44 protein-coding genes are annotated in these 45,142 nt (G+C 71.0%); 8 read left to right on the top strand and 36 right to left on the bottom strand.

Annotated elements, in window-relative coordinates:
- Window positions 1-622: 622 nt before the first annotated feature.
- From QC818_RS17180 to yrfG, 10 genes are all read right to left on the bottom strand, one after another.
- A complete protein-coding gene (locus tag QC818_RS17180; protein WP_309654094.1) occupies window positions 623-1,597 on the bottom strand; it encodes a malate dehydrogenase in 975 nt (324 codons plus the stop codon).
- A gap of 130 nt (window positions 1,598-1,727) precedes the next feature.
- Window positions 1,728-2,219 (bottom strand): sigma D regulator, encoded by a 492-nt coding sequence (gene rsd / locus QC818_RS17175; protein ID WP_309654093.1) that lies wholly within the window; start codon window positions 2,217-2,219, stop codon window positions 1,728-1,730.
- 84 nt (window positions 2,220-2,303) lie between these two features.
- Window positions 2,304-2,855, bottom strand: coding sequence for a disulfide bond formation protein B (locus tag QC818_RS17170; protein ID WP_309654092.1), 552 nt, complete (start codon window positions 2,853-2,855; stop codon window positions 2,304-2,306).
- Complete coding sequence (gene gshA, locus QC818_RS17165) at window positions 2,852-4,474, bottom strand: glutamate--cysteine ligase (RefSeq protein WP_309654091.1); 1,623 nt, start codon at window positions 4,472-4,474, stop codon at window positions 2,852-2,854. Before gshA ends, QC818_RS17170 begins: the two co-directional genes overlap by 4 nt.
- A gap of 360 nt (window positions 4,475-4,834) precedes the next feature.
- Complete coding sequence (locus QC818_RS17160; protein WP_309654090.1) at window positions 4,835-7,180, bottom strand: Tex family protein; 2,346 nt, start codon at window positions 7,178-7,180, stop codon at window positions 4,835-4,837.
- A gap of 286 nt (window positions 7,181-7,466) precedes the next feature.
- Window positions 7,467-7,964: a peptide-methionine (R)-S-oxide reductase MsrB gene (gene msrB / locus QC818_RS17155; protein ID WP_309654089.1), complete on the bottom strand. Its 498-nt coding sequence runs from the start codon at window positions 7,962-7,964 to the stop codon at window positions 7,467-7,469.
- Between the two features lie 125 nt (window positions 7,965-8,089).
- Window positions 8,090-9,670, bottom strand: a complete 1,581-nt coding sequence (locus QC818_RS17150) for a phosphoenolpyruvate carboxykinase (RefSeq protein ID WP_309654088.1) — start codon at window positions 9,668-9,670, stop codon at window positions 8,090-8,092.
- A gap of 241 nt (window positions 9,671-9,911) precedes the next feature.
- On the bottom strand, window positions 9,912-10,787 hold the full coding sequence (gene hslO, locus QC818_RS17145) for an Hsp33 family molecular chaperone HslO (protein WP_309654087.1): 876 nt from the start codon (window positions 10,785-10,787) through the stop codon (window positions 9,912-9,914).
- A 102-nt stretch (window positions 10,788-10,889) separates the two neighbouring features.
- Complete coding sequence (locus QC818_RS17140) at window positions 10,890-11,270, bottom strand: RNA-binding S4 domain-containing protein (RefSeq protein WP_309654086.1); 381 nt, start codon at window positions 11,268-11,270, stop codon at window positions 10,890-10,892.
- Complete coding sequence (gene yrfG / locus QC818_RS17135) at window positions 11,267-11,944, bottom strand: GMP/IMP nucleotidase (protein WP_309654085.1); 678 nt, start codon at window positions 11,942-11,944, stop codon at window positions 11,267-11,269. The genes QC818_RS17140 and yrfG overlap by 4 nt, the downstream gene beginning before the upstream one ends.
- Window positions 11,945-12,045: 101 nt before the next feature.
- On the opposite strand from yrfG, the gene nudE reads away from it, so the two are divergent.
- Window positions 12,046-12,630, top strand: a complete 585-nt coding sequence (gene nudE / locus QC818_RS17130) for an ADP compounds hydrolase NudE (protein WP_309654084.1) — start codon at window positions 12,046-12,048, stop codon at window positions 12,628-12,630.
- Between the two features lie 57 nt (window positions 12,631-12,687).
- Here the strand turns inward: nudE and QC818_RS17125 are convergent, their stop codons facing one another.
- Window positions 12,688-13,779: an oxidoreductase gene (locus tag QC818_RS17125; protein WP_309654083.1), complete on the bottom strand. Its 1,092-nt coding sequence runs from the start codon at window positions 13,777-13,779 to the stop codon at window positions 12,688-12,690.
- A gap of 85 nt (window positions 13,780-13,864) precedes the next feature.
- On the bottom strand, window positions 13,865-15,709 hold the full coding sequence (gene ilvD / locus QC818_RS17120; protein WP_309654082.1) for a dihydroxy-acid dehydratase: 1,845 nt from the start codon (window positions 15,707-15,709) through the stop codon (window positions 13,865-13,867).
- A 359-nt stretch (window positions 15,710-16,068) separates the two neighbouring features.
- On the opposite strand from ilvD, the gene QC818_RS17115 reads away from it, so the two are divergent.
- Both QC818_RS17115 and QC818_RS17110 read left to right on the top strand, forming a co-directional pair.
- The gene (locus QC818_RS17115; RefSeq protein ID WP_309654081.1) at window positions 16,069-17,175 is read left to right on the top strand and encodes a histone deacetylase family protein; all 1,107 of its coding nucleotides are present in this window, start codon (window positions 16,069-16,071) and stop codon (window positions 17,173-17,175) included.
- Window positions 17,176-17,574: 399 nt separating this feature from the next.
- On the top strand, window positions 17,575-18,024 hold the full coding sequence (locus QC818_RS17110) for a GNAT family N-acetyltransferase (protein WP_309654080.1): 450 nt from the start codon (window positions 17,575-17,577) through the stop codon (window positions 18,022-18,024).
- A 53-nt stretch (window positions 18,025-18,077) separates the two neighbouring features.
- Here QC818_RS17110 and QC818_RS17105 read toward each other — a convergent pair whose 3' ends face one another.
- From QC818_RS17105 to nrdR, 12 genes are all read right to left on the bottom strand, one after another.
- Window positions 18,078-18,722, bottom strand: a complete 645-nt coding sequence (locus QC818_RS17105; protein ID WP_309654079.1) for an ATP-binding cassette domain-containing protein — start codon at window positions 18,720-18,722, stop codon at window positions 18,078-18,080.
- Entirely contained in the window at window positions 18,706-20,403 is a 1,698-nt protein-coding gene (gene thiP, locus QC818_RS17100; protein ID WP_309654078.1) for a thiamine/thiamine pyrophosphate ABC transporter permease, read from the bottom strand. The genes QC818_RS17105 and thiP overlap by 17 nt, the downstream gene beginning before the upstream one ends.
- Entirely contained in the window at window positions 20,379-21,386 is a 1,008-nt protein-coding gene (gene thiB / locus QC818_RS17095) for a thiamine ABC transporter substrate binding subunit (RefSeq protein WP_309654077.1), read from the bottom strand. Before thiB ends, thiP begins: the two co-directional genes overlap by 25 nt.
- A gap of 267 nt (window positions 21,387-21,653) precedes the next feature.
- On the bottom strand, window positions 21,654-24,086 hold the full coding sequence (gene lon / locus QC818_RS17090; protein WP_309654076.1) for an endopeptidase La: 2,433 nt from the start codon (window positions 24,084-24,086) through the stop codon (window positions 21,654-21,656).
- Between the two features lie 79 nt (window positions 24,087-24,165).
- Window positions 24,166-25,404 (bottom strand): DUF945 family protein, encoded by a 1,239-nt coding sequence (locus QC818_RS17085; protein ID WP_309654075.1) that lies wholly within the window; start codon window positions 25,402-25,404, stop codon window positions 24,166-24,168.
- An 87-nt stretch (window positions 25,405-25,491) separates the two neighbouring features.
- Window positions 25,492-25,965 carry a phosphatidylglycerophosphatase A family protein gene (locus QC818_RS17080; protein WP_309654074.1) on the bottom strand — a complete coding sequence of 158 codons (474 nt, stop codon included), beginning with the start codon at window positions 25,963-25,965 and terminating at the stop codon, window positions 25,492-25,494.
- Entirely contained in the window at window positions 25,962-26,915 is a 954-nt protein-coding gene (thiL, locus tag QC818_RS17075) for a thiamine-phosphate kinase (RefSeq protein ID WP_309654073.1), read from the bottom strand. The genes QC818_RS17080 and thiL overlap by 4 nt, the downstream gene beginning before the upstream one ends.
- A 13-nt stretch (window positions 26,916-26,928) precedes the next feature.
- Window positions 26,929-27,429: a transcription antitermination factor NusB gene (gene nusB, locus QC818_RS17070; protein ID WP_309654072.1), complete on the bottom strand. Its 501-nt coding sequence runs from the start codon at window positions 27,427-27,429 to the stop codon at window positions 26,929-26,931.
- Window positions 27,426-27,920, bottom strand: coding sequence for a 6,7-dimethyl-8-ribityllumazine synthase (ribH, locus tag QC818_RS17065; RefSeq protein ID WP_309654071.1), 495 nt, complete (start codon window positions 27,918-27,920; stop codon window positions 27,426-27,428). The genes nusB and ribH overlap by 4 nt, the downstream gene beginning before the upstream one ends.
- An 87-nt stretch (window positions 27,921-28,007) precedes the next feature.
- Window positions 28,008-29,174 (bottom strand): bifunctional 3,4-dihydroxy-2-butanone-4-phosphate synthase/GTP cyclohydrolase II, encoded by a 1,167-nt coding sequence (ribBA, locus tag QC818_RS17060; protein WP_309654070.1) that lies wholly within the window; start codon window positions 29,172-29,174, stop codon window positions 28,008-28,010.
- Window positions 29,175-29,305: 131 nt separating this feature from the next.
- Window positions 29,306-30,475: a bifunctional diaminohydroxyphosphoribosylaminopyrimidine deaminase/5-amino-6-(5-phosphoribosylamino)uracil reductase RibD gene (gene ribD / locus QC818_RS17055; protein ID WP_309654069.1), complete on the bottom strand. Its 1,170-nt coding sequence runs from the start codon at window positions 30,473-30,475 to the stop codon at window positions 29,306-29,308.
- Window positions 30,472-30,957, bottom strand: a complete 486-nt coding sequence (nrdR, locus tag QC818_RS17050) for a transcriptional regulator NrdR (RefSeq protein ID WP_309654068.1) — start codon at window positions 30,955-30,957, stop codon at window positions 30,472-30,474. Before nrdR ends, ribD begins: the two co-directional genes overlap by 4 nt.
- Before the next feature lie 174 nt (window positions 30,958-31,131).
- Here nrdR and QC818_RS17045 point away from each other — a divergent pair, with 174 nt between their 5' ends.
- The 3 genes from QC818_RS17045 to dsbG are packed head-to-tail and all read left to right on the top strand — an operon-like array spanning window position 31,132 to window position 32,462.
- The gene (locus QC818_RS17045; protein WP_309654067.1) at window positions 31,132-31,425 is read left to right on the top strand and encodes a hypothetical protein; all 294 of its coding nucleotides are present in this window, start codon (window positions 31,132-31,134) and stop codon (window positions 31,423-31,425) included.
- A complete protein-coding gene (locus QC818_RS17040; protein WP_309654066.1) occupies window positions 31,425-31,679 on the top strand; it encodes a hypothetical protein in 255 nt (84 codons plus the stop codon). Before QC818_RS17045 ends, QC818_RS17040 begins: the two co-directional genes overlap by 1 nt.
- Window positions 31,680-31,706: 27 nt before the next feature.
- The gene (dsbG, locus tag QC818_RS17035) at window positions 31,707-32,462 is read left to right on the top strand and encodes a thiol:disulfide interchange protein DsbG (RefSeq protein WP_309654065.1); all 756 of its coding nucleotides are present in this window, start codon (window positions 31,707-31,709) and stop codon (window positions 32,460-32,462) included.
- A gap of 60 nt (window positions 32,463-32,522) precedes the next feature.
- On the opposite strand, the gene QC818_RS17030 is transcribed toward dsbG, so the two are convergent.
- From QC818_RS17030 to QC818_RS16980, 11 genes are all read right to left on the bottom strand, one after another.
- On the bottom strand, window positions 32,523-33,488 hold the full coding sequence (locus QC818_RS17030; protein WP_309654064.1) for a c-type cytochrome: 966 nt from the start codon (window positions 33,486-33,488) through the stop codon (window positions 32,523-32,525).
- On the bottom strand, window positions 33,485-34,156 hold the full coding sequence (locus QC818_RS17025) for a c-type cytochrome (RefSeq protein WP_309654063.1): 672 nt from the start codon (window positions 34,154-34,156) through the stop codon (window positions 33,485-33,487). Before QC818_RS17025 ends, QC818_RS17030 begins: the two co-directional genes overlap by 4 nt.
- A gap of 5 nt (window positions 34,157-34,161) precedes the next feature.
- Window positions 34,162-35,532: an ATP-binding protein gene (locus QC818_RS17020; RefSeq protein ID WP_309654062.1), complete on the bottom strand. Its 1,371-nt coding sequence runs from the start codon at window positions 35,530-35,532 to the stop codon at window positions 34,162-34,164.
- A complete protein-coding gene (locus QC818_RS17015) occupies window positions 35,529-36,218 on the bottom strand; it encodes a response regulator (RefSeq protein ID WP_309654061.1) in 690 nt (229 codons plus the stop codon). The genes QC818_RS17020 and QC818_RS17015 overlap by 4 nt, the downstream gene beginning before the upstream one ends.
- 75 nt (window positions 36,219-36,293) lie before the next feature.
- On the bottom strand, window positions 36,294-36,701 hold the full coding sequence (locus tag QC818_RS17010) for a DUF6691 family protein (protein WP_309654060.1): 408 nt from the start codon (window positions 36,699-36,701) through the stop codon (window positions 36,294-36,296).
- An 8-nt stretch (window positions 36,702-36,709) separates the two neighbouring features.
- The gene (locus QC818_RS17005; RefSeq protein WP_309654059.1) at window positions 36,710-37,171 is read right to left on the bottom strand and encodes a YeeE/YedE family protein; all 462 of its coding nucleotides are present in this window, start codon (window positions 37,169-37,171) and stop codon (window positions 36,710-36,712) included.
- A gap of 13 nt (window positions 37,172-37,184) precedes the next feature.
- Window positions 37,185-37,376 (bottom strand): YgaP family membrane protein, encoded by a 192-nt coding sequence (locus QC818_RS17000; RefSeq protein ID WP_309654058.1) that lies wholly within the window; start codon window positions 37,374-37,376, stop codon window positions 37,185-37,187.
- On the bottom strand, window positions 37,373-39,148 hold the full coding sequence (locus tag QC818_RS16995; RefSeq protein ID WP_309654057.1) for a SulP family inorganic anion transporter: 1,776 nt from the start codon (window positions 39,146-39,148) through the stop codon (window positions 37,373-37,375). The genes QC818_RS17000 and QC818_RS16995 overlap by 4 nt, the downstream gene beginning before the upstream one ends.
- Window positions 39,149-39,270: 122 nt before the next feature.
- The gene (locus QC818_RS16990) at window positions 39,271-39,690 is read right to left on the bottom strand and encodes a protein tyrosine phosphatase family protein (protein WP_309654056.1); all 420 of its coding nucleotides are present in this window, start codon (window positions 39,688-39,690) and stop codon (window positions 39,271-39,273) included.
- A gap of 19 nt (window positions 39,691-39,709) precedes the next feature.
- Window positions 39,710-40,579: an MBL fold metallo-hydrolase gene (locus QC818_RS16985; protein ID WP_309654055.1), complete on the bottom strand. Its 870-nt coding sequence runs from the start codon at window positions 40,577-40,579 to the stop codon at window positions 39,710-39,712.
- Between the two features lie 222 nt (window positions 40,580-40,801).
- Window positions 40,802-42,211: an MBL fold metallo-hydrolase gene (locus QC818_RS16980; RefSeq protein ID WP_309654054.1), complete on the bottom strand. Its 1,410-nt coding sequence runs from the start codon at window positions 42,209-42,211 to the stop codon at window positions 40,802-40,804.
- A 130-nt stretch (window positions 42,212-42,341) separates the two neighbouring features.
- On the opposite strand from QC818_RS16980, the gene QC818_RS16975 reads away from it, so the two are divergent.
- Both QC818_RS16975 and QC818_RS16970 read left to right on the top strand, forming a co-directional pair.
- The gene (locus tag QC818_RS16975) at window positions 42,342-43,037 is read left to right on the top strand and encodes a hypothetical protein (protein ID WP_309654053.1); all 696 of its coding nucleotides are present in this window, start codon (window positions 42,342-42,344) and stop codon (window positions 43,035-43,037) included.
- An 8-nt stretch (window positions 43,038-43,045) separates the two neighbouring features.
- Complete coding sequence (locus tag QC818_RS16970; RefSeq protein WP_309654052.1) at window positions 43,046-43,612, top strand: FlgO family outer membrane protein; 567 nt, start codon at window positions 43,046-43,048, stop codon at window positions 43,610-43,612.
- 106 nt (window positions 43,613-43,718) lie between these two features.
- On the opposite strand, the gene QC818_RS16965 is transcribed toward QC818_RS16970, so the two are convergent.
- Window positions 43,719-45,142 (bottom strand): DUF5801 repeats-in-toxin domain-containing protein (locus QC818_RS16965; protein ID WP_309654051.1); only part of this gene is annotated, 1,424 nt, incomplete at its 5' end.

The following is a 45,142-nucleotide window of genomic DNA, read 5'->3' as shown; positions in this document are numbered from 1 at the left end:
GCCTTTCGCGCAGCGAAGCTGCGCTCCTACGCGCGATGGCCCCTCCCCGGGGCAAGACACGGGCGCCTTTCGCGCAGCAAAGCTGCGCTCCTACGCGCGATGGCCCCTCCCCCGGGGCAAGACACGGGCGCCTGACGGCGCCTTTCGCGCAGCGCAGCTGCGCTCCTACGCGCGATGGTCCCTCCCCCGGGGCAAGACACGGGCGCCTGGCGGCGCCTTTCGCGCAGCGAAGCTGCGCTCCTACGCGCGATGGGCCCTCCCCCGGGGCAAGACACGGGCGCCTGTCGGCGCCTTTCGCGCAGCGAAGCTGCGCTCCTACGCGCGATGGGCCCTCTCCCGAGGCAAGATACGGGCGCCTGTCGGCGCCTTTCGCGCAGCGAAGCTGCGCTCCTACGCGCGATGGTCCCTCCCCCGGGGCAAGACACGGGCGTCTGGCGGCGCCTTTCGCGTAGCGAAGCTGCGCTCCTACCAGACGCCGGGCCCGATCGCGTGGGGTTGTAGGAGCGCTCTTCAGAGCGCGATCCGCCGTCCCAGCGGCGGCGCCAGACAAGCCCTGAACGCGAAAACCCCGCCAGGCGTGACCTGAGCGGGGTTTCGTGTTCTTGCAGCTTAACGCCGGGGGTCAGCCCAGCAGATGCTCCACCGCGGCGCGCTCCTCGCGCAGCTCGGTCTCGGTGGCGGTCATGCGCTCGCGGCTGAAGTCGTCCACCTCCAAACCCTGGACGATCTCGTACTTGCCGTCCTTGCAGATCACCGGGTAGGAATACATGATGCCCGGCTCGATGCCGTAGCTGCCGTCGGCGGGGATGCCCATGCTGACGATGCCGTCGCTGCCCAGCGCCCAGTCGCGCATGTGGTCGATGGCCGCGGAGGCCGCGGAAGCGGCGGAGGACGCGCCGCGGGCCTTGATGATGGCGGCGCCGCGCTGCTGCACGGTGGGGATGAAGTCGTTCTCGTACCAGTCGCGCTCGACCAGCTCCAGGGCCGGCTTGCCGTCCACCTTGCAGTGGGCCAGGTCCGGGTACTGGGTGGCGCTGTGGTTGCCCCACACGATCATCGACTCGACGTCGGTGACGTGCTTGCCGGTCTTCTGGGCCAGCTGGGTCAGGGCGCGGTTATGGTCCAGGCGCATCATCGCGGTGAACTGGCCCGGGTCCAGATCCGGCGCGTTGCAGGAGGCGATCAGGGCATTGGTGTTGGCCGGGTTGCCCACCACCAGTACACGCACGTCACGGCTGGCGACGTCGTTCAGGGCCTTGCCCTGCACGGAGAAGATGGCGGCGTTGGCCTCGAGCAGGTCCTTGCGCTCCATGCCCGGACCGCGCGGCCGCGCGCCGACCAGCAGGGCGAAGTCCGCGTCCTTGAAGGCGACGTTGGGATCGTCGGAGGCGACGATGTCCTGCACCAGGGGGAAGGCGCAGTCGTTGAGTTCCATCACCACGCCGTTGAGCGCGTCCATGGCCGGCGGAATCTCGAGCAGCTGCAGGATGACCGGCTGATCCTTGCCCAGCATGTCACCGGAAGCGATGCGGAAGGCCAGGGAATAGCTGATCTGGCCGGCGGCGCCGGTAATGGCAATACGGACGGGGTCTTTCATCGTGGCTCCTTCGGTTGTCGCCGTGAGGATGGGCCCGGGCGGCCGACTGACTGCCCCGGCCGGAATCTGAACCGAAGAAATGGTATGCCTGCGGTGCACAAAACTCAATTCGACCTGAGGCTAGCAGGGCTCAGGCACCGCTGGAGGCGCGCTCCCGGGGGGCGTGGACCGCATGCAGCCGGGCGATGAGCCGGTCCTCCAGGGAGAAGCGCTCGGTGAGCCCCTTGGCCAGGCGATCCAGCCAGGCCGGCAGCCGGGTGAGATAGTGCTGGCAGCGCACCGGGCTGGCATAGTCCTCGTCGAAGGCCAGCACCAGCTCGGTGGACATGTCGAGGCGCTCCAGCAGGCGGTCGGCGAGCGCCAGGGCGTCGCCGTCCTCGAAGGCCTCGGCCTCGGCACGCAGCTGGGGGTAGATCTCGAAGTGGCCGGCGCTGATGTAGTCCATCAGCAGCTCGCTGAAGGCATCGATGCGCGCCTTGGTGACCGCCTCGAGGTCGGCGTCGCAGGCCTCCTTGAGCTCGACGAAGTGCACCAGCAGCTCGCGGCGCTCGTCGAGCCAGCGATCGATCAGCCGGTGCACGCCCCCCCAGCGTTCCTGTGCGCTCTTGCAGTCTTCCAGCATGATGTCTCCCTCGCTCGATGGACCCCGGTCCGGCCCCCGACGAAAGGGCCCGGAGCCACAGAGTCCTCCCTGGGGGAGACGCTGTCAATGCCGGGGATCGCCCCCCGACCAACGATAGCCGGAGCGCCGACGCAGGGCCCCGGCCAGCAGCCCCAGCGGCGCCAGCGCCAGCACCAGAAAGCCGATCAGCGTCCAGCCCGGCAGCGACAGCCCCAGCAAGCGCGCGCTGATCTCGGCGCATTCTCCCGAGGCGTTGAGCACCATGGCCACCACCTCCTGCAGCGGCAGCACCTCCATCATGTAGTCGAGCCCCGGCCCGCAGCTGGGCACCTCGTCGGCGGGCAGCGACTGCAGCCACAGGTGGCGGCCGGCCAGGCCGATGCCGGCGCCCACCGCGGCCAGGCCGGCCAGCCCGTAGGGCACCGCCCCGCCGCGGCCCCGAGGATCATGGATCGCCGCCACGGCGAACACCGCGCCGGCGGCGAGCACCGCCACCCGCTGGAAGATGCACAGCGGACAGGGCGCCAGCCCGCCCAGGTGCTCGAGGCCCAGGGCCACGGCCATCATCAGCGCGCAGAAGGCCAGCCCCGCCAGGCTCCAGTGGCGGACCCGCCAGTTCTCGAGGGCGTCGATCATCCCTGCCCTCCCGCCCGCAGGGGCGTCAGGGCCCGGGACTGACGGGCGCGCTCGAAGTAACCGGCCAGGAAGTCGGCGAAGGACTCGACGTCGGCGGCCTCGATGTCGCCCTGCTGCTGGTGGGAGGTCTCCACCAGCTGATCGAACAGCGCCTCACGGGCGCGGCCGATGGGCTCGGCGCGCAGCCGTTCGGCCTGGGCGTCGGCCAGGCCGAGGATGGCGGTGACGAACTCCTCGCCGGTCGCCTCCAGGTACGCCACCAGGCGACCCGACGGCGTCTGCGCCGGATCCGTCAGGCGCGGCGCCAGGGCCGCCAGGGCCTCGGCGTGGGGAGTGCCGTCCTCGAGGCGATCCAGCAGGGCCGCCACCTCGCGCAGGCCGGCGAAGATCTCGCCGCCCCAGTCGGCGATCGAGCGCTTGCGCCCGTGATGGTCCAGGCGCAGCTCGGGATCGCGGCCGCGGGCCACCACCAGGCGCCGGTTGTCGTCCAGATGCTCGCATTCCTCGTCGGAGATCCAGGGGCTCTCGGTGAGCAGGCACCACATCAGGAAGGTATCCAGGAAGCGGCTCTGGGCCGCGTCGATGCCCAGGGGGTCGAAGGGGTCCAGGTCGAGGCAGCGTACCTCGATGTACTCCACCCCGCGGGCTTCCAGCGCCTGGCTGGGGGTCTCGTCGTGGCGGGCCACCCGCTTGGGGCGGATGTCGCTGTAGTACTCGTTCTCGATCTGCAGGATGTTGGCGTTGAGCTGGCGCCAGTCGTCGCCCTCGCGCACCCCCTTGGCCTGGTAGTCCGGCCAGGGCGTCGAGATGGCATGCCGCAGGGTGTTGACGTAGTTGGACAGCGAGTTGAAACAGATCTTCAGCTGCGACTGGACCTGGTTCTGGTAGCCCAGGTCCGACATCCGCAGGCTGGTGGCATGGGGGGCCACCAGGGTCTCGTCGCCGTGGGGCGACAGCCCCGCCGGCACCCGGCCGTCGGGCAGGAAGCTGCGGTCCACCGCCGGCGAGGCGCCGAACAGGTAGAGCAGCAGCCAGCTGTGGCGCCGGAAGTTGCGGATCAGCGCGAAGTACCGCGTGGAGCGGTAGTCCTGCATCGAGACCTCGCCCTCGCCGTCGAGCTCGCGCAGCAGCGCGAAGAGGTCGTCGGGCAGCGAGACGTTGTAGTGGACCCCGGCGATGGCCTGCATGATCCGCCCGTAGCGCACGTCCAGGCCGCGGCGATAGACATGCTTCATCCTGCCGACGTTGGAGCCGCCGTAGTCGGCGATGGGCACGCTGTCGTTGCCGTCGAGCCGCGCCGGCATGCTGGCCGGCCAGATCCGCTCCGCGCCCAGGCGGCGATAGCTGAAGCGGTGCAGGTCGGCGAGGAAGTCCAGGGCGTCCTCCGGCTGGCTGTAGACCGGGGTGATGTACTCCAGCAGCGCCTCGGAGTAGTCGGTGGTGATGTGCGGATGGGTCAGCTTCGAGCCCAGCACCCGGGGGTGCGGGGTCCGGGCGATGCGGCCCCCACCGTCGACGCGCAGGCCTTCCTTCTCGATGCCGCGGCGCAGGCGACCGAAGCGCCCCTGGTCGGCCAGGCGCCCCAGGCGCTCGAGGTGGGGAGAAAGCGTTTCGGACAAGATGGTCACCCCATGTCGGGGACGCCGGCGGGAAGCGGCGTCCCGGTGGACGGTCCGGGCGCCGCGGCACCCGAAAACCTCAGATTATGGCGCCGAAAACCGGCGATTCAAGGCGCGCCAGGGACGAGGTTCGAGGTTCGAGGTTCGAGGTTCGAGGTTCGAGGTTCGAGGTTCGAGGTTCGAGGTTCGAGGTTCGAGGTTCGAGATTCGAGATTCGAGATTCGAGATTCGAGATTCGAGGAGTAAGGCTCATCCCTTGTCCCTTGTCCCTTGTCCCTTGTCCCTTGTCCCTTGTCCCTTGTCCCTTGTCCCTTGTCCCTAGTCCCTCGTCCCTAGTCCCTCGATCCTAGTCCCTCATACCTAGCGGTCGCGCTTGGCCTTCATCAGGGCCGCGCCCAGGGCACCGAGCTGCCCTTCCTGCTGGCCGCCCTGCCCCTTGCCCTTGGCGCCGCCGCCCTTGCGGGCCGCCTTGTCGCGACGGCCACCGCGTCGGGTCGGCTGGCCGTCCTCGCCGGGCTGGTCGTCGAGGCGCATGGACAGCCCCACCCGGGCGCGCTCCAGGTCGACGCTCATCACCTTGACCCTGACGATGTCGCCGGCCTTGACCACCGAGCGCGGGTCCTCGACGAAGGTGTCGGACAGCGCCGAGATGTGCACCAGGCCGTCCTGGTGGACGCCGATGTCGACGAAGGCGCCGAAGTGGGTGACGTTGGTGACGCTGCCCTCCAGCACCATGCCCGGCTCCAGATCCTTGAGGGTCTCGACCCCCTCGCGGAACTGCGCGGCCTTGAACTCGGGGCGGGGGTCGCGGCCGGGCTTGTCCAGCTCCTTGAGGATGTCGCTGACGGTGGGCACGCCGAAGCGCTCGTCGGCGAAGTCGGCGGGCTTGAGCGCCTTGAGGGTGGCGCTGTCGCCGATCAGGCCGGCCAGCTGGCGGCCGCTTCGTTCGGCGATGCGCTCCACCAGCGGATAGGCCTCGGGGTGAACGGCGCTGGCGTCCAGCGGGTTGTCGCCGCCCATGATGCGCAGGAAGCCGGCGCACTGCTCGAAGGTCTTGGGCCCCAGCCGGCTGACGTCGAGCAGCTGGCGTCGGCTGGCGAAGGCGCCCTCGGCGTCGCGGCGGGCGACGATGTTCTCGGCCAGGCCGGCATTGAGGCCGGCGACCCGAGACAGCAGCGCCGAGGAGGCGGTGTTGAGGTCCACCCCCACGGCGTTGACGCAGTCCTCGATCACCGCCTCCAGGCTGCGCGACAGCTGCACCTGGGAGACGTCGTGCTGGTACTGGCCCACGCCGATCGACTTGGGCTCGATCTTGACCAGCTCGGCCAGCGGGTCCTGCAGGCGCCGGGCGATCGACACCGCCCCGCGGATGGTCACGTCGAGGTCCGGCAGCTCCCGGGCGGCGTACTCCGAGGCGGAATACACCGAGGCCCCGGCCTCGCTGACCATCACCTTGGAAAGCGCGCGCTTGCCGGCCATGGCCTTGACCAGGTCGCCTGCCAGCTTGTCGGTCTCGCGGCTGGCGGTGCCGTTGCCCACCGCGATCAACGCCACCTCATGCTTGTCCACCAGCCGCGCCAGCACGGCCAGGGAGGCGTCCCACTGGTTGCGCGGCGCATGGGGGTAGATGGTGGCGTCCTCCAGGAAGCGCCCGGTGGCGTCCACCACCGCCACCTTGCAGCCGGTGCGCAGGCCCGGGTCGATGGCCAGCGTGGCCTTCTGGCCCGCCGGGGCGGCCAGCAGCAGGTCCTTGAGGTTGGCGGCGAAGACCTGGATGGCCTCCTGCTCGGCGCGCTCGCGCAGCCGGCCCATCAGCTCGGTCTCGAGATGGGTGTAGAGCTTGACCCGCCAGGTCCAGCGCACCACCTCGGCGAGCCAGCGGTCCGCGGGCCGCCCTTGGTCGGCGATTTCGAAATGCTTGGCGATGGCCACCTGGGCGGGGTGGACGGCGGCCTCCTCCTCGCCGGGCAGGCGCAGGGTCAGCGACAGCACGCCCTCGTTGCGGCCGCGGAACATGGCCAGCGCCCGGTGGGAGGGCACCTTGGCCAGCGGCTCGTCGTGCTCGAAGTAGTCGGAGAACTTGGCGCCCTCCTGCTGCTTGCCGTCGATGACCCGGGCAGAGAGCTCGCCCTCGGTCCACAGCCGCTCGCGCAGCCGGCCGACCAGCTCGGCCTCCTCGGCGAAGCGCTCCATGAGGATCTGCTTGGCGCCGTCCAGGGCAGCCTTGGCGTCCTCGATGGCCGGGATGTCGCCCTCGGCGGCGCGGAGGTACTCGGCCGCCTCGGTCTCGGGGTCCAGGGTCGGATCGGCCAGCAGCGCCTCGGCCAGCGGCGCCAGCCCGGCTTCCCGGGCGATCTGGGCCTTGGTGCGGCGCTTCTTGCGATACGGCAGGTAGAGGTCTTCCAGGCGCTGCTTGGTGTCGGCGGCGCGGATGCTGGCGGCCAGCTCGGGGGTCAGCTTGCCCTGCTCGTCGATGCTCGCCAGCACCGCCTCGCGGCGCTCCTCCAGCTCGCGCAGGTAGCCCAGGCGCTCGTGGAGCTGGCGCAGCTGGGAGTCGTCCAGCCCGCCGGTGACCTCCTTGCGGTAGCGGGCGATGAAGGGCACGGTGGCGCCGCCGTCGAGCAGTTCCACGGTGGCCGCCACCTGGGGGCCGCGAACGCCGAGTTCCTCGGCGAGGCGATCGATGATCTTGGCTTGTGCGTCCATGTAGTCCTTGGCAATCCGGGTGCAGAGGATCGCGACAAGGTATCACAACCGCGCTCGCGCCGGCAGTCGGCCCGGCGACGCCGGAGGTGTGAGGTGTGAGGTGCGAGGTGCGAGGTGCGAGGTGCGAGGTGCGAGGCTGGAAGCCAGCATGTGGCCTCTAGCGCCCTCGTCACAGGGTTTCTTCCAGCTTCAGGCTTATAGCTCCGGGCGAAGCCCGGCCGGGTTTTCTTCCAGCTTCCAGGCGCGAAGCGCCGCTCTTCAAGCTCCCGGCGAAGCCGGGGCCCGGCTACGCCGGGCGAAAGCGCAAGGCCAGCCCGTTGTTGCACCAGCGCAGTCCGGTGGGCTCGGGGCCATCCTCGAAGACGTGGCCCTGGTGGCCGCCGCAACGGGCGCAGTGATACTCGGTGCGGGGAATCAGCATCACCAGGTCCAGCTCGGTGAGCAGGTGACCCTCCACGTGGGTGAAGAAGCTCGGCCAGCCGGTGCCCGAGTCGTACTTCATATCGCTGGTAAAGAGCAGCAGGTCACAACCGGCGCAGCGATACTCGCCGTCCCGGGTCTCGGCGTCCAGCGGGCTCGAGAAGGCCGGTTCGGTACCACCCTCGCGCAGGATCTCGAAGCGCGCCTCGGACAGCCGCTCGCGCCATTCGGCCTCGGAGAGATCGAGGCGCTCCAGCCCCGGCGCGGGGGCGAGATCCAGCTTGGGGCGGGCACTGGCCAGCCCCGGCGCCAGGCTCGACAGGCCGCCGAGCCCCAGCAGCCCCAGGAAATTGCGTCGCTTCATGCTCGTTCTCCCATCCTCGGGGGGTGACCCTGAGTCGCGCCCACCCCGCCATCCTTACATCCAAAAGAAGGGGGGAAGCCTCGGCTCCCCCCTATCGGACAGGGTTCGGGCGCTCGGGTTCGCCCTCAGGTCAGGCTGGGCCCGGCCTTGACGATCGCCTCGCTGACGCCGTCGAACTTCTTGAAGTTGTCGACGAACTTGGCGGCCAGGTCGCGCAGGTGGCGATCGTAGGCGGCCTTGTCCTCCCAGGTCTCGCGGGGATCGAGCAGGCGCGAGTCGACCCCCGGAACCGACGTCGGCACGGCCAGGTTCAGGCCCTCGATGGTCTTGGTCTCCACGTCGCGCAGCACGCCGGACTGGATGGCGCTGATGATGGCGCGGGTGGTGGGGATCGAGAAGCGCGAGCCGCCCTCGCCGTAGGCGCCGCCGGTCCAGCCGGTGTTGACCAGGTAGACCTGGGCGTCCTGCTCGGCCACGCGCTTGATCAGCAGGTCGGCGTAGACCCGGGCCGGGCGCGGGAAGAAGGGGGCGCCGAAGCAGGTGGAGAAGGTCGCCTCCAGGCCCTCGGACGCCCCCATCTCGGTGGACCCCACCTTGGCGGTGTAGCCGGACAGGAAGTGATAGGCGGCGGCTTCCTTGGACAGCACCGACACCGGCGGCAGCACGCCGCTCATGTCGCAGGTCAGGAAGACGATGGCGTTGGGCTCGCCGGCGCGGTTCTCGGCGACCCGCTTCTCGACGTGCTCCAGCGGATAGGCGGCGCGGGAGTTCTGGGTCAGGCTGTCGTCACCGTAGTCGGGCACCCGACGATCATCGAGGACCACGTTCTCCAGCACGGTGCCGAACTTGATGGCGTTCCAGATCACCGGCTCGTTCTTCTCGGAGAGATCGATGCACTTGGCGTAGCAGCCGCCCTCGATGTTGAAGACGGTGCCCGGCCCCCAGCCGTGCTCGTCGTCGCCGATCAAAAAGCGCGCCGGATCGGCGGACAGGGTGGTCTTGCCGGTGCCGGACAGGCCGAAGAACAGGGTGGTCTCGCCGTCCTCGCCGACGTTGGCGCTGCAGTGCATGGGCAGGACGTCGGCCTCCGGCAGCAGGAAGTTCTGCACCGAGAACATGGCCTTCTTCATCTCGCCGGCGTAGCGCATCCCGGCGATCAGCACCTTCTTCTGGGCGAAGTTGAGGATCACGCAGCCATCGCTGTGGGTGCCGTCCCGGGCCGGATCGCACTCGAAGAAGGGCGCGTTGAGGATGGTCCACTCGCCCTTGGCCGAGGGATTGAAGGCCTCGGGGCGCACGAACATGGTGCGCCCGAAGAGGTTGTGCCAGGCGGTCTGGGTGGTCACGCGGACCGGCAGGTAATGAGTCGGGTCGCTGCCCACGTGCAGCTCGGAGACATAGCGCTCGCCGCCGGCCAGATAGGTCTCGACGCGCTCCCAGAGGGCGTCGAACCGTTCGGCATCGAAGGGACGGTTGACGCTGCCCCAGTCGATCTCGTCGCGAGTGGACGGCTCGTCGACGATGAAACGATCCTTGGGCGAGCGGCCGGTGCGCCCGCCGGTCTTCACCACCAGGGCACCCTGGGCGGACAGGCGGCCCTCGCCGTTGGCCACGGCGCGCTCGATCAGTTCGGCGCTGGTGAGGTTGACGTGGGCGGTGGCGGCCTGCTCGCTGGCAGCCTGGGGGGCGGCTTGAGTCGTGGTCATGTCGTTTCCTGGGCCTTGCGGCCGCTTCTCTCTCGTTTGCCGGGCGTCCGGGACGCGTGAAGGTGCCATCCCCGGGCGCCGCCTCGCGGTTGCTCCGTCTTGTAGGGACGGCGCCCGAAATCGGATGAACGCGGCGCATTATGGCAAAAAGCCGCACGGCAGGAAACGGCGCCGTTGCGCGACGTTCTTGTAGTTTTACTACTACATCACCCCCATTGACGACATCTTGCCCCCGCCGGGATCAATGCAGGGTCGGCGATGTCCCCTCGGGATCGGCGAGCATCGCCTCCACCTCGGCGATGGTGAACTCGTAGCGGGTGTGACAGAAATGGCACTGGGTGGCGATGCCGCCCTGCTCGGCGAGGATGTCGCGCAGTTCCTCGGCGCCCAGCGACAGCAGGGCCCCGGCGATGCGCTCCCGGGAGCAGGTGCAGGCGAAGCGCAGCGCCTTGGGCTCGAAGATCCGCACCGTCTCCTCGTGGAAGAGACGATGCAGCAGTTCCTGCGGCGCCACGCCGAGCAGCTCGCCCTCGGTGAGGGTGGCGGCGAGGTGGACGGTGCGGTCCCAGGCGTCGTCGTCGCGGTTCGCGGCCTCGTCGGGCAGGCGCTGCAGCAGCAGGCCGCCGGCCCGCTGCCCGTCGTCGGCCAGCCACATCCGGGTCGGCAGCTGTTCGGACTGGGCGAAATAGTCCTCCAGGCAGCCCGCCAGGCTGTCCCGGTTGAGGGCCACGATGCCCTGGTAACGATGGCCCTCGCGGGGATCCAGGGTGATGGTGATCTGCCCCGCCCCGACCAGCTCGGCGAAGCCGGCGTCCTCGGCCGGCAGCGCCGCCTCCTCGTCGAGGCGGGCGATGGCCCGCAGGTCGCCGCCCGGGTTGGACTCGGCCATCAGCAGCGACAGCGGCCCCTGGCCGCGCACCTCGAGGCTCATGGTGCCGTCGAGCTTGATGGTCTCGGTGAGCAGGGCCACGGCGGCCAGCAGCTCGCCGAGCTGGCGCGTCACCGCGGGCGGATAGTCGTGGCGATCCATGACCTCGGCATGGGACTGCTCGAGGGTGACGATCTCGCCGCGGACATTGGTGTCCTCGAAGAGGAAGCGCTGGATCTGGTCGGTCATGATGCGTGCCTAAGCTAAGTCGTAAGAAATAAGAGGGAAGAGAACAAGCCTCCCCCGCCGGCCTTGTTCGCTCTTCCCTCTTGCGTCTTCGCTCTTCCTTCTCTATTCGCCCCGCATGAAGCGCTTGATCTCGCGCCGCTCACGCCTGTCGGGGCGCTTGAAGGGATGCTGCATGGCCTGGTTGGCCTGGCGCCGGCTCTCGGCCTCCCGGGCGCGGCGAGTCTGGCTCTCCGGCGTCTCGCGGTAGAGCTCGCGGGCCTCGGGGGCGCCGCGGCGCTGCTCGGAGAGCGCCACCACCTCGACCTCCCAGGTGTCCCAGCCCTGGGGCAGGCGGATCCGCGCGCCCACCTCGACGGCCTTGCTGGTCTTGGCCCGGGCGCCGTCGTAGTGGACCTTGCCGCCCTCGATGGCCTTCTTGGCCAGCGCCCGGGTCTTGAAGAAGCGCGCCGCCCACAGCCACTTGTCGAGTCGCACGCCGCTCATGCCGCCCCTCCCCCGGGCGGCCGGCCCTCGGGGAGGATGGCCGCGAAACGGTCCAGGGCGATGAACTCCTCGAGCTCCTTCTCGGGGCGGGCGCTGTCGGGCTGCTTGATGCCCAGCAGGTGGCGGATGCCGAACTCCCGGGCGCTCTCCAGCACCGCGGGGTTGTCGTCGATGAACAGGGTACGGGCCGGATCGAAGGGCTCGACCTCCTGGAGGGCGAACCAGAATTCCTGGGCCTCCTTGGGCACGCCCAGGTCCGCGGAGGAGACGATGGCGTCCAGGTAGTCCTCCAGGCCGGTCAGCGGCAGCTTGAGCGCCAGGCTCTCGCGATCGGCATTGGTCGCCAGCACCACCCGGGGGTGGGCGTCCTTGAGCCAGCGCAGGAAGTCCAGGGCATCGCCCCGCAGGCCGATCAGGTGCTGCACCTCGCGCTTGAGCGCCAGGATATCGACGCCCAGCTCGCGGCTCCAGTAGGCCAGGCTGTACCAGTTGAGGGTGCCCTGCTCGCGGACGATGCGGGCGCGCACCTCGTCCTGGGTGGCCGCGTCGAGCCGATGCAGCTCCACGTAGCGTCGCGGCAGATGGTCCAGCCAGAAATGGCTGTCGAAGTGCAGGTCCAGCAGGGTACCGTCCATGTCGAGCAGGACGGTGTCGATGGCGCGCCAGTCGATCATGGAATCCTCGTCGGGAACAGCGCAGAGACATTCGAAAGGGAGAGACGTGATAGTGTAACCAATCGACGCCGAGCACGCATTCCATCCGACCGGGAGCTCCCATGTCCGACCAGCCCACGCACAAGCCCCACGTCCTGTCCCGGCGCAGCGTCGCCCGCAGCCGGTTGTTCCACGTCGAGGAGATGGAGCTTCGCTTCTCGAACGGTGCCGAGCGCACCTTCGAGCGGCTGGGCGGGTCCGGGCGGGGCGCCGGGGCGGTGATGATCGTCGCCATGCCTGACCCCGAGCACGTGTTGTTGATCCGCGAGTACGCCGCCGGCGTGGAGGACTATGCCCTGACCCTGCCCAAGGGGCTGGTGGATCCGGGCGAGGATCTGGTCAGCGCCGCCAACCGCGAGCTGATGGAGGAGTGCGGCTTCGGCGCCCACCGGATCGAGCCGCTGGTGGAGCTGACCCTGGCGCCGAACTACATGCGCCACCGCATGCAGGTGATGCTGGCCACCGACCTCTATCCGCGGCGCCTGCCCGGCGACGAGCCGGAGCCGCTGATCGTCGAGACCCATGCCATCGAGGAGCTGTCGGGCCTGCTGGCCCGGGAGGACTTCCACGAGGCCCGGGCCATCGCCGCGCTCTACATCGCCCGCGACAAGATGCGGGCCGAGGCCAGCGACCCCATGCGGTGGTAGCGGCGACCCCCTCCCGCGCCCGGGGAGGCGCTCGCGCACGCCCTCGGCCCCAGCGCCTCAGCCCTTGGCGTGGAGCCGCCGGGGCCGGCCGCCGCCTTCCTTGAGCTTGACCCAGCGCCCCTGGCGATAGCTGTCCAGGCCGGCCTCCAGCAGGGTCATCACCTCCAGGGCCTCCTCGGCGGTCACCGGCGGCGGCGTGCCGCGCAGCAGGGTGCGGGCGATGCCGTCGTAGTAGGCCCGGTAGTCGCCGGGGACGGCCTCCACCTCATGATGAACCAGCGACACCTCGTCGCCCTCCCCCTCGTTCAGAGTCAGGCGCCCCGGCGAGGCATCGACGCCCCAGGCGGGCTGCGGGCTCTCGCCCGCCTTGAGCCAGGCCTCCTGGGGATCGAGCCCGTACTTGACGAAGCTGCCCCGGGTGCCGTTGACCCGCAGCCGCGGCGTGGGCTCGGCCACCAGGGTGCTGGCGCGCAGGGTCACCCGCAGGCGTTCGTACTCCAGCACCGCCAGGAAGTCGTCGTCGATCTCGGCCCCGTCGCGCAGGGTGGACAGCTCCAGCTGGATGGCCCGGGGCATGCCGAACAACGCCCGTGCCTGGTCGAGCAGGTGCGGCCCCAGGTCGTACCAGATGCCGCTGCCCGGCTGGTGATGATCACGCCAACGGTCGCTGACCACCGGCCGGTAGCGGTCGAACCGCGACTCCAGCTCGACCACCCGCCCCAGGCGCTGCTCGTCGAGCAGCGCCTTGAGGGTCAGGAAGTCGCTGTCCCAGCGGCGGTTGTGGAAGACGCTGAGCAGCCGCTCGGCGCCGTCGGCCAGGGACTTGAGCTGGCGCGCCTCGGCCAGGGAGACGGCCAGTGGCTTATCCAGCACCACGTGCTTGCCCTTGGCGAGCGCCGCCTTGGCCAGCGGAAAGTGGGTCTCGTTGGGGGTGGCGATCACCACCAGGTCGATGTCGCGGTCGGCGAACAGCTCGGCCGCCTTGGCGACCACGCTCACCTCGGGGTAGCGCTCGTGCACCTTGGCGGCATCGCTCGAGACCACGGCGGAGAGCTCGAGGCCCGGTGCCGCCTGGATCAGCGGCGCGTGAAAGGTCCGACCGGCCATGCCGAAACCGATCAGGCCGACGTTGAGGGTCTGGGTCTTCATACCGCGGCTTCCCTGCAGGATCGATCGTTATCGAAGGGCGAGACGAAGCGAGCGACGGGCCCCGGCGGCGGCCGGGGCCCGGCGCTCAGTCGAGCTTGCTGAGGTCGCGCACCGCGCCCTTGTCGGCGGAGGTGGCGAGCAGCGCGTAGGCCTTGAGCGCCGCCGACACCTGGCGGACGCGCTGGATGCGCGGCTTCCAGGCGTCGCGGCCGCGGGCCGCCTGGGCCTCGCGGCGCCGCTCGAGTTCCTCGTCGGCAAGCTTCACGTCGATGCTTCGGTTGGGGATGTCGATGCGGATGATATCGCCGCTCTCCACCAGGCCGATGGCGCCGCCGGCGGCGGCCTCCGGGGAGACGTGGCCGATCGACAGCCCCGAGGTGCCGCCGGAGAAGCGGCCGTCGGTGAGCAGGGCGCAGGCCTTGCCCAGGCCCTTCGACTTCAGGTAGGAGGTCGGGTAGAGCATCTCCTGCATGCCGGGGCCGCCCTTGGGCCCCTCATAGCGGATCACCACCACCTCGCCTTCCTGGACCCGGCCCTCGAGAATATGCTCCACCGCCTGGTCCTGGGATTCCACCACATGGGCCGGCCCCTCGAAGACCAGGATCGAGTCGTCGACCCCGGCGGTCTTCACCACGCAGCCGTCCCGGGCGATGTTGCCCTGGAGCACCGCCAGGCCGCCCTCCTTCGAGAAGGCATGGGCCAGGTCGCGGATGCAGCCGCCGGCCCGGTCGCCGTCGAGGCTCGGCCAGCGGGCGCTCTGGGAGAAGGCCGTCTGGGTGGGGATGCCGCCGGGGCCGGCGCGGTAGAACTCCACCACCTCGGGGCTCGGCGAGCGCATGATGTCCCAGGCCTCGAGGGCCTCGGCCAGGCTGTCGCCGTAGACCGTGGGCACCCGGGTATCCAGGACCCCGGCCCGGTCCAGCTCGCCGAGGATCGCCATGATCCCGCCGGCGCGGTGCACGTCCTCGATGTGGTACTGCTGGGTGTTGGGCGCCACCTTGCACAGCTGGGGCACCTCCCGGGACAGGCGGTCGATGTCGGTCATGTCGAAATCGACGCCGGCCTCCTGGGCCGCGGCCAGCAGGTGCAGGATGGTGTTGGTGGAACCGCCCATGGCGATGTCCAGGGTCATGGCGTTCTTGAACGCCGCCTTGGCGCCGATGGCCCGGGGCAGCAGGTGCGCCTCGTCGCCCTCGTAGTAGCGCCGGGCCAGCTCGACGATGCGGTGGCCGGCGGTCTCGAACAGCCGGCGGCGGTCGGCGTGGGTGGCCAGCAGGGTGCCGTTGCCCGGCAGCGCCAGGCCCAGCGCCTCGGTGAGGCAGTTCATGGAGTTGGCGGTGAACATGCCGGAGCAGCTGCCGCAGGTCGGGCAGGCGCTGCGCTCCACCTCGGCCACGGTCTCGTCGTCGACCTTGTCGTCGGCGGCCATGACCATGGCGTCGACCAGGTCGAGGCCGTGGTCGAGCAGCTTGGTCTTGCCGGCCTCCATGGGGCCGCCGGAGACGAAGATCACCGGCACGTTGAGGCGCATGGCGGCCATCAGCATCCCGGGGGTGATCTTGTCGCAGTTGGAGATGCACACCAGGGCGTCGGCGCAGTGGGCGTTGACCATGTACTCGACGCTGTCGGCGATGATGTCGCGGCTGGGCAGCGAGTAGAGCATGCCGTCGTGGCCCATGGCGATGCCGTCGTCCACGGCGATGGTGTTGAACTCCTTGGCCACCCCGCCGGCCTTCTCGATCTCCCGGGCCACCAGCTGGCCCATGTCCTTCAGGTGCACGTGGCCCGGCACGAACTGGGTGAAGGAGTTGGCCACGGCGATGATCGGCTTGTGGAAGTCCTCGTCGGTCATGCCGGTGGCGCGCCACAGGGCGCGGGCCCCGGCCATGTTGCGACCGGCGGTGGTGGTACGGGAGCGATACTCGGGCATGGTGTCCTCTTGAAGTGCTGCATGCCGCCCTGGGTCGGGCCCGGGCGATCCTTGGTGTCCAGTGCATTCGATTCTGTCATGGCCCCGGCCGCCAGGCCAGCGCCTTGCTCTCAGGCGACGTCGGCTACCCGGCGGTCGCTTCCAGCCACCGGTAGCGGGTCCACAAGGCCTGCCGTTGCCGCAGGCCATGGCAGGGCCGTCGCGGCCCGCTCTCCCGGGGACATCGCAGCTGATCCCTGCGGGCTCGGGGGCCCGACCGGGTCAGGGCGTCATGCCCCCTCGATGCCGGGCCCTGATACTCTGTAGTCAGCGCTGCGGTCCGCCTCGCTTTTTGCTGAGCACAACAGGGAGCCTTCGCCATGGCCGAACAGAACCGCGTGATCGCCTTCTATGACGAGCGAATGCTGGCCCACGAGCCGGATATCGAGGTGCCTTTCATGCCGGGTCGCATGGACGATCGCATCCGCAGGCTGTTGTCGGGGCTGGGTGTCCCCTGGAAGTATCCGGAACACCCCGCCAGGCTCACTGCCATTCGGCATCTGCTGGATCTCGAGCCGATTGCCGGCGTGACCTTCGAGTCAGGCATGGCGGCGACGCGAGAGCAGTTGGGGCGCGTACACACCACCTCCTTCCTGGATCATATCTTCGCCCTTCGCGGCCAGAGCGCCTGGCTGGACGTGGACACCACGGCGGTGTCTCCCGGCAGCGTCGACGCCGCCGAAGTGGCCGCCGGCACGGCGATCGCCGCCGTCGAGGCAGTCGTCGCGGGAAGGGCCGAAAGCAGTTTCGCGCTGGTGAGACCTCCCGGCCACCACGCCGAGCCGGTGCGGGCCCGTGGCTTCTGCCTGTTCAACAATGTGGCGGTGGCCGCCGCTCATGCCCGCACGACACTGGGCTGTAAGCGAGTGATGATCGTCGACTGGGATGCCCATCACGGCAACGGCACCCAGGACATCTTCTGGGCCGATCCGCATGTGCTGTTCTTCGACCTGCACCGCGCCGCGCCCTTCTATCCCGGCACGGGGAGCATCGAGGAGGTCGGCATGGGCCTGGGGGATGGCACCAGTGTCAATGTTCCCCTCCCCGCCGACGCCGGCGATGCCGCCTACCTCAAGGCCTTTCGCGAGATCCTGGTGCCCGCGACCGAGTGGTTCCAGCCCGACCTGATCCTGGTCTCGACCGGTTTCGATCCGCATGGCCACGACCTCGCCCTGGCGGTCTCCTATGACGGCTTCGCGGCCATGACCGCCATCCTCAGGACCCTGGCCCGCCGGCACTGCGAGGGACGCCTGGTCTTCGTGCTGGAAGGCGGCTACAACCTGATTTCGCTGTCACGAGGCGTCAGGTCGGTACTTCGGGTGCTGGCCGGCGACGAGCCGCCGGAGCCCGGCCAGCGTGGCATCGCCGAGGTCGAGGCCGCGGCGGCCTTTCACCGCGGGGCCTTCGTCGGGCCACTCCCGGACTGACTCGGCGAACGCCGAAGATTGGCCACCCAGCGTGCAGTGAGAGAACGTCCCTGAGGCGATCACACTCGCTGCCCGCAACAGCACGTCGACGGGAGCGGTCTGCCCACGCCATCGACGTTGCCTTGCGACTTGCCCCGCGCTCGTAACGCGCCCGGTTGCGACGGCAGATGGGGCAGGTCGCATCCTACTAGACTGTCGGCATGGGGCATTGGCTGCCGTCCTCCGGCTACCCAGGCTGCGATATGTCGAGGGGAACCCATCGGCCCGCTCTCGAGCTCGGCTATCGCTTGTTGGTCGAGACGAGCAGCCCGGGGAATACCGGCACACCAGGAACAGCGTGGCCGGTCGCGCGGTATCCGCCAGCACTGAACCTCATGCCCCCGCATGGAGCCAGCATCGATGGAGATAGTGCTGAAGGACATCACTCGCGAGAATTTCGATGCCATCATCGCGCTGGAGGTGGCGGAGTCGCAGCGCGGCTATGTCGCCGACAACCTGTATTCCATTGCCGAATCGAAATTCCATCCGACCTATCAGCCCCGCGCGATCTATTGCGACGGCACCGTCGTGGGTTTTCTCATGTATGAATCCTTCGACCACGACGACAGGCCGCCTGAGTACAACATCTTCCGCCTGATGGTCGACCGGAACCACCAGGGAAGGGGGATCGGGCACCAGGCCATGCAGTGCGTGCTGGACGAAATCCGGGCGAAGGGGCCCTTCGAACGGATCACGATCTGCTATGTACCCACCAACCAGGTCGCCCGGGACTTCTACGCCAGCCTCGGCTTCACCGAGACGGGGCTGAGCGAGGCTACCGGCGAAGTCATCGCCGAGATCAGGGACTGAACCCCGAGCACGGCGGCCCGCTCATCCCCGGCCCGGGCCACGTTCGCCCTGGGTCACACCAGCCGGCCGGTTTCCAGCCGGCAGCGCCGGTCGGCCAGGGCCTCGATGTCGTCGCGATCATGGCTGACCAGCAGCACCGCCACCCCCGCGGCCTTCTGGCGACGCACCAGGGCCCAGAGCCCCTGTCGGGTGGCGTCGTCCAGGCCGGTGAAGGGCTCGTCGAGCAGCAGCAGCGGCGCCCCGCGCAACAGCGCGCGCAGCAGCGCCACCCGCTGACGCTGACCGCCGGACAGCTCGTCGGGCAGCCGGTCGTGCAGGCCGTCCAGCCCCACCTCGGCGAGCCCCGCGCGGATCCGCGCCTGCTGGTCGCCGGACAGCTTCATGTCCGGCGCCAGACCGAGCCCCACGTTGAGCCATACCGGCAGGTGGTCGAAGAGGTTGTGATCCTGGAAGACGGTGGTGATGCCGCGCTCCCAGGGCGGCCGCGCCAGCAGGTCCTGCCCCGCCCAGGTCAGCCGCCCGCCCCCCGGCTCCAGGAAGCCGGCCAGCAGGCCCAGCAGTGTGCTCTTGCCCGCCCCGGAGGGCCCCTCCACCGCCAGGCACTCCCCCGGGGCGAGGCCGAAGGTGAAGCAGAAGTCCGGGATCTCGCCCGGGTCGCAACGCTGGTAGTGGAAGGTCAGGTCATGGCAGTCGAGCATCGGCGATCTCCGGGGAAGGCGAGAAGGCCCCGGCATGGCGGGGCGGCCGGCGCGTCAGCCGGTCGAGCAGGGCGAACACCCCCGCCACCAGGGCCAGCAGCAGCAGGGCGGTGGCCGCCGCCCCCTGCCAGCGATAGCCGCCCAGCTGCTGGAACAGCAGCATCGGCAGGGTCGGCGCCGAGGGGCTGCCGAACAGGGCGATGACGCTGAAGTCGCCCAGCGACAGCGTCATCGCATAGGCCAGCGCCAGGGCCAGGGGCCTTCGCAGCCGGGGCCAGATCAGCCAGCGCACCCGGGCGGCGCCGCGCACCCCGAACTGGTCGGCCAGGCGCCGCTCCTGGGCAGAGAGCCCCGGCAGCGCGCCGCGTACCACCTGCATGGCGAAGGGCAGCGCCATGAAGGCGTTGACCAGCACCACCAGGGCGTAGCCCTGCCAGCCGCTGCCCAGCTGGGGACGCAGCAGCAGGAACAGGCCGGTGCCGAGCACCAGGGCGGGGATCACCAGGATCAGCTGGCCGCCGCCTTCCAGGATCGTCGCCGACAGCGGCCGGCGGGTGGCGCGCAGCCAATGGCTGCCGACGAGCAGCGCCACCGCCAGGGCCAGGGCCCCGAGGCCCGCCCCCAGCGCCATCACCAGGCTGCGCAGCGCCGCCGGGGCGAGGCTGGCGCCGCGCGGCAGCTCGGGCAGCCCCCAGGCGCCGGCCACCAGCACCGCGGCCAGCGGCGGCAGCAGCAGCGCGGCGAGCCCCACCAGCCAGCAGGCATCGACCACTCGCGAGGCACCCAGGGCGTCGCGGCGCCACCAGCGTGGCGCGATCGCCGCCGGGCGGGCGCTCACCGCCAGCGAGGGCGTGCCCCCGCGGGACAGCGCCAGCAGCCACAGCGCCAGGCAGAGGGTCAGCTGGGTGAGTGCCAGCAGCGCGGCCAGGGCCAGGTCGTGATCGAACTTCATGGCCTGGTAGAGCGCCACCTCCAGGGTCGAGGCGCCGGGCCCGCCGCCCAGGGTCATGACGATGGCGAAGCTGGTGAAGCACAGCGTGAACACGAGCGCCGCGAGCCGCGGCAGCAGCGGCGCCAGCCGGGGCCACTCCAGGGCCCGCCACAGGGCGCCGCGGGTCAGGCCGAGCTGGCCGGCCAGCCGCCACTGGGCGGCCGGGGCCTGCTCCAGGGCCTGCAGCATCAACCGGGCGGCCAGGGGCAGGTTGTAGAAGACGTGGGCGAGCACGATCCCGGACAGCCCGTAGAGATAGTCCTCGGGCAGGCCCCCGAGCCAATCGCGCAGCGGCGCCACCCAGCCCCGCCGGCCATGCACGGCCACCAGGCCGAACAGCGCGATCAGGCTGGGGATCACCAGCGACAGCTCCATGGCCCGCAGCAGCAGGCGCCGGCCGAAGAAGCGGGGGCGCCGCGCCAGGGCCAGGGCGACCGGCACCGCCAGGCCGATGGACAGCAGCGTCGACAGGCTCGCCTGCCAGAGGGTGAAGCGCAGCACCGCGGCCAGCCAGGGCTCCTCCCAGAGCATCGCCGGGTGCAGCGCCCGGGCCTGCCACAGCAGCGCGCCCAGGCTGCCCAGCCCCAGGCCGACCACGGCGACGAAGGCCGTGAGCCCCCACCCCAGCGGCCAGCGCGAGCGCGTGGCCCAGCGCGACGTCGGCGTCATCGCGCCACGGCGTTCAGCCACTCGCGGATCCACTCGCGACGATGCTCGCGGACCGTCTCGGGGGCGAAGGTCAGGCTCTTCGGCGCGATCAGCCGGTCGAAGACCCCGGGCAGGGCGTCGCCCAGCTCGATGGCCGGGTTCATGACGTTGCCCAGCGGGATATGGCGCTGGAAGTCGGGAGTGAGCACGAAGGCCAGGAAGTCCCGGGCCAGCTCCGGCTGCTCGGTGTTCGCCACCATCGCCGCGGTCTCCACCTGCAGGTAGTGGCCTTCCTCGAACTCGGCGGCCTGGTAGCGGTCGCTGCCCTCCACCGCCATGTGGTATGCCGGCGAGGTGGCGTAGGACAGCACCATCGGCGCCTCGCCGTTCATGAACAGCGAGAAGTAGGCCTGACTCCAGCCGTTGGTCACGGTCAGCACCCGCTCGTCCAGGCGCGCCCAGATCTCGGGCGCCCGCTCGCCGTAGAGCTTGCGGATCCACAGCATCAACCCCTGGCCGGTGACGCTGGTGCGCGGGTCCTGGAGGATCAGCTTGACGTCCTCGGGGGCCTCGAGCAGCGCCTCGAAGCTGTCGGGCGGGGCATCGAGCTGCCGGGTGTCGTAGACGAAGGCGAAGTGCCCCCAGTCGTAGGGCAGGAAGGTGTCGTCGTTCCAGTCGATGGGCAGCGCGAGCGGGGCGGTGTCGACGCCGTGGGGCGCCAGCAGGTCCAGCGCCCGCGCCTCGGCCATCAGGTTCATGTCCAGCCCCAGCACCACGTCGGCGGCGGTGCCCTGCCCTTCCAGGCGCAGCCGCTGGAGGATGTCGACGCCGCCCGGCAGGGCCACGAACTCCAGGTCGCAGTCGCCGCAGCGGGCCTCGAAGGCCGCCTCGATGCCGGGCCCCGGCCCCCACTCGGCGACGAAGGACTCGTAGGTGTAGACGGTCAGGGTGCGATCGGCGTGGGCGGCGCCGCCGGCGAGCAGCGTCGCCAGCGCCAGGCCGGCGGCCGGCAGCTTGGGCGTCATGGGCGTTCCTTGTTGTTCGGGGATGAAAACGAGCGCACCCGCCATTATGCCATGGCGGGCGCGCTCTGAAGGGATGGGTCGGTGGATAATGCCGCGCGTTCCTACCGATCAGGAAAGCGCCGATTTATGTCGCGAGCGAAGAGAGGCTGGCCGCCGCCGGAGCGCAGCTACCGGAGTGTAGCCTGCTACATGAGGATGGCGACGGTTCGACGCCTCGACACCGCCGGCGGCCAGGATATCGAGCGCAGCAATAAATCGGTGTTTTCCTCAGCCGAAGACCACCTTGGCCACGTCCCTGTAGTGGCCGGCGAAGTGCACCGTCACGCCCTCCCTGAGGTAGTCCGGCAGCTCCTCGTAGTCGCGGCGGTTGGCCTCGGGCAGGATCACCTCGAAGATCTCGCTGCGCCGGGCGGCGATCACCTTCTCGCGGATGCCGCCCACCGGCAGCACATGGCCGGTCAGGGTCAGCTCGCCGGTCATCGCCAGGGGCCGGTCGATGGGCTTGTGCCTGGCCAGCGACAGCAGTGCGGTGGTCATGGTCACCCCGGCCGAGGGGCCGTCCTTGGGCGTCGCCCCCTCGGGCACGTGGAGGTGGACGAAGGCCGAGTCGAAGAAGTCGGCATCGGCGCCGTAGTCGCCGAGGTGTCCCAGCACGTAGCTGTAGGCGATGTTGGCGGATTCCTTCATCACCTCGCCGAGCTGGCCGGTGAGCTTGAAGCCGCGATCCAGGGAGTGGACCTTGCCGGCCTCCACCGACAGGGTCGCCCCGCCCATGGCCGTCCAGGCCAGGCCGGTGACCACGCCCTCGCCCTTCATGACCTTCTCCTTGCGGAAGGTCGGCGCACCGAGGAAGTCCTCGAGGTTCTTCACCGAGACCTTGACGCTGTGCTGATCGTCCTCGAGCAGCTTGACCGCCGCCTTGCGCACGATGCGGTGCAGCTGCTTCTCGAGCTGGCGCACCCCGGCCTCCCGGGCATAGCCCTCGATGACCTGGCGCAGCGCGGCATCGGTGAGGTTGATGCGCTTCTTGGCGATGCGATCGCGCTCGAGCAGCTTGGGCCACAGGTGATGCTTGGCGATGGCCATCTTCTCCTGGGCGATGTAGCCGGACAGGCGGATCTGCTCCATGCGATCGAGCAGCGCCGCCGGGATGGCGTCCAGGGTGTTGGCGGTGCACACGAACAGCACCTTGGAGAGGTCCAGGCGCACGTCCAGGTAGTGGTCGAGGAAGTCGACGTTCTGCTCCGGGTCGAGGACCTCGAGCAGCGCCGAGGCCGGGTCGCCCTGGAAGGACTGCCCCAGCTTGTCGATCTCGTCGAGCATGATCACCGGGTTCTCGACGTCGACCTCCTTGATGGCCTGGACCAGCTTGCCGGGCATGGCGCCGACGTAGGTACGCCGGTGGCCCTTGATCTCCGCCTCGTCGCGCATGCCGCCCACCGAGAAGCGGTAGAACCGGCGGCCCAGCGCCTCGGCGATGGAGCGCCCCACCGAGGTCTTGCCGACCCCGGGCGGCCCCACCAGCAGGAGGATGGAGCCGCCCACGTCGCCCTTGAAGGTGCCCTCGGCGAGGAACTCGATGATCCGCTCCTTGACGTCCTCGAGGCCGTCGTGGTCGCGGTCGAGCACCTGGCGGGCGTGGCCGAGGTCGAGCTGGTCGTCGCTGGTCAGGCCCCAGGGCAGCGAGGTCAGCCAGTCCAGGTAGTGGCGGGTGGTGCCGTACTCCGGCGAGCCGGTCTCCAGCACCGAGAGCTTCTCGAGCTCGTCGTCGATGCGCTCCTGGACGCGCTCGGGCACCGTCTTGTCGGCCAGGCGGGCGCGGAAGGTGTCGACGTCGTTCTCGCGGTCGTCCTTGGAGATGCCCAGCTCGCGCTGGATCACCTTGAGCTGCTCGCGCAGGAAGAACTCCCGCTGGCGCTCCTGCATCTGGGCGTTGACCTGCTCGCTGATCTCGCTCTGCAGCCGGGCGACGTCGATCTCCTTGCGCAGCAGGGGCAGCACCTTCTGCATGCGCTCCATCACCGGCAGCGACTCCAGCACGTCCTGCAGCTCCGGCCCCTTGGCCGAGGTGATGGCCGCGGCGAAGTCGGTCAGCGGGCCCGGCTCGTGGGGACTGAAGCGATTGAGGTAGTGCTTGAGCTCCTCGCCGTAGAGCGGGTTGATCGGCAGCAGCTCCTTGATGCCGTTGATCAGGGCCATGGCGTAGGCGCGGGTCTCGTCGTCCTCGGCGTCCACCGGCTCCCGGGGGTAGCTGACCTCCACCAGGTAGGGGGGCTCCTTGGACAGCCAGCGCTGGATGCGGAAGCGCCGCATGCCCTGGGCGATGAACTGCAGCTGGGCATCCTCGCCCTGCAGCTTGTGGACCTTGACCGCGGTGCCGACCTCGGGGAAGTCCTCGTGGCCGAGCTCGTCCACGCCGGTCTCGCCGACGAAGGCCAGGCCGACCATCTGGTGCGGGGTGTTGCCGACCCGGCGGATGGTCTCCTCCCAGCGCTCGCGGTTGATCACCAGCGGCTGGACCTGGGCGGGGAAGAAGGGCCGGTTGTGGATCGGCAACAGATAGACCCGCTCGGGGAGGGTGTCGCTGGCCGGCACCACCGCATGGCCGCTGCCTTCGCCGAACGCGAGGTCATCGTCGGTCTCGTCGGCCTGGACCCATTCCAGGCCATCGTCTTCAAAGCGCTGATCGTCTTCGCTCATGCCTACCTCATCCTGAAGGGGCGGGACGTCTCGACCCGTGATGTCCTCGGGGATGCGGGCGACGAGGCCGAACTTCAAGTCATCGCCAGCGATCGAGGGGCGGCAGCGGGCGACCGTTGAGGCGCACCTGGCCGCGCGCCACGTCGATCTGCAGCTCGCGGGTATCGAGGCCCAGCCCCAGCCACAGGGCGATCACCGGCGGAAGGTCCTGCCACAGGAAGTCGCCGTCGAGGCGCGTGCGCCATTCGGCCCGCTCGCCGGGCTCGTCCAGCGCCAGGGGGTCGAGGGCCTCGAGGTCGCGGCCGTCGAAGACCAGCACCCCCCGGCCGTCCAGGGACAGCCCCAGCATGGGACTGTCGAGGTCCGCGGCGAGGATGTCCAGGCGCGGCGAGTCGACCAGCAGGGCGCGCAGCGCCGGGGCGAGCTCGGCGGCCGCGTCGTGGTCGTCCTCGGCATGGCCCCGGGCCGCCTCCCGGCGCAGCCGATCGACCAGATCGCGCAGGGCGCCGGCCTCGATGCGCGAGAGTTCCGCGGTCAGCCCGCCGGCCAGCAGCACCTCCTCGCCGGCCAGGATCTTCCCCAGGTCCAGCCGGGCCCGCAGCCGCAGCTCCGAGGCGTCGAGCACGGTGCGGGTGCGCAGGGTGATCTCGTCGGCGTCCAGGGCCAGCTCCGGGGAGCGCCAGGCGAGCCCCTGGACGCGCAGGCGATCGCGCTGATTGAAGTGCTCGGCGCCTTCGGTATAGGTATAGCGGCTCTCCAGCACCAGGGGCCCGGCCCGCAGGCGGGTATCGCCGTCCTCCAGGTCGAGGGCCGCCAGCCGCGCGCGCAGCCGCCAGTCCCCGGCCTCGCCCTGGAAGGCCAGGCGCCCGCCCTCCAGCGACAGGGTCCGGCCCTGCTGGTGGAAGACCACCGGCGACAGGGTCAGGACCCCGTCGAAGCTGGCGGTGAAGGGGTTGTAGCCGGCCTTCCAGGTCGGCGGCGACTGCGCAGCGGCGTCCGGCGTGGTCTCGCCCTCGGCGGGCAGGTGGGGGCGCAGGGAACCGTCCAGGGAGGTGCCCAGCACGCCGTGCCGGGCCCGGTAGGCGACGTCCAGGTGCCAGGCATCGCCGAACAGCGGCGACAGGTGCAGGACGCCCCGGGACGTCAGCCAGCCCCGCTCGACATCACTGCGGCGTATCGACAGCTCGCCCCGGGCCTGCAGGTCCTCGACGGCCCGAGCCAGCTCGCGCTCGAAGAGCAGGCCGGCGACGGTCTGGGCCAGCGCCCAGGCGAGGGCCAGCCCGGCCAGCACCGGCACGATCAGGCGCTCCTTGCGCATCCCTTCCTCCTTGTCCGGCGGCCGGCCGTCCCCGAGCCGCCTCGCCGTCGCTTGTCGCGCCGCCCCATCCCGGTCGGCGCGCCCGTCTCAGTGGAGCCAGAACCACAGGTGCATGGTACTCCAGGCATAGACGCTGGCCAGGACGTCGTCGATCATGATGCCGAAGCCGCCGGCCACCCGGCGGTCGGCCCAGCGGATCGGCCAGGGCTTGAAGACGTCGAACACCCGGAAGACCACGAAGCCCCAGAGCGCGGCCTCCCAGGAGAAGGGCACCGCGGTCATGGTCAGCCAGTAGCCGACGAACTCGTCCCAGACGATGCCGGAGTGATCGTGAACCCCCAGGTCCCGGGAGCTCTTCTCGCACAGCCAGATGCCCCACACGAAGGTGACGGCCACCACGAACAGGTACCAGCCCAGCGGCAGCTCCGACATCAGCCAGTAGAAGGGGATCGCCGCGACGGTGCCCACGGTGCCGGGCGCGAAGGGCACCGCCCCGCTGCCGAACCCGAAGGCGAGGAAGTGCACCGGACGGTGCCAGACGCTCTGGGGGGCGCGATTCATGGCGTGTCTCCTGAGAAGTGCTGCCAGCCCGCGACGCCGTCAACCGTGCTCCCGGCGATGCCCGGCTCGTCGGTGACCTCGCCGATGGCGGTCAACGCCAGGCCGAGCGCCGCCAGGCGGGCCCGGGCCGGCTCGAGGCTCGCGGGCGGCAGGGCCACCAGCAGCTCGTAGTCGTCGCCGCCGCTCTGGGCGGCGCGGCGGGCGTCCGACTCGCCGAGGGCCTCGACGAGCCCCTCGGCCAGCGGCAGCGCCTCCGGGCGCAGGGTCGCCCCCGTGCCGGAGGCCGCGCAGAGATGGCCCAGGTCGGCGAGCAGGCCGTCGGAGAGGTCGATGGCCGCGCCGGCCAGCTCGCACAGCGCCTGGCCGGCCTCGAGCCGCGGCCAAGGCAGCAGGTAGCGGCGCAGCAGGGGATCGGCGAGGTCGCGCGCCCCGGCCCGCCAGCGGGCCAGGCCACCGGCGCCGCCGCCCAGCGCGCCGGTCACCGCCAGGACGTCGCCGGGCCGCGCGCCGCCCCGGGTCAAAACCCGCTCCGGCGCCACCTCGCCCATCACGGTGACGCCCACGGCCAACTCGCCGCGGGTGACGTCGCCGCCGGCCAGGGCCACGCCGCTTTTCGCGCACAGGCCGTGGAAGCCCTGGGCGAAGGCGGCGACCCAGGCGTCGTCGGCCTCGGGCAGGGTCAGCGACATCAGGCACCAGCGCGGCCGGGCGCCCATGGCGGCCAGGTCGCTGAGGCTGACCGCCAGCGCCCGGTGGCCGATCGCCGACGGCGGGGCCTCGGCGGGGAAGTGCACGTCGGCCACCGAGGTGTCGACGCTCACCGCCAGCCGCTGCCCGGTGGTGGGGGCGAGCAGCGCGCAGTCGTCGCCGACGCCCAGGGCGACGCCCCGATCGTCCCCCGCGGGCGCCGGGGCGAGATAGCGGGCGATCAGCTCGAATTCGCTGTGCATCCGGGCCCGGCCTTCAGCGGCGACGCGCGGTGACCTCGGCGCCGCGCAGCCTGGCGGCGAGCTTGTCGAGGATGCCGTTGACGTAGCGGTGTCCCTCGGTGGCCCCGAAGGACTTGGCCAGCTCGACGCCCTCGTTGATCACCGCCCGGTAGGGCACCTCGGGGCGCTTGGCCAGCTCGTAGGCGCCGAGCCGCAGGATGGCCCGCTCGATGAGGTCGAGGTCCTCGAGGCGACGGTCGAGCAGCGGCGCGATGGCGGCGTCCAGTTCCTCGCGGTGGCGCGCCACCTCGTTGAGCAGCTGGTGGAAGAGCGCCAGGTCGGCGATCTCCATGACCTTGTGCCAGTTCTCGTGGTCCTCCAGGTCCTCGTCGGCCACCTGGCCGCGGAACTCGGCCTCGACGGCGCTGATCGGCTTGCCGGTCAACTGCCACTGGTAGAGGCCCTGCACCGCCAGCTCGCGGGCGGCATGGCGGGCCAGCTGGGCCCGGGAGGGCTCGCGTCCGCGCTCGCTCATCGCGCGTCCTCCTCGGCGGCGGCGAAGCGGCGCAGCAGGGAGACCATCTCCATCGCCGCCATGGCCGCCTCGGTGCCCTTGTTGCCGGCCTTGGTGCCGGCCCGCTCGATGGCCTGCTCGATGGAGTTGACGGTCAGCACGCCGTTGGCCACCGGGGTGTCGAACTCCAGCTGAAGGCGGCTCAGGGCGGAGTTGCACTCGCCGGCCACGTGCTCGAAGTGCGGGGTGCCGCCGCGGATCACCGCCCCCAGGGCGACGACCGCCTCGGGGCGCGCCACCTGGAGCACGCGCTTGACGGCCAGCGGCAGCTCCCAGGCGCCGGGGGCATGGACGATGTCGATGTGCTCCTCGTCCACGCCGTGGCGCACCAGGCTGTCCACGGCGCCCTCCACCAGGCTGTCCACCACGTGATGATTGAAGCGGCCCACCACGATCACGTAGCGGCCATCGACGTCGACGAAGCTGCCTTCGACTTGGGAAATCGGTTGCATGGTCTCTTTCCTGCTGAACCCGGTGGCTCGGAATGCACATGACGCCGCGTCGGGCGGCGCCGTGTCAATGCGTTGAAAGGGGTGGCGTCAGGCGCCGTCGCCGCCCTCGGCGGCCGGCGCCTGGCCGGGCTCGAGGCGCTCGACGACTTCCAGGTCGAAGCCGGAGAGCGCCGAGAACTTCCAGGGCGAGCTGAGCAGCCGCATGCGGCCCACGCCCAGGGCGCGCAGGATCTGCGAGCCGGTGCCGATGGTGAGGTAGTTGCCGGCGCCGTCGGAATCGGTGGTGCGGGGCGCGCGGCGACGCTCGAGGAACACCTCGAGCAGGTCGTGGAGATCCTGGCGCGGGCGGCCGTCGTCGAGCAGCACGAAGACGCCGTGCTCGGCCCGGGCCACCTCGGCGATGGCCTCGTGGGCGGTCCAGCTGGCGGACTCGCCCTTCTGCAGGGCGAGCAGGTCGCGCATCACGTTGGCCAGGTGCACGCGCACCGTGGTCAGCGCCTCGGGATGCGGATGCCCCTTGACCAGCGCCAGGTGATGGGCGCCCTGGATGCGGTCGCGGAAGACGTGCAGCGTCAGCTCGCCGTGGGGCGTCGTCACCGGCATCGACTCGAGCGACTCCACGGTCTGCTCGTTGTGGATGCGGTAGTGGATCAGGTCGGCGATGGTGCCCATCTTCAGGCCGTGCTCGCGGGCGAAGCGCTCGAGCTCGGGGCGGCGCGCCATGCTGCCGTCCTCGTTCATCACCTCGCAGATCACGCCGCTGGGATCCAGGCCCGCCAGGGCCGCCAGGTCGCAGGCCGCCTCGGTGTGGCCGGCGCGGCGCAGCACGCCGCCGGGCTCGGCCATCAGCGGGAAGATGTGGCCGGGCTGGACGATATCGGTGGCCTCGGCGTCACGGGCCACCGCGGCCTGCACGGTGCGCGCCCGATCGGCGGCGGAGATCCCGGTGGTCACGCCCTCGGCGGCCTCGATGGACAGCGTGAACTTGGTGCCGAAGCCCGAGCCGTTGTCGCGCACCATCAGCGGCAGCTGCAGGCGCTCGCAGCGCTCGCGGGTCATCGGCAGACAGATCAGCCCCCGGGCATGGCGCGCCATGAAGTTGATGTGCTCGGCCTCGACCTTCTCGGCGGCCATGATGATGTCGCCTTCGTTCTCGCGATCCTCGTCGTCCATCAGGATCACCATCCGCCCCTGGCGGATGTCCTCGATCAGCTCGGCGATGGGGGCCAGGCCCCCGTCGGAGGAGTGCTCCATGGGATCTCCATTGACTCTGGTGGCGGTCCGTCGTGGCGCGGCGACATCGGCGTCGCCGTCGGGCGGCGCCCGCCTCGAAACCGCGTCAGGGTACCGTGGCACGGCCGCCGGCGCTAGTGGCGGCTCGCGCGTCAGCGCCCGTCGACCGGCGACGGGGGCGACGCCGCGGCCCCGGGAATCGCGGTGATGCGCCAGTCGCGGCCCACGGCGCGGATGTCGAGGATCTCCAGCGGGCGCTGCTGGGCCATGCGCTCCAGCCCCGGCAGGGCGAACAGCGGCCGCGCCTCGCCGCCCAGCAGGGTCGGCGCCACGAACAGCTGCATCTCGTCGACCAGGCCGGCGTCGAGCATGGCCCCGGCGAGCGTCGCGCCGGTCTCCAGCAGCGCCTCGTTGACCGCCTCGCGCTCGGCCAGGTGCGCCAGCAGGGCCGCCAGGTCCACGCGGCCGTCGGCGCCGGCGGGCAGCGCCAGCACCTCGGCGCCGGCCGCCTCGAGGCGCGCCCGGCGTTCGGCGTCCGCTGCCTCGAGGGTGGCCACCAGGGTGCGGCCGGGCTCGCTCAGGCAGGCCGCCGCCAGGGGCAGGCGCAGCCGCGAGTCCACCACCACCCGCAGCGGCTGGCGGGCGGCGATGGCCTCGGCGTCGTCGAGCTCGAGCTGGTCGGCGCGCACCGTCAGCCGGGAGTTGTCGAAGATCACCGAGTCCACCCCGGTGATCACGGCGCTGGCCCGGGCCCGCAGGCGCTGCACCTGGCAGCGTGCCCGGGGCCCGGTGATCCACTGGGACTCCCCGGAGTCCATGGCGGTGCGGCCGTCGAGGCTCATCGCCATCTTCAGGCGCACGAAGGGCCGCCCGCGGGCCATGCGCGAGACGAAGCCGGGGTTGAGCGCCCGGGCCTGGTCCTCGAGCAGGCCGACCTCGACGGCGATGCCGGCCTCGCGCAGCCGCTCGATGCCGCGCCCGGCCACCCGCGGGTTGGGGTCGCGCATGGCCACCACCACCCGGGCCACGCCGGCCCGGACCAGCGCCTCGGCACAGGGGCCGGTGCGGCCGTGGTGGGAGCAGGGCTCCAGGGTCACGTAGGCGGTGGCGCCCCGGGCGGCCTCGCCGGCGTCGCGCAGGGCGTGGACCTCGGCATGGGGCTCGCCGGCGCGCTCATGCCAGCCCTCGCCCACCCGGCGGCCATCCCTGACCAGCACGCAGCCCACCCGGGGGTTGGGGTCGGTGGTGTAGAGGCCGCGGCGGGCCAGCACCAGGGCCCGGGCCATCCAGGCCTCGGCGGAAGGGGGCGTGGTGGCGGTCATGGCTCGCGCGGCTCGTCGGGATGGAAGCTCGGCTCCTGGGCCAGGCGGTCGATCTCGGCCCGGAACTCGTCGATGTCCTGGAAGCGGCGATACACCGAGGCGAAGCGGATATAGGCCACCTGGTCGAGCCGCTTCAGGGCGTGCATGACCTCCTCGCCGACGTCCCGCGCCTGGACCTCCCGCTCGCCCCTCGCGCGCAGCGTCTGGCGGATACGCTCCACCGCCGCCTCGATGGATTCGGCGCTGACCGGGCGCTTCTCCAGGGCCCGCAGCATGCCGGCCCGCAACTTGGCCTCGTCGAACAGCTCCCGGGAGCCGTCGGCCTTGATCACCCGGGGCATCACCAGCTCGGCGGTCTCGTAGGTGGTGAAGCGCTCGCCGCAGGCCGCGCACTGACGCCGCCGACGCACCTGGTCGCCGTCGGCGACCAGGCGGGAGTCGGTCACGCGAGTATCGTTGGCGCCGCAGAAGGGGCAGTGCATAAGCAGGGTTCCGAGGTCGGGAAGAATCGATGTCGCCGCATTGTAACGGTTTTGGCGGCACATCGCCCAGCGCCGCCCGGCGGCCGGTCTCGCCCTAATGTCACGCTAATCGGCGTTTGGCATCCTCCCGGCGAACCCGACGAGAGAGCCCCCGCATGCGTACCCCTGCGCCCCTTGCCGTCCTGCGTCTCGCCGCCCGGCTGCTGCCCCGCCCGGGCCCCCTGGATTGAGCGCTTCAAGGCGTTGTTCGGCTTCGTGCTGCTGGCCATGGCCATCGTCTTCCCGAAGCGGATCCTCGACACTGCCCTGCCCCTGGCCCTGTGGGGGGCCTGGCTGATCGGCGCGGCCACCGCCCTGCGCCAGGCCGCTCGTACCGAGTCACCCTCCCCCGGGCGACTGGTCTCGCGGACCGCCGGGGCGCTCCTGGCCCTGTGGAGCGCCATGCCCTCGTCGGCCCGGCCGCGCTGATGCTGATCGGTCCCGCCGGGGAGGAGCGCCGGGCCGCGCGGCTGGCCTTGGTGATCCGCTACCATGGGCAATTCGCGGGCTCCGCCGCCATGCTCGACCTGCGGGACGGCGACTTCCTGCCCCTGGCCGGCGCCCGGGTGCTGCCCATCCCCCTGTTCTACGATGCCGCCGGGCGGCTGGTCGACAGCCATGTCGGCGAGCGGTCCCGGGCATCGCTGGCTCCCTATCTCGAGCGCCTCACCGCGCACCCCTGACCCTTCACCCCGACGCGAGACCTGCCCATGCGACATACCCTGAGAAACGCCTTGCTGATCGCCCCCCTGGCCCTGCCCTCCGCCGTCCTGGCCGAGGCGTGGCCGGCCCCGATCCAGGCGCTGGCCGACCAGGGCCTGATCATCCACGAGCGCTTCGAGGCCCCGGGCGGCCTGACCGGCTTCGCCGCCAGCGCCCAGGGACGCGAGATCGCCGTCTACCTGACCGCGGACGGCGAGCACGCCGTGGTCGGCAACCTGGTGAACGCCGAGGGCGACAACCTCTCCGCCGACCCGCTGGAGCGCCTGGTGCGCGCCCCACGGGACGCCGAGACCTGGGCCGAGCTTGCCGACAGCGCCTGGATCGCCGACGGCGACCCCTCGGCCGAGCGCATCCTCTACGTCTTCACCGACCCCAACTGCCCCTACTGCAGCCGCTTCTGGCAACAGGCCCGGCCCTGGGTGGAGGCCGGGCGGGTCCAGCTGCGCCACATCATGGTCGGCATCCTCGAGCCGGACAGCCCGCGCCTGGCCATCTCGATGCTCGCCGCCGAGGACCCGGCCGCGGCCCTCGCCGCCCACGAGCGCGGCGAGGGCATCGAGCCGCTGGAGCAGTTGCCCCGCCGCCTCGAGACCCGCCTCCAGGAGAACCACGAGCGGATGCGCGGCATGGGACTGCACGCCACGCCGAGCATCCTCTACCGGGACGGCGAGCTGGTGGAGGTGCTGCAGGGCGTGCCCCAGGGGGAGCAGCTCGCCCGCATCATGGGCTCGCCGGCCCCCTGACGCGCTCGGCCCCCGCCGGAGGGCGGGGGCCGAGCGGGCAGGGAAGCGTCCCGGGCGGCCTCAGCCGCCGGCGCCCTGCGGGTTCTCGCCGTAGTGGTCGTGATCGCCCAGGCGGCGCCCGTCGATCTCGTCGCCGTAATAGCCCATGTGCTGGTGGAAGATCTCGTCGGTCTCGTCCACCGAGTCCAGGGTCCGGCGACGCGGATCCTGGGGACGCTCGTGGCCGTTGATGAAGGCCGCCACGTCCCAGGCCTGCTGGTCGGTCAGCGAGCCGGGCTTGCCCAGCGGCATGTTGGCCTTGATGAAGTTGGCCGCGGTGTTGACCCGGTGCATGCCGGCGCCCCAGTTGTAGGCGCCGTCGCCCCACAGGGGCGGGAACACCTGGCGCTCGCCGACCCGGCGCCCCTGGCCCTCGTCGCCGTGGCAGATGGCGCACTGCTCGGCGTAGACCTCGGCGCCCCGGGCCCGGTCCGGCGCCTGGGCGGGCTCGGCGAGGGTCGGGTAGCCGCGACCGGGCAGCGACTCGTTGATCGGCGCCCCGCTGGCCAGCCAGTGGAAGTAGGTCTGCAGGGCCACCAGCGGCTCGCTGCCGTACTCGGGGGGCACGCCGTTCATCGAGTAGGTGAAGCAGCCCTGGATGCGCTCGGCCATGGTGTTGACCTTGTCGTTCTTGCCTCGATAGGCGGGGTAAACGCCCACCGAGGCCCACATCGGCGCCGAGCTGGCCAGCCGGCCGGCGTCCAGGTGGCAGTTGCTGCAGTTCTGGTCGTTGAAGACGTGCTCGCCCCGCAGGCGCTGGGTGTCCATGAAGAGGTCGCGCCCCAGCCGCACCATGTCGCCGTACTGGTTGTCGGGGATGTCCGCCTCGGCGGGCGGCTCGAAGGTCACCTCGCCGGCCGGGGCCTCGGGCAGCGGCACCTGGTAGTCGCGCTCCGGCGCCTCGCCCTCGGCGGCGATCCCGGCGTTCAGGCCGAACGCCGCCGCCAGCCCGCCGGCGAGCCAGAGAGTGATGCTGCGAATCCTCATTGGCCGCCCTCCTCTGTGGTGGTCGCCTCGAGCCGCTCGGGCAGGGTCGCATAGTAGTCGGCGATCAGCGCGATCTCGTCGTCATTCAGGCGCTCGGCGACGCCCTGCATCAGGCCGTTGGGATCGTTGTGCCGGCGCCCCTCGCGCCAGGCGGTCAACTGGGCCGCCAGGTAGCCGGCATGCTGGCCGGCCAGCGGCGGGAAGTCGGCGCCCACGCCCTGGCCGGCGGGGCCGTGGCACTGGTTGCAGCCCGGCACCAGGCGGCCCCAGTCGCCGCGCTCGGCGAGCCATTCGCCGGGCTCGTCCGGATCCGCAGCCCGGTAGGCCGCGGGCAGCGCGGGCCAGGGCGCCAGCTGGGCGTAGTAGGCCGCCACATCGGCGATCTGCTGGTCGTCGAGCATATTGGCGAAGGGCTTCATGGTGGCGTTGTCCCGCCGCCCGGCCTTGAAGTCATGCAGCTGCCTGGCGATGTAGTCCGCCGGCAGGCCCGCCAGCCGCGGCCAGGACTCGCCCTGGGGCATGTCCATGCCCATGCCGTCGGCCTGATGGCAGGCCACGCAGGTCCCGGCGACGCCCTCGCCGCGGGCCGGGTCGCCCTCCAGGGCCAGCGCCGGGCCAGCGGCGAGGCCGAGCCCCGCCAGCAGCCCCAGGCCGCCCGTGATCCTCATGCGTGTCATCCGGTCTCTCCCTCTGTCGTTATCGATCCCTTGCGGGGTCCCTGCGCCTGCCGGTCGGGGCGCGCCTCGACCGGCAGGGTCAGGCGGGCCTCCAGCCCGCCCTCGGCGGGGTGCCGGAAGGCCAGCTCCCCGCCGAAGCGCTCGGCGATGGCGGTGACGATCGCCAGCCCCAGGCCGCTGCCCGAACCGCCGCGATGCCAGAAGCGCCGCGGCGGTTCGGTCTGCAGGGACGCCCCCAGCCCGGGGCCGCGATCGCGCACCGTGAAGGTCAGCCGGTCGCCCCTCGACGCCTCGACGGCCAGCTTCACCGGGGCGTCGCTCGCCCCGTGACGCAGGGCGTTGTCGACCAGGTTGCGCAGCGCCGTGATGGCCAGCTCCCGGGGTAGCGCCAGGCACGCCTCGGGCCAGGCCGACGGCATCTCGACCCGGCCGCTTCCGGCGCCGGCATCGCGCACCGCCAGCCGCGCCACCTCCCCGGCGCGGCAGGGCTCGCCGTCCTCGAAGGTCACCCGGCCCTCGACCCGGGCCAGCATCAGCAGCTGCTCCAGGGTGCGCGTCAGCCGCGCCACGCCCTCCTCGGCCCGGGCGAGGGCCTGCCGGGCGCCCTCCCCCTCGACCCGGGCGGCCACCTGCAGGTGGGTCTTGATGGCGGTGAGCGGGGTGCGCAGCTCGTGGGCCGCGTCGTTGGTGAAGCGCTGCTCGCGGACCATGGCCCGCTGCACCCGATCCAGCAGGCGATTGAGCGTCGCCACCGGCGGGCGCAGCTCGGCGGGCAGGTCCCGGGTGGCCAGGGGCGCCAGGGCCTCGGGGTGCCGCCGGGCCAGGGCGTCGCGCAGGCGCTCGAGCGGGGCCAGGCCGCGCACCACCCCCACCCAGACCGACAGCAGGCTGCCCACCAGGGCCACCAGGAAGGGCACCACGGCGACCTCCATGACGTTGCGCAGCAGCTGGTCGCGCTCGTCCAGGCGATCCGCCGTGGTGATCGTCAGGCCGTCCCGGCGGTAGGTGAAGACCCGCCAGGTGGTGCCGTCGACCTCCCGGTAGGCGTGGCCCGGCGCCGCCGGGGTCAGCACCCCGGCCATGTTGTCGTGGGTCCGCGCCAGGATCTCGCCGCGCGGCGAGTGCACCTGACAGGCCAGCCCCTCGATGGGCGGGATCGACAGCGCCCGCCGATCCGCCTGCTGCCAGGCGTCCCGGGGCAGCCGGGTCATCAGCCCGGCCACCATGCGCGCCGACTGGGCCAGCCGCTGATCCAGGGTGCGCTCCACCTGGTGCTGGAGATCGCGCATCAGCCAGGCGGCCACCAGCGTCCACAGCAGGGTCAGGGTCAGCCCCAGGGTCAGCAGCAGGCGGGTGCGCAGGCTCATGTCGGCGCCTCCCCGGCGGCCAGCGCCTCGGGGGCACCCAGCCGGTAGCCCAGGCCGCGCACCGTCTCGATGATCCCGGGGCCGAGCTTGCGCCGCAGGTGATGGATGTGCACGTTCAGGGCGTTGCTCTCGACCTCCTCGGACAACCCGTAGAGGGCGTCCTTGAGGCGCTCCGCCGAGAGGATGCCCTGGGGAGCGTGAAGGAAGGTCTCGAGCAGCATCAGCTCGCGGCGCGACAGCGTCACCGGCACCCCGTCCAGGCTCACCTCCCGGCTCACCGTGTCCAGGCAGAGCGGGCCGTGCAAGATGCGGCTGCCGGCCCGGCCCGCGGCCCGGCGCAGCAGGGCCTGGAGGCGCGCTACCAGCTCGTCCAGGTCGAAGGGCTTGACCAGGTAGTCGTCGGCGCCCTCGCGGAGTCCCTCGACGCGATCCGCCACGGCGTCCCGGGCGGTCAGCACCAGCACCGGCACCTGCCGCCCCTGGCGCCGCCAGGCCTCCAGCAGGGCCAGGCCATCGCCGTCGGGCAGGCCACGGTCGAGGATCACCAGGTCACTGGCCAGGGTCGCCATCAGCGCCTCACCCTCCTCCCGCGAGGCCGCCGCGTCGACGACGAAGCCCTGGGTCTCGAGGCCGGCGCGGATCCCGTCGGCCACCAGGGCATCGTCCTCGATCAACAGCACATGCATCGCCAGGCTCTCCTCTTCATGGGGGCATTGTCGCGCCCGGCCATTAAGTCGCCATTAACGCCATCCGGTCGCGGGCTACGGCCTGGGCCTCGGGGCCAGGAACCAGGCCAGGAACCAGCCGGCGATCATGGCGGCGAGCATGGCGGCCAAGGGGGCGGTAGGCCCGGCCAGCGAGGCGAGGGCCGGGCCCGGGCAGTACCCGGACAGCCCCCAGCCGACGCCGAACAGCGCCGCGCCGCCGATCAGCCGGCCGTCCAGGTCGCGCCGGGTGGGCAGCTGGAAGGCGCCGGCGAACAGGGGGTTGGGGCGGCGCAGGGCCAGCCGATAGCCGACGAAGTTGGTGACCACGGCGCCGCCGAGCACGAACATCAACGTCGGGTCCCAGGCGCCGGCGAGGTCGAGGAAGCCCAGCACCCGTGCCGGGTCGGTCATGCCGGACACGGCCAGGCCGAGGCCGAACAGCAGCCCGGCGACATAGGCCATCAGCGTTCTCATGCCCCACCCCCGATCAGATGCCGGACCACGAAGACGGTGATGATGGCCGCCGCCAGGAAGGTCAGGGTCGCCACCATGGAGCGCGGCGATAGACGCGCCAGGCCGCACACCCCATGGCCGCTGGTGCAGCCGCTGCCGATACCGGTGCCGACGCCCACCAGCAATCCCGCGACGAGCATCAGCGCGACGCCGCCGGCGGGCTCGCCGATCACCGCCTCGGGGCGGCCGACCACGTTGCCGAGCCCGCCGCCGGCGAGGGCCAGCGCCAGCGGGCCCGAGACCAGGCCCAGCAGGAAGGCCAGGCGCCAGGCGCTGTCGCCCCTGGGCTGGCGGGTGACCAGGGTGCCGATGATGCCGCTGACCCCGGCGATGCGGCCCAGGGTGAGCATCAGCCAGGTGGCCGACAGCCCGATCAGGATGCCCCCGATCAGGCCATGCAGGCTTGCCGTGATATCCAACGCTTGTTCCTCCTCAGTGACGGGACTTGCAGGTGCTGATGCCCAGCAGCGCGTACAGCGGGCAGCTGTTGAGCAGCCCGGTGACCAGCGGGATCACCCCGATCCAGCCCCAGGCGCCGATGGTGCCGGTCAGGGCGAGCCCGATGAGCAGGGCGCCGATGACGATGCGGGCGATCTTGTCGAGGCCGCCGACGTTGGTCTTCATGATGAGACTCCTTGCTTGAGGGAGGTGCCGGATGCGGTGTCCAGCGGGACGGTCGCCTCGGCGTCGCTCCCATGGAGGGCGCGCCAGGCGTCGTAGGTGCTGAGGAAGACATCGCCGGTGAGCTCATCGCAGAAGGCGGTGTGCTTCAGGCGATCCATCACCGGGCCCTTGACCTCGGCCAGGTGCAGCGACACGCCGGCGTCCGCGAGCCGGCGGTTGATGGCTTCCAGGCTCTCCAGCGCCGAGGCATCGATGACGTTGACCGCCTGGCAGGCCAGCACGATATGAGACAGCCCCGGCTGGCGGGCCGCCAGGGCCATGACGGTGTCCTCCAGGTAGCGGGCGTTGGCGAAGTAGAGGCTCTCGTCGACGCGCAGGATCGCCAGGCGCTCGTCGGTCTCCACCGCGTGGCGGCGCACGTTGCGGAAGTGCTCGCTGCCGGGCACCCGGCCGACGACAGCGCTGTGGGGGCGGCTGGTGCGGTACAGGTGCAGGCCCAGCGACAGCACGACCCCGGCCAGGATGCCGCTCTCCACGCCATGGACCAGGGTCAGCGCGAGGGTCGAAAGCATCGCCGCGCCGTCGGCCCGGGAGTAGGCCCAGGTGCGCTTGATGGCGGGCAGGTCGATCAGGGTGGCCACGGCGACGATGATGGTGGCGGCCAGGGTCGCCTTGGGCAGGAAGGCCAGCGGCGTGGTCAGGGTGAGGGTCGCCACCGCGATGCCCAGTGCGGTGAAGGCGCCGGCCAGGGGGGTGACGGCGCCGGCCTCGAAGTTGACCACCGAGCGGGAGAAGCCGCCGGACACCGGGGAGCCGCCGCTTCCCCCGGCGCCGAGGTTGGCCAGCCCCAGGGCGATCAGCTCCTGGTTGGGGTCGATGCGCTGGCGACGCTTGGCGGCCAGGGTCTGGGCCACCGACACCGACTCCACGAAGCCCACCAGGCTGATCAGTACCGCCGCGGGCGCCAGGCTCGACCAGAGGCCCGGCTCGAGGCTCGGCAGGGCCAGGCTGGGCAGTCCGCTCGGCACCTCGCCCACCAGGGCCACGCCGCGATCGTCGAGCCCCAGGCCCCAGGCCAGCAGGGTGGTGACGATCACCGCCGAGACCGGCGCGGCCTTGGCCGCGAGGTCCGCGGCGCCGGCCGACAGCCCCAGTCGGCACAGCCCGCCCCTGAGGTGGCGCCGGCACAGCAGCAGATAGCCCCAGACCCCGCCCCCGATGGCCAGGGTGATGACGTTGACGTCCCCGAGCGAGGCGATCAATGCCGAGAGCATTTCCACCAGGTTATGGCCGGACGCCTCCACCCCGAGGATATGCCGCAGCTGGCTGGCGGCGATCAGGATGCCCGAGGCGGTGACGAAGCCCGAGATCACCGGATGACTCAGGAAGTTGGCGAGGAACCCCAGGCGCAGCAGGCCCATGGCCACCAGCACCAGCCCGGAGAGCGCCGCCAGCACCAGGGCCGCGCCGACGTACTCGGCGCTGCCGGGGGCGGCGATGCCGGAGAGCGCCGAGGCGGTCATCAGCGAGGCCACCGCCACCGGCCCCACCGCCAGGGTGGCGCTGGTGCCGAAGATGGCATAGAGCACCAGCGGCAGCATGCTGGCGTAGAGCCCCACCTCCGGGGGCAGGCCGGCCAGCAGGGCGTAGGCCAGGGCCTGGGGCACCAGCATCAGGGTGACGATCACCGCCGCCAGCAGGTCGCGGGCCAGGGTGTCGCGCCGGTAGCCGTGCAGCCAACCGATCAGGGGAATCCAGCGTGAAGGGATCATCGGCCGCGGATCCTCCGGGAAACGCCTCGCTCGGCACCCGGAATGCGACGGGCGGAGGACATCGGGGGCTGTGGGAGCATGGCGGACTCCGGGTCGGGCGTTGGGGCCACGGGCAAGGCCGGTCAGGCCTCGAGCATCTCGCGGATCGGCTGGGGGTCGTGGCCGGCGGCGTGGGCGGCTTCCAGCAGCGCCGGGATGTCGCAGCCCGGCTCGCGGGCCCGGGACTGGGCCCAGAGATGCACGGCCCGTCGCCCGGTGCGGCAGAACGCCAGGATCGGCGCCGGCAGCTCGTCCAGGGCGCGGCCGAAGGCGGCGATGTCCGCCTCGCCGTACTCCCCGGGCGTCACCGGGATGCAGCGCCAGGCCAGGCCCAGGGCCTCGGCCCGCTCACGCAGGGCGCGGTCGTCGGGATGGTCCTCCGCCTCGCCGGGGCGGCGGTTGCAGATCACCGCCTGGAAGCCGCGGCGCGCCACCTCGTCGAGATCGGCGACACCGATCGCGTCGGCGACGGCCATGCCCGGCTCGAGTGACTGAATCTTCATCGACGTCTCTCCTTTCATATCAGAAGCGGTTGATCGGCACCTTGAGGTAGACCTGGCCGTTGTCCTCGGCGGGGGGCATCTCGCCGGCGCGCATGTTGACCTGCACCGAGGGCAGAATCAGGCGCGGCATGCCCAGGGTGGCGTCGCGCTCGGTGCGCATGCGCACGAAGTCGTCCTCGCCGATGCCCTCGTGGACATGGATGTTGTGGGCGCGCTGCTCGGCCACGCTGGTCTCGTGCCGGTACTCCGCGCGGTCCGGCGCCTTGTAGTCGTGGCACAGGAAGAGCCGGGTCTCGTCGGGCAGCGCCAGCACCTTCTGGATGGAGCGATAGAGGGTGCGGGCGTCGCCGCCGGGGAAGTCGCAGCGCGCGGTGCCGTAGTCGGGCATGAAGAGAGTGTCGCCGACGAAGGCGGCATCGCCGATCACGTAGGTCAGGCAGGCCGGGGTGTGGCCCGGGGTGTGCAGCACCCGCCCCTCGAGGCCACCGATCATGAAGGTATCACCCTCCTCGAAGAGGCGATCGAACTGGCTGCCGTCCCGAGCGAACTCGGTGCCGGCGTTGAAGGCCTTGCCGAAGATCTCCTGGACCTCGGTGATGCGCGCCCCGATGCCGGTCCTGCCACCGAGCCTCTCGTGCAGGTAGGGTGCCGCCGAGAGATGGTCGGCGTGCACATGGGTCTCGAGGATCCACTCCACGCTCAGGCCCTCGCCCTCGACATGGGCGATGAGCGCGTCGGCGGAGCGCACCTCGGTGCGTCCGGCGGCATAGTCGAAATCGAGCACCGAGTCGAGGATGGCGCAGGCGCTGGAGTCCGGATCGCGGACCACATAGCTGAAGGTGTTGGTGGGCTCGTCGAAGAAGGCCTTGACGATGGGCTGCTGGGACATGGGATGCCTCCGTTGACCACGACATGAGGGACGGCGAGCGGGCGCGTCCCGTGATCTGCGGTTATGACCGCATCATAACCAAATTATTCAATCTAACGATAGTCTGTTTTTTCATATAAGAGGGGCGGCAGATAGCGCCCCGCTATGCCGAGCCGGCGCGGCGAGTCCATGGCTCGCCGCGTCGCTGCATCACGGGATGCGCCTGCAGAAGCGTCCGGGGGGTCAGAGCTCGAGGCGCTGGCGATAGGTGGCGATCTCGGCCTCGATGCCGGCCTCGCCCAGCGCCGCCTGCAGGGCCCGCTGGGCGCCGGGCTCGCCGTGCACCAGGTAGAAACGAGGGTGGTCATGGAAGGCGCCGGCCCAGCCGATCAGCTCGCGCTGGCCGGCGTGGGCGGAGAAGCCGCCGAGGGTGTGGACCCGGGCCTTCACGGCCAGGTCCTCGCCGAACACCCGGACCCGCTCGGCGCCGTCGACGATCTCGCGGCCCAGGGTGCCCTCGGCCTGGAAGCCGACGATCACCAGCCGGGTGCCGGGACGCTCCAGGTTGTAGCGGAAGTGATGGACGATGCGCCCGCCGTTGCACATGCCGGCGCCGGCGATGATGATGACGCCGCCGTGGATGCGGTTGATGGCCATGGATTCCTCGACGCTGCGCGTCAGGCGCAGGATCGGCAGGTACTGGCTCGGGTCGCCATGGGCGGCGACGTTGAGCACCTTGAGGTCTTCGGGATCGAGGGCCTTGCGCTTGCGGGCATAGAGCTCGGTGACGCGGATCGCCATGGGGCTGTCGAGGAACACCATCTGCTGGCGCAGCCGCCCTTCGTGGTAGAGCACGCTCAGGTGGTAGAGGATCTCCTGGGTGCGCCCCACCGCGAAGGCCGGAATCAGCACGTTGCCGCCGTCCTCGTGGGCCTCCTCCAGGACCCGGGCGAACTCCTCCAGGGTCTCCGCCAGCGGGCGGTGGTCGCGGTCGCCGTAGGTGCTCTCCATCAGCACCAGGTCGGCGTCGTAGACCTTCTCGGGATCCTTCATCAGCACCGAGTCCGGGTTGCCGAGATCGCCGGAGAACACCAGCCGCCGCCGCTGGACGCCGGAGGGAATCGTCAGCTCGACGATGGCCGAGCCCAGGATGTGCCCGGCATCGCGGAACACCAGGGTCACCCCGCCCGGCAGGTGCGCCGGCCGGCCGTAGCCATGGGGCACGCAGAGCGACAGGGTCAGGGCGACGTCGTCCTCGTCGTAGAGCGGCTCGATGGCCGGCTTGCCGGCCCGGGCCCGCCAGCGATTCTCCCACTCCACGTCCTTGGCCATCACGAAGGCGGCGTCGACCAGCATGATCTCGAGCAGCTCGGCGGTATCGGCGGTGCAGTGGATGGGGCCGCGATAGCCCTCGCGCACCAGCCTGGGCAGGAGTCCCGCATGGTCCAGGTGGCCGTGGGAGAGCACCACCGCCTCGAGCTCGTCGGCCAGCCGGCCGAAGGGCACGGCATTGGCGCCCTCGGCGTCCCGGCCGCCCTGGTGCATGCCGCATTCCAGCAGCAACCGGTGGGCGCGGGGCTCGCCGTCCACCTCCAGCAGATAGCGGGATCCCGTGACTTCCCCCACGGCCCCCAGAAAGGTCAGCGTCGACATCCGGCCTCCTCGCGCGTCGGCGATCCACGCCTACAGCATAACGAAGGGCCTCGCGCCGCGCCCGGCGCTCAAGTCACGCAGGCGCCGGCCGATAGCCTGGACAGCATCGCATCGACAAAAGGAATTCCCGGTGTCCACACCCCGTCGCATCGCGCGGACCTGCCTGGTCCTGGCGCTGGCCACGCTGCAGACCGGCTGCCTGTACCGCCACATGACCCAGGCGCCCGTGGCGACCACCTATCCCTACAGCGAACAGCAGCGCATGCAGGCCGCCCACCACTGGGCGGTGCTGGCCCGGCACGAGGCCGACGGCCTGCTCGACAGCGAGCGGCTGCGCTTCCACCCGCTCTACGTGGCGCCGGCCGAGCCCGAGGGCGACTTCGCCCGTGGCTATCGGGCGCTGCTGACCAGCGAGCTGGTCTCCCGCGGCGCGCCGGTGACGCTGGACCCGGCCGGCGCCCTGGAGCTGCGCTTCGACGCCCAGCTGGTGCATCATCGCGACCGCGACACCGTGCGTCCCCCGGAGGGCGCGCTGACCGCCCTGGCGGCCGGCGTGGCGGTGGCCACCGTGCCCTTCAATCACTGGGCGGAGCCGGCGCTGGCGCTGGTGCCCGCGGCGGCCGGCGCCGACCTGGTGGCCGGCAGCTGGACCCGCACCGGCGACCAGGAGGTCATCATCACCACCCAGGTGGTGGACGGCGACCGGGTGCTCTATTCGTCCTCGAACCTCTACTACGTCAACCGCGGCGACCGCGGCCAGTACGCCCCGCACCAGGCCATGCCCGCGCCGGCGTCGCCGCGCATCGCGGTGTCCGATCAATGGTAAGGCCCGTCATGACCCCACTGCTGCGTTCCCTGTTCCGCCCCGCCCTGCCGCTGGCCGCGGCGCTGTCCCTGACCCTCGGCGGCTGCGCCGGGCTGCCGGGCATGGCGGCCGACGACCCGGCCGACCGCGACCGGGCGCGCCTGGACGAGGCCATCGAGGCCGCGGCCGCCGAGATGGTCGAGGCCCGTCCGGCGCTGGCCGAGGCGGGCCCGCTGATCGCCGCCTCCTTCGCCGACATCGACGCCCTGGGCCGCTCCTCGACCCTGGGCCGCATGGCCACCGAGATCGCCGCTGCCGCCCTGACCCGGGCGGGGCTGGAGGTCCGCGAGGTGCGCATGCGCGGCAGCCTGTTCATCGAGGAAGGCACCGGCGAGCTGATGCTGTCGCGCCAGGTCCAGCGGCTGAGCGCCGACCAGGGCGCCGACGCCATCCTGGTGGGCACCTATGCCCGGGGCCAGGACAGCCTCTACCTGACCATGCGGGTGATCCGGGCCCGGGACGCCATGGTGCTCGGCGCGAGCAGCCTGCGGCTGCCCCTCGACAACGACCTGCGCGCCATGCTGGGCGGCTGGTAGCCGCCCGACACCGACACGGCGACGCTGCTCCGGCGGCACCAACGAAACGGACCGACCCGCGCAAGGCGGGCCGGTCCGGGTCTGTTTGCGACTCCTACCAGGGCGATCAGCCGACCAGCGCTCCTTCCTCAGGAGTGTCGATTACCCCATCGCCATCGCCGTCGATGGAGAAATCGAAGCTGTCGGTTGCCACATCGTCATCGCCATCCGACGTCTCTACATTGACCGTGCCTTCGATGTCCGGAATATCGGCATAGGTGAATGCAAAGATTTCCGGAATACGGAAGCCGTTATCCTCGGCATCATGGATGAGGATGAGTTGATGGATCTCTTCTCCCGCTGCCGCCTCGAACACGACCTCCTGAGACGCGTTGCCCTTGGGAAGAGTGAAGCTCACTTCTCTCACCTCGTTTCCATCAGCGTCTTTGACGATATTGCCTTCGGCATCATACGCCGCCATCTTGATCGTCAAAGTCGAGCCAGGTGATCCCGTTCCGCCCTGAACGATGAACCTGGCCCCGGCGACTCCCTCATTGAAGTTAAGCGCCAGGCCCTCGCCGGCATCGAACTGATTGTCAAACAGCGCGGCGCCCTTGTTGCTGATATTGATATCGTCTAGCTCGGCATCGGCATCCTCAGGCTCCTCCAGATCGCCATCCAGATACGTCTGTCTCAGGTTCCCCGTGTCCTGACTCTCGAAGAGGAAACCATCCAGAGTCACGATCGGATTACCCTCCGGCAGATCGACCTCTTCCACGGGGCCACCGGGGGTGGTCGTGTCCTCGATCAGCGCCACCTCGATGAGCGGGGCATCCTTGAGCACCTCTGCCGTATAGCTGCCCGTTCCCGAGCCATCGACGGTGATCTTGAAGAAATCGCCGAATTCCTCGCCGTCCACGATCAGGTCGCTGCTCAGGACCCAGCTCTTGCCATCCTCCGCCAGGGTCGCAGTCACCGTTCCCAGGGCACTGTCGGATGCCATATTGAAGCTGGCGCTGGTGATCACGAAGTCACCCTCCCCGTCGGCGCCATATTCGAGGAATCCCAGGTCGCCGCCTGATGCTCCAGCGGCGAAGGCCAGCATCGTGGTATCGTCGAGGTCGGAGATGTCCGGCCCGTCATCGCCGAAGCGCACGTTGCCGCCGAGGTCGAGCGTCTCGGAGTTGACGCCGCTGGTGTCACCCTCGCTGTCGGTGGTCTCGGCCGAGGCCACCAGCTCGACCAGCCCGTCGGCCAGCAGCTTCTCGTCGCTGATATAGGCGCCGTCGTAGGTGTCGGTCTGGTCGTGGTCGATCACCCCGCTCTGGGTCTGCGTCAGCACGCCCGTGGTGCTATTGAGCGACAGGGTGAAGATCGTGTTGCCGGCCGCGACCGACCCCTCGTCCGCGGCGGTCGAGCCCGTGACCAGGGTGCCGTCGCCGTTGATGTAGAGGTTGATCGCCTCCCCGCCCGAGGTCAGGCCCGAAGCGGTGCCTTCCGCCACCGCGAGCTGCAGCGCGTAGTCGATATCCGTCTGCCCGGCGCCGTCGG

It is taken from the genome of Halomonas koreensis (assembly GCF_031451675.1).
Taxonomy (GTDB): domain Bacteria; phylum Pseudomonadota; class Gammaproteobacteria; order Pseudomonadales; family Halomonadaceae; genus Halomonas; species Halomonas koreensis.
Note: the sequence above shows the minus strand (reverse complement) of the source record. Positions and strands in the feature narration are given on the sequence as shown.

Coding starts and splice junctions, on each gene's coding strand:
- QC818_RS17180 (WP_309654094.1), bottom strand. CDS start 1,597: ATGAAAGACCCCGTCCGTATTGCCATTACCGGCGCCGCCGGCCAGATC.
- QC818_RS17125 (WP_309654083.1), bottom strand. CDS start 13,779: ATGAAGACCCAGACCCTCAACGTCGGCCTGATCGGTTTCGGCATGGCC.
- yrfG (WP_309654085.1), bottom strand. CDS start 11,944: ATGATCGACTGGCGCGCCATCGACACCGTCCTGCTCGACATGGACGGT.
- QC818_RS17115 (WP_309654081.1), top strand. CDS start 16,069: ATGGCCGAACAGAACCGCGTGATCGCCTTCTATGACGAGCGAATGCTG.
- QC818_RS16995 (WP_309654057.1), bottom strand. CDS start 39,148: ATGATCCCTTCACGCTGGATTCCCCTGATCGGTTGGCTGCACGGCTAC.
- dsbG (WP_309654065.1), top strand. CDS start 31,707: ATGCGACATACCCTGAGAAACGCCTTGCTGATCGCCCCCCTGGCCCTG.
- lon (WP_309654076.1), bottom strand. CDS start 24,086: ATGAGCGAAGACGATCAGCGCTTTGAAGACGATGGCCTGGAATGGGTC.
- ribH (WP_309654071.1), bottom strand. CDS start 27,920: ATGCAACCGATTTCCCAAGTCGAAGGCAGCTTCGTCGACGTCGATGGC.
- QC818_RS17170 (WP_309654092.1), bottom strand. CDS start 2,855: ATGATCGACGCCCTCGAGAACTGGCGGGTCCGCCACTGGAGCCTGGCG.
- thiL (WP_309654073.1), bottom strand. CDS start 26,915: ATGCACAGCGAATTCGAGCTGATCGCCCGCTATCTCGCCCCGGCGCCC.
- QC818_RS17105 (WP_309654079.1), bottom strand. CDS start 18,722: ATGCTCGACTGCCATGACCTGACCTTCCACTACCAGCGTTGCGACCCG.
- QC818_RS17025 (WP_309654063.1), bottom strand. CDS start 34,156: ATGAGGATCACGGGCGGCCTGGGGCTGCTGGCGGGGCTCGGCCTCGCC.
- QC818_RS17040 (WP_309654066.1), top strand. CDS start 31,425: ATGCTGATCGGTCCCGCCGGGGAGGAGCGCCGGGCCGCGCGGCTGGCC.
- nrdR (WP_309654068.1), bottom strand. CDS start 30,957: ATGCACTGCCCCTTCTGCGGCGCCAACGATACTCGCGTGACCGACTCC.
- QC818_RS16970 (WP_309654052.1), top strand. CDS start 43,046: ATGACCCCACTGCTGCGTTCCCTGTTCCGCCCCGCCCTGCCGCTGGCC.
- QC818_RS16980 (WP_309654054.1), bottom strand. CDS start 42,211: ATGTCGACGCTGACCTTTCTGGGGGCCGTGGGGGAAGTCACGGGATCC.
- QC818_RS17150 (WP_309654088.1), bottom strand. CDS start 9,670: ATGACCACGACTCAAGCCGCCCCCCAGGCTGCCAGCGAGCAGGCCGCC.
- QC818_RS17010 (WP_309654060.1), bottom strand. CDS start 36,701: ATGGCCTATGTCGCCGGGCTGCTGTTCGGCCTCGGCCTGGCCGTGTCC.
- rsd (WP_309654093.1), bottom strand. CDS start 2,219: ATGCTGGAAGACTGCAAGAGCGCACAGGAACGCTGGGGGGGCGTGCAC.
- nusB (WP_309654072.1), bottom strand. CDS start 27,429: ATGAGCGAGCGCGGACGCGAGCCCTCCCGGGCCCAGCTGGCCCGCCAT.
- QC818_RS16990 (WP_309654056.1), bottom strand. CDS start 39,690: ATGAAGATTCAGTCACTCGAGCCGGGCATGGCCGTCGCCGACGCGATC.
- hslO (WP_309654087.1), bottom strand. CDS start 10,787: ATGACCGACCAGATCCAGCGCTTCCTCTTCGAGGACACCAATGTCCGC.
- QC818_RS16985 (WP_309654055.1), bottom strand. CDS start 40,579: ATGTCCCAGCAGCCCATCGTCAAGGCCTTCTTCGACGAGCCCACCAAC.
- ribD (WP_309654069.1), bottom strand. CDS start 30,475: ATGACCGCCACCACGCCCCCTTCCGCCGAGGCCTGGATGGCCCGGGCC.
- nudE (WP_309654084.1), top strand. CDS start 12,046: ATGTCCGACCAGCCCACGCACAAGCCCCACGTCCTGTCCCGGCGCAGC.
- QC818_RS17080 (WP_309654074.1), bottom strand. CDS start 25,965: ATGAATCGCGCCCCCCAGAGCGTCTGGCACCGTCCGGTGCACTTCCTC.
- QC818_RS17030 (WP_309654064.1), bottom strand. CDS start 33,488: ATGAGGATTCGCAGCATCACTCTCTGGCTCGCCGGCGGGCTGGCGGCG.
- ribBA (WP_309654070.1), bottom strand. CDS start 29,174: ATGGAGCACTCCTCCGACGGGGGCCTGGCCCCCATCGCCGAGCTGATC.
- ilvD (WP_309654082.1), bottom strand. CDS start 15,709: ATGCCCGAGTATCGCTCCCGTACCACCACCGCCGGTCGCAACATGGCC.
- QC818_RS17110 (WP_309654080.1), top strand. CDS start 17,575: ATGGAGATAGTGCTGAAGGACATCACTCGCGAGAATTTCGATGCCATC.
- QC818_RS17020 (WP_309654062.1), bottom strand. CDS start 35,532: ATGAGCCTGCGCACCCGCCTGCTGCTGACCCTGGGGCTGACCCTGACC.
- QC818_RS17015 (WP_309654061.1), bottom strand. CDS start 36,218: ATGCATGTGCTGTTGATCGAGGACGATGCCCTGGTGGCCGACGGGATC.
- msrB (WP_309654089.1), bottom strand. CDS start 7,964: ATGAAGCGACGCAATTTCCTGGGGCTGCTGGGGCTCGGCGGCCTGTCG.
- QC818_RS17140 (WP_309654086.1), bottom strand. CDS start 11,270: ATGAGCGGCGTGCGACTCGACAAGTGGCTGTGGGCGGCGCGCTTCTTC.
- QC818_RS17000 (WP_309654058.1), bottom strand. CDS start 37,376: ATGAAGACCAACGTCGGCGGCCTCGACAAGATCGCCCGCATCGTCATC.
- QC818_RS17085 (WP_309654075.1), bottom strand. CDS start 25,404: ATGCGCAAGGAGCGCCTGATCGTGCCGGTGCTGGCCGGGCTGGCCCTC.
- thiB (WP_309654077.1), bottom strand. CDS start 21,386: ATGACGCCCAAGCTGCCGGCCGCCGGCCTGGCGCTGGCGACGCTGCTC.
- QC818_RS17160 (WP_309654090.1), bottom strand. CDS start 7,180: ATGGACGCACAAGCCAAGATCATCGATCGCCTCGCCGAGGAACTCGGC.